This is a genomic window from Amycolatopsis thailandensis, assembly GCF_042723255.1.
Classification (GTDB): domain Bacteria; phylum Actinomycetota; class Actinomycetes; order Mycobacteriales; family Pseudonocardiaceae; genus Amycolatopsis; species Amycolatopsis thailandensis.
Genome location: NZ_JBHXJK010000002.1, coordinates 1 through 57,671 on the forward strand (window position 1 = coordinate 1; position 57,671 = coordinate 57,671).

Sequence of the window (57,671 nt, forward strand, 5' to 3'; positions counted from 1 at the left end):
CGGACCAGTCCAGCCAGGCCGACCACAACATGGGTCTGCCGAGCCGGGTGAGCAGTTCGAAGGCCCGTTCACGGTGGGCGACGACCCGGAAGCCCCACGGTGAACAAAACCTTGACCGAGTGGGGAAACGACCGGGAATGGCATAACTGGCTGCTCACCACCGGCAACCAGATCGCTGTCTGCAGCGCTTCGGGGGAATGGCACGTCCCCGAAGCGCTGCTTCAGCGGTGGACCACGCCACCGCCTCCTCCCGGCCCCGCCTGGGAAGTTCACCAACAGCGGCAGTGCCACTTCTCCAGCGGCCTCCTCAATATCCTGAACCCCGCACGCGAAGAAGTCTTCGGCACCTTCGACCTCGAAACACCAGGCTCGTACCACGTACGCGCCCACACAGCCGACCGCGACACCACCAGACGCATGCTCGACAACGCCGCGACCACCGCCGGAGACCAGCCCATCCACGGCATCGAAAAGTTCCTCATCCAGTTCTGGCCAGCACCAGAACAGCCCCGCGACCACACCTCAACAGCGACGGAACCACACACCGCGGACTGGCTCACCGACGTCACCACACTCGAGCGAATCACCCGAGAACGGCGAAAACGTGCCCACGACACGCCTTAACCCCGGTGCCACAGGACCGAGGACTCGATAGGCCCCGAAGCCGACGCTCCCCGTGCTGGTCACGCCGCTCACGAACCGCCGCCCGCAGCGCGATCCCCCACCGACCGCTGGCTGGTGGGCAACCTTGGCAACATGCCCATCACGAAGTCTCAGCCGACGCGGCGCGCCATGGAGTTGTGGAGCCCGCTCCGATACTCCACGTACGTCAGGAATCGACCGTGGATGCAATGGTACCCCTGCGATCCAGCCTTTCTCACCCTCAGTCCAGTGCCGTGCTTCTCTGCGATAGATGGTCGCGCAGCGCCAAGTGCCGGAACTGGTAGAGCGGCCCGACTGTTCGCAAAAGGCCGAGACGATGAGCATCGTCCAGGAACGCCATCAGGTTGCGGGGCAGCTTTCGCTGTCGTCTCAGTGTCACCTGGTAGGCGAGCCACGCATGGTGCCGTCCGGTACCCATTGCGAGTAAGCCGCCGAGCAGAAAGAAGGTTACTAGGCTGAAGTCCTTTCCGAAACCCAGTCCGATGCCGAGCAGTGTCGCTCCCGCCCAGAAACGAACCGTTGTCAGCCGACGGTCACCACGCAACGTGCTCTGCGGCGTACCCGCGCCATGTGCGCGTGTCGGCGTCTCGACCAACGCAATGAACATTGCTGCAAGTCCAGCACAGAACCAAACGAACACTGCAAAGAACAGAGCAAGTCTTGGAGGGACCAGCGTGAGCATGTCAGTGACGTACACGGCTAGGGCTACGGCCCACGGCCACCAGCGAACCACTCGTTCGGTCAGCTTGGCCTGACTGAGCTTGAAGTCCGCGTGTCCTGGCGTCTGTCTCGCCCACGACGGCAGGGTCGCGCCTATCGTTGCTCCGGCAACGATGCCCAGCGGCAAGTAGTAGATCAGTTGCTGGAACACCGCTATTGGGAAACTCAAGGGCGACTTACTCAAGACTGTGACCAACGCTCCGTAAAGAGTTGTCCCGGTCGATACCGCCGCCACGCCGCCTATGGCTCCCAATACAACCCCGTGCCGCCGAGTGAGTCCGCCAGCGTGCCGAGCCAACCGCCACCATGCGAAATCAGGAGTTCCGGCCGTGACCATTCCGCACGCCAGAGCCGTCAGCCAGCGCCGCACATCGTCAGGCTTCCATGCGCGCCTCGGCCGAAAAATATCCCGTCCGTTACGACTGGGCGGACGAGCGGCAATCACAGCAGGGATGAAGTTGTCCAGTAGATGCGCACGTCGCTGGTACGCGGTGGTGAACTGCCCCAGTCGCGCCGGATCAATCTTCCGATCGGCATAGACTATCCTCGCTAGCCACAGATCCAAGGCAGTCGTGATCGGCAGATCATCTAGAACGTCCCGCCACCGCGGCGCATGTCCGGGCGGCAGACAACGCGCCAGGTACTGTTCTACAGCTTGAGAACTGAGCGGCTCAGGCTCGATGACCAGGGCCGATTTGAGCACTACCCCCGTAGCTCGCACAACCGCCTCGTATTCCGCGGTCCGGCACGTCACGACAAACTGATCTTCTCTCGCCAGCGACCGGTTCAACGCCTCCAACACACTCGCGCGCGCCGGCGCGCGCATCTCATCCAGGCCATCCAGCACAGGCAGCACACGCCCCTCGGCCATGAGCCTTTCCGGAGCATCCTTGCCGAACTCGGGCGCGCTGAGTGCCGGGTAGTCCTGCCTCAACCTGGCAGCAGTCCACGACCGCAGATCCGGATGGACAGCGGTGTCCCAACCCGCAACCGATAACAGGACCGCCACGGGTTCGCCCGAGCTTCGCATGGAAAGCAACTCCCGCACCAACTGCACCGCCAGCGTCGTCTTGCCCGTGCCTGCCTCGCCCAGGATCACCAGTCGTGAACGCCGCAGTTCGCGGAAACTTTTCACCAGGGTAGCGATGTCGTCAGCGCACGCCTTCAAGGCCGGCCCGGTGTTTACTGGGTGATCAGCCACGCTCCGCGCTGTCGTACACCACCACACCGGAATTGGGTCGGGGTCATCCAAGCTACGGATCAACGCTTCGCTCTGCCACTGGGCCGCAACCGCCGTGGCCAGAGACTCAATCGCAGCCTGAGTCGGTGCAGGCGCGCGGCGCCATATCGACAACTGCGCTACCACCGCCGGTACAGCCAGCACCAACGCTGCCAACTGAGCGAGGTTTGCAGCGGTTTGCAAGCCCCCTTCCCCCCGCAAGCCCCAACCAACCACAACTAGCACAGCCACGAGAGCCAGCAGAGAAACCCGGAACAACACGAGACGCGGCATATCCACTAGTCGCTGACTTGTTTACAGACGTTGCAACGGGTATCACAACGGTTACACGCCCGACCAGGTGCTGCTGGACATGACCGTCGATCTTCCGTATCTCGGCCCAAGTCACGTGTGCACCACTCGACGTCTTCTAGTGGACCGGGAAACGTACGTCCCTCCTCCCCTAGCCAACTCTCGCAACGATGCTCTTGTGTGCCACGACGATGATCCTGCCTGGTTCGTCCAGATTCAGCGTGCCAGGGCGGCAAGGGAAAGAAGCAGGTGGGCGGATTCGGGGTACCAGATATCGGAATGCGCGCCGGCCGGGTTCCAGTACCGGCCTCGGCGATACCGCCAAGTGGCGTCGACGTTGACGATGCGGCTACCGACCTCCTGATAGTGGTAGCTCGTTGTCAGATCGTGTAGCCGTACGGTTCCGATGTGGTCGGCGGGCTCGGTGGCGCCTACGTGGCCGATACCTGGGGTGCCTTCGGCCAGGCGGTGCCATAGCCCGGTCGCCCGATCCGCGATCGAGCGCGTCAGAGCGATGGGCCCGTTGATGGGCGCGTCGTGCAGTATCCGTTCGAATCTGGTGGTGAAGATGTCCGGCGAGGCGGCCATTTGGAAGACCAGCAGGGTATCGAGTGCGAATGGGTAGCGTGGATCCGCGCGGTTCCAGCCCATGACCGCCGGGCGGCTGTCGGCGGCGGCTTGCGCTGCTTCCACTACGAACCTGCCTCCGAAGGAGTGCCCGACACAGTGAAGGTACTGACCGTCCGCGGTGCGGAGGGTCGGCGGGCCACTCGGCTGACGTCGGCTCGCGTTGAGGTACCCGAGAAGCTGCGCGATCACATCGGCGGCGCGGCCGTTCACCGTCATCTCGTGTGCGCGATCTCGGATGCGCCGGTATCCGCGGCGGAAGGGGCTGCTCTTCGACGGCCATCGCACGATCACGTAATGCCCGGACCACGAATTGAGCTCCTGGTAGCGGTCGCGCTGGGTTTCGTAGGTGTCTTCCACCAGCGTGAAGAACTGCCTGCCCCGCGCTTCGGCGGTTTTGCGGCTGTTTTGCCAGCCGTGCACGAAGACCACGATGTCGGAGGCGGTGCTCGGCACCTCGAGCCGTTCAGCGAGAAAGCCGTGGACGGCGACTGGTGGAAGCGGCTCGCCGGTGCGCGGGTCGACCAGGTCGCCGCGCTCGTCGAGGTCGAGCACGACAACACTGGGGGTCATTGTGCGTTCCACAGATGAACGTCCATTCCTCGGTAGAGTGAGAAGATCAGGCCGAGTGGATTGCGGTAGTCGTCGGCGAAGGTGCGCGCGAGATTCCGGATCACGTCACCGAGCTTGGTCTCGGGCTGGAGAAAGGCCTCGAACAGGCGCGTCGTGTATTCACGGGCGAACGCCCTCGGCAGGTCGATCTGAGGGCCGACCAGGCAGCGGGCCCCGTGGTCGAGCAGGTCGCGTCCGAACGCGCGGTAGAACTTGGACGAGAGTTGCCCGCCTTGGCAAGCGCTGATGAACACCAATGGCCTCGTGGGCAGCGGCCGGTGAGTGAGCCAGCCGATCAGCTCGGCGCCGTGGATCTCTTCGTCGTCCTGCAGCCTGAGATACGGCGGCCCGGTGTGCGTGCCGTCACCGCTGACTTCGCCGTGACAGCCGAAATAGGTGATGTGGTCGGCGAATTCGGGCTGCTGGATGGCCCAGGCCAGCTCGTCCTTGTTCCGCCGGACGACTGTGTTGGTGCGGCATTCGAAGAAATCGATCACCGCTTTGATGCAGGGTGTCTGGGGATGGGCGTCGTCGACTCGTTCGTCGACGTTGAGCCCGACCACTACTTGATCGGCCGTAAGGTGGATCCTGCTGTCGAAGCCGCGCAGCCGGGAGAAGCCGTGTTCGACCAGGTGGCGGTAGCCCCAGAATCCGTCCAGTGACCAGGTGGCGTCCGGGCTCGACAGGTTGTCGGCTTCGCGCGGGGTGGTGTAGAGCATTCCCCAGGGAATGAAGAGTTTGTCTGATTCCACGGTGATGACATGCTCGGCTTCCCGAAGCGCGCACTCGAGCCGATCGGCGATCTCGGTCAGTCCCTCGTCACCATGGCGGAACAGAAGTGTGAACAGCATTTGGCCGGCTTTGGCGAGTGAAAGCCCGACTTCGTCGAGGCGATGGTGATCGTCCGGGCCGGACAGGTCCCAGTTTTCGGCGAAAGGATAGCGCGTCCGGCCGTCGCGGCGTTCGGAGTGCTGGATGAGTTTGTCCTGCCAGCGGCGGCGCAGGATGTCGGTGTAGTCGTGAACGGTGTCGACGTCGGTCAGGCGTCCGCGATAGCCGCCTCCTCCGTCCTCGGGGAAGGCGCTGCCCCAAGCCTGCACGAGATAGCCACCCTCGCCAGCCTCGCGGGTGAAACACAGGTGGATGGTCCGTTCCCGGTTGTACCGATGGTCGTGGACGCGCCGCAGGCCGTCGGTGTGGTCCACGGTGACAACGGTGGCCAGCTCGCGGGTCATCCGGCCACCTCGCGCGCGGTCTCGATCACGTCGAGTTCGGTCTGGATTTCCTGCAGCAACTGGCCGTCCCGGTCCAGGTAGATCCGGAAGACCAGCGGAATCGAACCGCTGCGGGCCGGGACGACCGTGAAGTCCACGGGTTCGGTCGTGCGATCGACGGTGAGTTCGACGACCCGGGTCATCGGGGTCACGTCCGCCTGCCGCGACTCGAGCAGCACACGGAGCCGGACCGGGTGTGACAGCGGCTCGGGATCGTCGGCAGGGTCCGGCGTGTCGGCCACGGCGATGGCGAAGGCGATGCGGAGCGCCTTCCCGACTTCGGCGAGTTCGTCGGTCACGCACCAGACTCGGGCGCGACGGGGGCTGCTGAACACCTCGGTCAGCCGACCACCGCATACCTCACAGTAGGGCGCGGTGTGCGGCACGATTCGGCCGCAGTTGGGACAGATCGGTGAGAAGCCGGCTGTCCTGCGGTTGCTCCGGCCCAGCCCGCCAATGACGAAACGGCTGCTGCGCCGAGACCGCCACCGGGAGGAGTAGCGGCTGCTGGTCACGACCTGCGACGAGCGTCGGGTCCGAGTGGACAAGACACGCGAACCCGCTGTCGAAAACCTGGGAAAATCCCGTGCCAGTAGCGAGGCCTTGATAGTGACGAGCCCATCGTCCGGGTCGTGGATGTCGACGATCCGCTCCAGCCTGCGCAGGGTCTCCACGTCACCGAGTTCCGAAGCGAGGCGGACGGCGCGGCTGAGCGCGGAGTTCGCCTCGCTCAGGTCGCCGGCGTCGTAGAAAGCCCAGCTGCTTTCCACCGCGTCCCTGAGGTTGTCTCGCGCGCTGTAGTGGGCGACTCTCGCATCGATCCGGGTACTCAACGCGGCATCCTCGACCAGCCGGGCGACGATCGTCGCCGGCTTGACGCTGACGACCTCCCGGCCCGCGGAGACCAGCTCGACCCGGGCTAGTTCGCGTGCCTCAGCTGCGGGGGAGCCGCCAGGCTCGACGGCGAAACTCAGATGATAGTCACGCGTCTGGATCCCGTCCCAGGTACCGAGCGAAAACTCCATGGTGTGTTCGTCTATCCGGACGCCGGTTTCGCCGACGTTCGTCACCCTCGGAAAGACCTCTTTGAGAAAACTCAGACGGCTACCGGGCTTGGTGGTGACTCGCATGCGCGCGTCGGCGTCCGCATCGCCCCCGGCTGCGCGGCGCAGGCCGACCGAGAGGACCGCGTCCATCCGCGTGTCGGTGACGGACAGGTACTCGTTCTGTTCCACGGTCAGCTCGAACTGCGGCAAGCGCGTCGGCGTGATCGCCTTTCCGACATCGATCGTGAGCCGGCTCTCGGAGCTGATCTGATCGGCGAACTCGAGCAACCCGTGCCGCGTACGGGTGCCCAACGGCTGTCCGGCGAGTTCGCGGAGCGTTCTTTCCAGCCACCCTCTGGCCGTCACCTCGCTGACCAGGCCCGGGAGAACGGGATCGCCGACCAGCGTGCCGTCGCGTGTGGGGTCGACCAGAAGCCAGTCGAGCAAACCTCGGGCGACTTCCAGGGACAGAAGTTGCCGAGAAGGACTTCCGATACCGGGCAGCCTCCGCATGGCCATGGAAAACTCTTGGGTGCCAGGTGGCGCGACGTCGGCCGGCAGCGGCGCGGTCAGCGCACGGATCGCGGCGATCGCGGGGAGCTCAGGGCGTACCAGCGCAGTCGGGACTTCGTCGAGCACCGCGGCCGCCCCCAATCGATCGCCACGGGACAAGCGCATCCTCGCCAGTCCGAACGCTCCGCTGACCTGTGTGTGATCGCGCCGCCACACTGCCTCGTAAAACCACTCGGCGCGCGCGTTCATTCCGAGGCGTTCAGCGCACAGACCCAGCGCGAGCTTCGGAGCCATTTCACCTGGCAGGGCGCTGTAGACCTCGTCGAAGCACTCCTCCGCGTCAGGAAGGTCGTCGTTGGCCAGTGCGGCGACTCCCCGCCGCCAGGTTGCCGTCCAAGCCTCGTCATGCCGAAGCGGCGACGGCAGTGCCGCGGCCGCGTCACGCGGGAACAGCCGCCCTTCGAGCCGTGCGGCGCCTCGCGAGGATGCCCAGCGTTCGAGCGGCACGACTTCGCCGAGACCGGTGTCGAGCAGCGCGCCCACCGCGCCGAACAGCTGTGAGCCCGTGCGGTGCGATGCTCCTTCGCGCAAGGCGAAGACTTCGCGCAGGACGCCTTCGAGCTGGTCGCGCATTTCCGCTGCCGAGGTGAATCGATGCTCGAAGTCCGCGGTCGCGCGTTTGATCACCCGGCGCAGTGATTCGATCCCGAGCTCGACGCCTCCGGTCTCCGGCTGGGTTCTGGGCCGGTTGAACCAATCGACGCTCGCTCGCGCCAGCTCGTCCAGAGTCACGCCGACCGAGAAGAGATCCGAGCGCACGGTGAGCCCATGTTCGTCGATCTCCTCGTGCCGGACCTGATAGCCCGTTGTCGCGACGATCGGGGCCTCGTCGCCAATCCGGCGGACCGAACCCAAGTCGATCAATTTCACCCCGTGACGGCTGTGGATCACGTTGTCGGGCTTCATGTCGCAGTACAGCAAGTCCTTGCTGTGCAGGTAGTCCAACGCGTCGAGAATGCCCAAGCCGTAGGCGACCACGGCCTCGACCGACAAGGCCCGGGAACGGCGAGCGTTCCGGATCACCTCTCGCAGGGACAGGCCTCCGACGTATTCCATGACCAGGTAAGTGTTCCGGGCAGCCGAGCGTGCGGAGGTGTGTGAGACGAAATTGAAGACGCGGACGATATTGGGATGCTCGAGCTCAGCGAGCAGTCGCCGCTCGGTGAACGCGTGGGGGTCATCCGCGTCGCTGTATATCAAGCCTTTGAGGACGACATACCGGCCCGACAAGTTGTTGTCCCTGGCCAGGTAGAGCCAGCCGCGGCCACCGCGGGCGAGGCAACCGGCGATTTCGTAGCGGTTCTCGACGACGTCACCAGGGGCGAGCTGGGGCCGGAAATAATACGGTGCCCGACAGTATTGGCAAAATCCTTCCACTCTGCCCGGGCCACGGTCTGTGCTGCGGCCGACCGGCGAGTTGCAGTTCTCGCAGAAACGGTTGCGCTCGGGCACCAGGGGATCGTCGAGAAGCACATCGAGCGGATCGGGCAGGTCCGTGACCGCCGATGACCACCGGCCAAGAGAGGACACCGGGGGCCAGGCCGAATTGACCGCCGGCTGCGGAGTGTCGACCAAGGCGGCCACGCGAGGCAGGTATCGTGCGATCGTTTCGACCGGAATCATCCAGCCGAGTGACTCTGCCCCGCTGGTGAGGTTGGCGACCACCATGCCGAGGACGTCACCGGTTTCATTGTCGATGACGGCGGCGCCGCTGAAGCCACGCCGTCCGAACACGCCGTTCGGACGCACGTTGTTCAACTGTATCCACTCGCTGCCTGGCCCGGACGGCCCGCCCAGTGCCGCCTGCACCCAGACTCCGCCTTCAAGCTGTGCAGGGAATCCGCACGCGTGCACGGGACGGTCCCAGCCGACAGTCAGCCCGCGCAGCCGCGCGACCGACGCGGCGGGCGGAACGTCGGCAAGTTTCACCAGCGCGACGTCGCCTCGTTCGTCGGAAAGCGGTGGTACCCACTGACCGTCCGCGACCGCCGCCGGTGTTGACGGCGTGCCAGGAAGGCCCACGAAGTCCACCTGGAGATCCGGTTCAGGCAGCGAACGGTCGAACACCACGTGGGCGCAGGTCAGCACGTATCCGTCCGGGAGCAGCATCCCGGCGCCACGCACACGGCCCGAGGCATCCCGGATCCGCACTCGCCATGACGTCTGCTCAACCTCTCCACGCACGCCGCGAGTTTACGGCAGTATGACCACGCATACGCTGAGTTACCGGCATCCAGGCAACAGAGGGAGCGCGGCGTCCAGACTTTCGCGGTGCGTCGTCGTGGGCGACGGCGGCCGTCTTTACACACGCGAGGAGCCGCCATCAAACCCTGGGTAGTTCAATGGCACCGAGGAAAATATGAAAAAGGCTCGCGGAATACGCTATAACGGCTGTGGGGTTTCATAAGTTGGTCACCGGCGCTGACCAGTGGCTTTACGCGGCCCGTTCGTATTCGTTGATCAGACCCCCGAGCACCTGCAGTCGCTTGATGCGCTGGGAGCTGGGGTCTGCCACGGGGCGGGTCGGCTGTGGTGGGCGAAGCTCGCGTGCCCGGTGTGGGAACACCTGGGCGTGGTCGATTCGGCCAATCACTCTCCGGAATCGGCTGACGACAAAGAAGTGCGAGCACGGGGGCAACGCGACGGGTTTCGACGGGCCCGGATGCTTCCGAAGCAGTATCTCCAGGGCTTCTACCTGGGGTTTTGTGTTGCAGTAAGTTCCCCCAAGGTCCATAGTGACGGAAACCCTCCCAAATCAGCGAATCTTCCGCAGGGCGGGAGTTTTCTCGTTTGACCGATGGTCTTCGGTGATCACTTGACGAATTTCCGCGGATCGATTCGGGAACCTCTGCTGAAGGATCGGTCTTGCTGCTCGCCGGTGAGCGGTCGTCATGTCGAGCATCAAGTGCTCTGCATGACGACCGCTCACGGAAGGACGGCTCACCAGCTGAACTCGACTCCTGTGTTCCAGAGAGCTCCTCCGACACCCATCGAATTGCCGGCTTCGATCGCGGGGGCTGGGCCTATGGTTCCCTTTTGATCATCGATGTCGAAGGAGGCGGACGCCCCGAACCCGATTGGCCCGAGTGACCCGCCGGTCTCGACGAAGGCGGCTTTGCCGCCCAATTGACTGACCCGCTTGTTGTCGAACGATCGTGTGGAGCTGACGTTCACACCCACGCCTATGCCGATGCCGATCTTGAAGGACCAGACCGTCCTTTTGTTACCTTGGTCGTCCGTCATGGTGCAGCGCTTGAATCCCACGACGACGATCGCTTGGGCATCGATCCCGACACACGAACCGCTAGATCCCTGGGCGACTTCCCTCTTGCGCTTCCGTTCCTTCTCCTCGTACTCCGCGAGGGCGGCCTTCTCCCGTTCCAGCCGCTGAATTTCTCGGTACGCTTCCTCGCCCGACAGGCACGTCCCAGTCAGCAGGCGGTAGTCGTCACACACCGAGTACCTCACCGATGGGCCGCACTCGACTATTCGCGAACCCGGTCCTGCCCAAGGACAAGGCGAAGTGTCGGTCGTGATGTTGACCGGATTCCGGAGAGATGTGCCGAATCGCCTCGGGTCGTCTCTGCGGCTCTTGGCGTCATTGGACTTTTTGCTCTTCTCCCGCAACGACTCCTGCGAAGGCGGCGGGGGAACGTTGTGCCTGACCTGAGCCGGGCCGTTGCAGCATCGCGCGACCTCGTCGTCCATTCTGCACCCGACTCCGTCGGGGCCGCTGCACGGCGCCAATCCCGTCGGATCGCTGAGAGTGACTGGGCTGCCGTTGGCGTACCCGTAGCCCTGCATTTGCAGTGGATCGGACGTGTCCATAATCGGGTCGACGGACAGGAACCTTCCGGTGGAGGTGTCGTACTCGCGGGCGCCCAGGTGAGTCAGCCCGGTCGAGACATCCTGCGTTCCTCCCACGAAACCGCGTTCGCCCGGCCATGTACCGGCTTCACCCCGAGGTGCGCCGAAGGGATCCTGGCGCCGTTTGGACACTGTCGAGGATTTGGTGTCGATGGAGACCTGAGCCGTGCCCTGGTGATCACTGGCCAGCCAATGCAACGCGTTGCCGTCGTGCATTGCGATGGTCTTGTCGCCGTGCGTGTAATAGCGGCTGACAATGGGTTTCGCGGCCCCCACGGGTAGGCGGATCTCCTGCTTCCCCAGATAGAGCGTGGTTCCAGCGGGGTCTTTGCGCAGCAATCGGGAGCCGCCGGGAGTGTAGATGAACGACGTCGTCTCGCCATTGGCCGTCGCCGAGACGAGGTGGCTTTCGCCGTCCCAAACCATGGATTGATCGAGGCCGGGCTTCGCCCGCTTCGTGGTTTGCCCCTTGGCGTCGTACTCGAAGGTCTCCGTACCTGCAGGGTCGCTGACCGTGCGCAACGTATGAGGCTGCGCCTGCGGGTTTCCCGTGTAGGCATAGTCACGACCGGCGGACGTGGAGGGACCGCGTTTGGTCTCGGCCAACCGGTTCCCGCCTGGCGCGTAACGGTACGAGTTCCAGTATGCGGCCGGCACCGGTGCCGCCGTGGGCTCCGCCCTACAGCCGCTGCTGGCCGACCAGTCGCTCTGGGCCGCCGTCCACGCCTCCGTCAGTCTGCGCAGGCCGTCATGCCGGAAGCACTGCACGTCCGCTGGAGATCCGATCGGCACATCGGCCATCGAGGTGATGTTGCCCGCCGGATCGTAGGTGTACTGGACATCCGACTGGATCGGGTGCGGCACTTCCGCGTGCGTGACGAACCTGTTGGGACGACGGGTGCTCGAGTCGTAGTAGAACGACTGCCATGCGCGATTGCCGACCGTCCCGTGTTCGAGGCGCTGCACCTCCCCATAACGGGTGTAGTGCGTTTCGAAGACTAGCTGGGTGCCTGTACCGGTCTGGGTCGACACGAGATGCCCGCTGTTGTCCATGAGGTAACTGACGGTCTGCTCGAGGGAGGTCTCCGTCACGCCGGCCTCGGGAACCGGAGGATACGTTTCGCCGGTGAGCGTGCCGTCCTGGCCGTAGGACATGTTGGTCTGGTAGGTGCCCGCAAGCTTGCCCTCCACCGCCGGGATGGTGACCGAGGTGGACAGTGGATTGTTGAGCGCCGTGTATCCGTTCACCACGGAGCTGTAGGCGTTTCCGGCGACATATCTGGTCGCGGACGCCGCGAGGCCCTTTCCGAACGGCGCCGCGTCGAAAGTCCACTCCGCCAGTTTTGGCCCTCCTGGGCTGTCGGCGTGCAACGCGGTCCTGCGACCGAGCCCGTCGTAGACTGTCGCTAGAACCTTCCCGAGGGCGTCCTTCGTACTGGTCATGCGGTCGAGGTCGTCATAGGTCATGGTGACCGCGCCCGCGTCAGGATCGGTCGCCGTCGTCTTCCTCCCCCGCAAGTCGTACCCGTAGGACCAGGTCGCGTTGTCGGGCCCGGTCACCTGTGCGAGCTTGCCCGCCGAGGTGTACCGGTAGCGGGTGACATCGTGACCGCCCTCGGGTTTGGGCCCGTGATACTGGCGAAGTTCGGTGGTACGGCCGCGGGCATCCGAAATGACCGTCGTCGCCGTCCCGCCGGCCGGGGGCGTGGTGTGCACACGATCACCGTCGTAGCCGGTGAACGTCGACCACTTGTCAGCGGAGCCCGCCTGGTGGATCGTCTCCACGACCCGGCCGGCGCCATCGAACTTCTTCCTGGTCATGCCCGGCACTTCGGCGTCGGTGGCTCGCCAGAGACTCGTGTCGACCTGCCCGTCGTTGAAGTACGGATTCGTCTGCTTGTATGGCCTGCCGTGAGAGTCGTACCGCGTGTCGGTGATCAGCCTGCCTTCTTCGAACGGCACTTCCCTACCGTTCTCCTCCCGCATCCCGACACCGGGTGTCTGGGTCTGCCGGAGGCGTAGCAGCCCGTCGTACACCTCGTTCTTCGTCACGTATGCGCCGTTCGGGCCGATCTTCGACGTGGTCACGATAGTCGCGTCGTCCCGCCGCACCAGGTAGCCGAACTTGAAACTGCCTTCGGGGTTGTTCGCGCGTCGTCGGTTGGGTAACCAGACCTGCGCCGTGCGACCTAGGGCGTCGATGGCCGTCTCGGTCACCCGGCCGTTGGGATCGACCACCTTGACGGGCGCTCCGAACGCGGGTTCGAGCGTCGTCGTGTTCACCAGTCCCGCTGGAATCGCCGCCGTCGGAGGACTCGTCGTGGTGATCTGCGTGACCGGGCCGCCGGTCACCGGGATATGGGCGGTCTTGCTGACGTTGCCCAGTGCGTCGGTCGACTGTGTCACCCTGCCATGGGCGTCGTAGGCGAAGTCCCCGGTCTTCACGTAGACGGGTCCTGCCGCCGGTCGGTCTTCGGCCACTTCCGTCCGGTTCAGGTTTCCTTTGCCGTCGTATCCGAAGATGGCGTCTGAAACCGCGTGCTCCGGGAACCGAGCGGTGGCGCCACACGCGACGGAGACGGTCTCCTCGCGTACTTTGCGGCTGAGATGCCAGGTGTTCTCGTCACGCGAGTAGGTCGCGGTCGTGCACAAATCGTCTTCCGGGATGCCGATGTCTCCGAAGTTGTTGATCTGTACCGGCAGTCCGCGGTCGTCGTAGCCGGTGACGCTCTCAGTGGTTCGCCAGCCGCCTGCGGCGAGAGCCGTGAAGGTCCGTGCGCGGCCGGGTCGGACGAAGTAGGCGTGATACTCGCCTCGGCTCGCCGTCGGTCCTCGCCAGTCCGGGTGGCTGACGGTCCTGCTGACCACCGGTGGGTTCGAAGCGGAATCGGAACCGTAGGTCGTCGTCTCGAAATTGAAGCTCCGCAACCAGTCTTCGTCCTTGCGGGTGCTCTGGCCGTCGCCTACGGAGTCGGCGACCGATTCCGTACGCCTGCGGTTGTCCGGTAGCCGGTCAGCGTCCATTCCGCGGTAGTACCGCAACTCCGACATGGTTCTCGGACTGCGTCCCGGGTCTTGCGCCGGATCTGCGCCCGTCGTGATCCGCACCCGTTTGAAGCCACGGAACTCGTTCCACGTCTTCTTGTCGTCCTTGACGAACTCGGAGGTGTTCCAGTGCCAGGCCGCCCCGTCCAGGTACTCGTACCGGGTGGTGTGTTCGGGGTTGGTGGCGATCATGTCGGTGCGCGTCACCGATGAGACGACATACTTGTGGAAGTAGTCCACCCGCGGCTCGTGCCCGGCGGGTGCCCACCTGACCGGGAAGCAGCGCATCTGGTTGCTCTCCGGATTGGCGGGCATGGTGACGCCCGCCGTGCAGTCCGGCGGCGCGTAGTCCACCGCGACCACACCTCCGTACTCGGAGATCACGCCGGTGATTCGGTACCGGTTCAACGGGGCGTAGCCGTCCTTGTCACCGTCGACCCGGTTGGGCATCAGCGTTCCGTCGAAGGTGACCGGCGGCATGTCCAGGGAACCACCCACCAGGCCACTGTGCTTGATCCCTTTCAGCCATAAGACCGCGCTTTCCTTCTGTTCGACGTTGATGTCGCCCAGCCGCGGAAAGGTCTGATCCAGCGTCCAGCGATCTACCGGCTCGTAGGACGAGCCACGCCAGACCTTGGTCGCCACGGTGTCCAAACGCTGGGTCGTCCAGAAAGTGGGCGAGTGTTCTTTGCATGACGGACCACCGCAGGACATCTTCAACGGTGTGTCGGGCCAGTTCCCGCGCTGGTCCTCGGTACAGACGGAGCCGGCGACGCACCTTTTCGCGGTGGTGAACTCCACCCTCCCGGTCGCCGGGCCGGCGACGGATTCGTTGATCCCGTAGTCGATGCGTTCAAGGGTCCCGCCTCGGGTGTATGACCTCGCGGCGTCCTTGGTGTTGAATCCGTAGGAGTTCGTTTCCGGCGCGTAGTAGTAGCGGATCACGTTGCCGTTGCGGTCGACGACCTTGTCCAGGTTCCATCGCCAGGCCCGGTCGCAATGCGAGGTGTCGAACGTGGCTCCGTGGCACGGCTCGTTGGCGTCGTCTCCGAAGACCGGGACGGTCCAGGTGGACTTCGAGTCCAGTTGCGAGCCGAACCAGTACTGGGTTCCGTCGACCGTGGTGATCACCCAGTGCTCGCCGAACTGGTCGCCGTTCGCGAGACCGGTCCGGCGTTCGATCCGTGCGCCGTCGTCGTCCTTCGAACGCCATTTACCGCCGCCGTCGCAGCAGACGAGCATGCCGCCTCCGTCGCCGTACATGGCCGTGGCGTTGTCACTGCGCCAGCACAGGTCTCCTGTCTTGGCGTCGTCGTCGGCACAGGACCAATAGGACCGCTCGATGAAGCCTGGCCACATACTCCAGCCGTCACCGATCCACGATGGTTGGTTGTTGGTCTCGCTGGTCGCGCCGTCGACGGCGGACGACTGATAGGAGAGCGCGACCTTCGGTTCGAAACCGCCCGGCGCCGGCGGCACTCGCATCGGGTAGGACCAGGTGAAGTCGCCGGTGTGGGTGTTGATGTCCCAGGTGGCGGTGGGCGACAACGGGGAGGCCGTGGGACGGCCGGAGCCAGGCCGCTCCGAAACCGGTTGCTGATTGTTCGCCAGTGCGCGCCGTGATGTCTGATCCGGCTCGCGGGTCCGCTGAGTCTCCTTGGTCACGGATACCGATGGCGCCGGCGGCGGTATCGGCGGCTCGCTCGCCGCGGGCGCCGCGGACGCGGCGGGTGGGGTGACGGTCAGTACGGGAACCAAGGATGCGAACAGGACGACGACCAGTCCGCGAATCGTCCACTGTGATCTCACGCGGTGTGCTCTCATCGGGAGGCCTCTCACGAGCTCGTCACAGCCGGATAGGAATTGCGTAGCGCTTTTTGCCGGTCCGGTGACAGCGAGCCGGTGTAGAGACGGACGTCGTCCACACCTCCGGACCAGTACTCGGAGGCTGTGGCACCGGGGCCGGCCACGGCGCGGCCGATCTGAACGGCCCCCTCGCCCTGCCACGGCCGTAGCAGCTTGCCCGCGTCGAGGTCGGGTTCGCTGAGAGGATCGTCGTTGTAGACGTACAGTTCGATCTGCCCGGAACTCGCCTCGTACACCCCGACGAGCAGGACCCAGTTGCCGAACTGGCTGGGACGCACCGATACCGCGGCCTCGGTGACCGTCCCGTTCGCCTCCGGCATCTCGAAGATCCACTTTCCGTTGCCCGATGCCTGGTCCTGGTCGATCCGGTGTCCTAGACGGAATTTCACCGGTCCCTTGTCGTCCACACCGCCGGACAGGCTGACCGCGTCGCGAGTGCACTCATCCTCGCAGGGAGCGGGCTTGGTCAGGTTCACCCATGCCGACACCGTGAAACTCTGGTCGGTCCGGAGATCCACTCCGCTCGCGGCGACCGCGTCGTCCACGCCGTCCAGCCGGGCGGCCTTGCCCGCCCTCCCGGGACCGTAGCCTGCGCCTCCGACCAACGCGCCGATACGGGCACCGATCGAGTCCGCGGGGCTGTCGTTGAGCTTCCAGTTGTGCACCAGAGCCATGTCGCGGCCTGCCATGACACGGATCTCGTCGGCGAACAGCGCGCGACTGTAGACCTGGACATCGTCGATCGCGCCCTTGAAGCGTTGTCCCGGTGTCCCGCCGGACTTCATTTGGCCGACCTGCAACTTGCCGTTGTTGTGCACCGGAACGGTGTGTTTCGCGGTGGCGACCAACGCCCCGTTGACGTACAGCTCGATTTGTCCGCGCGGTCTGTTGTGGACGCCAGTCACGTGGGTCCAGGCTCCGGCTTGGACCTTGCCCGCGACCGCCGAATCACCGGCCGCGGACACTCGCCATTTCCCGTCGGCTCCAGCGGCGAGAGCGAACGACGAGAGGGCGCTGTGGTCTTGGGACAGGATGGTGCAGGAACAATGCGTGGCGACGTCGGGGCGGACCCACGCGGACACCGTGTAGCTTTCCGTCGAATCGACGGCGTTCGCGGTCTCGACGGCGTTGCTCCCGTCCAGGCGTAGTGCTTTGTCCGCGGAGTCGGGATCCTCGCTTTGGCCGTCGGTATAGGCGGGCGTGCCCACCCAGGTTCCCGTCAATCCGCGGCCGGAGGAGTCGCCGAGGTCTCCGTCGAACTTCCAGCTGCCGGATGACACGCGGTTCTGGCTGACCACGGCTTTGATCTCATCGGCCGACAGGACCCGGCTGTAGGTGCGGACCTCGTCGACCGTGCCGGGCCAGAAGTCGCTCTCGGCACCGTTGAACTTGCCGCGGCCCATGACCAGCTTCCCGCCGGCGTTCCAGTCCGTGCCCGGGTAGACGAACTTCTCGTCGTTGCCCAGTTCGCCGTTGACGTAGATCCGCATTTCCTTGGTCAGCGCGTCGTAAACCCCGGTCAGATGCACTGGCACACCCAGTGCCGGGGTCTGCTTCGCGACGACGCCGTGCCACCGCAAGGCCGCGCCGTCGGCGATGTCGGCGGAGAACTTCAAGAACACCCATCTGTGCTGATCTGCGTTGTACTGCAAATAGAAGCCACTGTTGAACACGCCGTCCTGACTGACCGCGGTCATGGCCAGTGGTTTGGCGACGAATTTGTTCGCGGTGACCCAGGCCGAGACCGTGAAGCTCCGGTCGGTCCGCACGGCCGGGCCGTCGGTCACCACCTGGGCCTTCGGCGTATCCGGGTTGTCGAACTTCACCGCGCGACCGAGTTCGCCATTGTCCACAAAGGTCGCGCCGTTGATCAACGTTCCGGTGCCGGCGTCGGGAATCTCGTTGCGCGCCTTGGTGTTCGGTGCCCCGGGGGACGCGGGCCGGTCGTCGAACCGCCAGTGTCCCGTGCGGACATTGTCCCGGCTGACCTTCGCACCGACCTCGGCGTCGGACAGCGGCCGGTCGAAGACCTGCACCTCGTCGAGCGCGCCTTGCCAGTGATGTCCCTTGACACCGGCCCACTGCAGCCTGCCGACTGCCAGCTCGCCGCCGGCCTGCCACGGCGTCCATCCGGCCGGCGCTGTCTTCTTCGCGGCCAACGCACCGTCGACGTACAGCCTGGCTTCAGCGGTTCCGCGATCGAACACGCCTGCCACGTGGGTCCACTTTCCCTGCTGCGGCTGGTGGGCGGCCGCGTTCGTCTCGAGAGCGATTCCGGCTCCCGGATTCGCCGGGGTCCCGCCGGGCAGCCAGAACGCCCACTTCGGTCCTTGGCCGTCGTCCCGCAAGTGGAGCAGCCAGCCGCTGTACCCGTTCTGCGGGTTGTCCTGGCTCACCACACCCATGGGATCCGCGCGGAACACGTCCGGCCTGGCCCACGCAGACACCGAGAAACTGGTGTCGGTCCGGACGGTGGTCGGCGCGGTCATCGCGCTCCCGGACTGCCCGTCCAGCAACAGACCGGTCCCGACTGCTCCGGAGGTGTACGAGGCGGCGCCGTTCAGGCCACCGTGTTTGTCGCCCTGATAAGCGTTGTCCTTGGCGTTCCCCTCGAAAGACCACTGGTGCCGTGCTCCGTCGCCGGCTCGGACGTTGAAGTCGTGGTGCGTCGGGTCGCTCTTGTTTCCGGCTCTGTCCACGCTTTGGACGAAGAGGGTCCGGGGGCCGTCCCCCGGTGGCGCGATACTGACCTGTGCGGGCCCTCCCAGCGCCGTCGCGTCGACCTTCACGTTCGGCGGATCCTGCCAGCCGTACAGGTAATGGTCGATGTCGCCGACGCCCTGGCTACCGAACGTGAACATGTCCGGGATGCCGGTGCCGCCGTGCCAGTCGTTGTCCTTTGTGTAGATCCTCGATTCGACGGTCGGCGTGACGGGGGGCTTCACCAAGTCGACCGCGAACAGCTGACCGTGGGCTGCCGCGCTGCTCGCCGGGGCGTCATCCTCCGCGTGTACCCACCAGCTGACCTGCAGCCCGTCCTTGTCCGTGAGCGACAAGCCACGGCTCACCGCCACACCGGAGGGGACGAAGTCTCCGTCCGACGCTTCTTCAGGACGTCCTGTCGGCCGGACGCGCCACTTCGGCCGGACCCTTTCGTTATCCGGATCCGAAACCGTGGTGATCAGCTGAATATGCTGGTTGGCGGTGTAAGGCACGCCGGCGCACCATTTGCACGGCGTCGGCAACGGCGGGTCCGTCCGCGGGTTCGAAGGCTGGTTCGGGGCCCGGTTCCACTTGATCGAGATCCGGGTCTCGGCCGAGGCGTACTTCCGCCACGCGAACTGATCGTTGGAATCCATGGCGTGCAGGTAGAAGGTCGTCGCACCGCTCTGGTTCACCGCGTTGCGGATGTCCAGTTCGACACCGTGGGCACCGTTGCATGAGGAGGGCGCGGCGAACTCGATCCACTGACCCGGATTCTCGGGCTTGTTGTTCCACGTCGTGCCGTTTCCGATGGAGTGGAACACCGGACGGAGGTGATGGTTGCGGACCTGGCAGCTCGGGCTGTAAGCCACCGTGGTGTAGAACTTCGCCTCCAAGATGTCCTTCCCTGCGAGCTGGCCGGTGTCGTAGAACGAGAAGTAGGCGCGCCCCTCACCGATGCCATTGCACTCGTTGCGCTCGTTCCAGCACTGCCCGACCTGTGCCCAGTCCGGGTGGGTCGCGTCCGCGCTCCGGCGATCGAAGGCCTGGTTGCGGAAGCGATCGCCGGACAGCACCGTCGCCCAGTAGTTGTGGGCTTGCGCGAAGTAGGCCGGATCCACCGTCACCGGATACGCCGTACCGTTGCCAGACAACAACTTCTGGTCCGGTGTCAAAATCAGGACGTCGCCCGAGACGTCCACCCCGACCTTTTCGGCCCGGCCGTTCGCGTCCCACATCGTTGACGACGCCGAACCGAAGAACTGGATGCCCTTGTCGTCCATCGCCTTCAGCGCCCCTGAGGGCTCCGCGGTGACGTGCACGCCCTTGGCGGCGATCCGCAACCGAACCTTCGACAATGCCGGGTTCTTTGCGGCGTCAGCGCTCTTCACTACCAGCAACTGCCGGTAGCCTCCAGCGTCCGCCCGCATCACGAGGTCCACCCCCTGAAGGACCTCGGGATAGGTCGCGGACGTACCGGCCAGGATCGGCTTCGGCAGCGTGGACGGCCAGTGCAACGCCAGCTCCTTGTCGCCGGCGGTCATGCGGATCAGCGGTACGCCGTCACCACCACCCGACAGCACGACCTCCTCCCCCACCGACCGGGGTATGACCGCGCCGTCCCCCCGGGGCACCAGGGTTCGATCCAGCGGGATCCAAGCGTCGCCGCGTTTGAATCTCGTCGGGACCGCGGACATCTCCGTCGTCCTGGTCCCATCCGGCTCCGCGTACACCGTCGAGGTGGCGGAGCGCTGATCGGTCATCTCGACTCGCGTGCCCTGCCGCAGGGCGGCGACCACTGCGGTCGCCTCGTCAGCGGCTTCCTTGACGACGGACTTCTCGTCGCGCTCCGGGACACCTGTGGCATCGGGCACCGTGACCGAGGAGGAGCTCACCGTCAACAGCAGGCACAGCAGAAGAACATGCGCCCTCGATCTACCGGCATTCCTCAAGACGCGCATGGGTCATCCCCCTGATTCGGTTCATGTGATTCCGGAAAGGCCATAGGCGGCCCCTGCGTCGGAACAGGGTGCCGTGTCCCCCGAGACACTGGCGAGCTCAAGGCTAGCGACGAACGACGATCATGGATTGGAAAAATGTAAGGGCCCGAGTACCGCTCACCGGAACCGTTGCGCCATACGGCGGCGCAAGTGACTGCCGATGCCCTACTGCTCTGTCACGACCACGTGGCGTTGCCGCTTCTTTTCGCGCCGAGCCTCTTCGGGACAGCTCGTCCGCGCCATGCTTTCCCTCGGGTGATTGTCGATCAAGACATCGTCAGGAGCAGGGGGAGCGCGGTGGAGGACCTTCCGTCATCCGAGGGCGAGTTCTGGAAGACCAGGGCACCGGAACGCAGGCTGTCCAGGTGGGTTAGTTTCTATCTGGCCTTTCGCCGGTTCACGCCGGTGCCCGAGATTCGGACCGTCGCCGCGCTGAACTCGGTCGTGGTGATCATCGATCTCGACAAGCCGGTTCGCCGCCCGATCGACGGATCACCGCTGGCGACGATCTCCCCCGTCGTCGGGTTGTCCAACCAGCCGATGACCTACGAGCGAACGGGCGTGGAACGAGGGATCGTCATCGAGTTGACCCCGCTGGGTGCGAGAGCGCTGTTCGGCCGGCCGCTACGAGAAATCAGCTCCACCACCGTGACACTCGACGACCTCTTGGGTACACGTGCCCGAGTACTCACGGAAGAACTGCGAGAGGCACAGGATTCGGACCACCGGTTCCGGATTCTTGACCGCCGCTTGACGACGTGGATCTTGAACGAACCGGAACTGCCCCGCTCGCTCGACCAGAGCTGGCGCAGCCTCACCCTCGCGGAGCAGACGGTCAAGGTCGACGACCTCGCGGAGCAGGCGGGGCTCACCCGGCAACATCTCACCACTCGTTTCCACCGAGAGATCGGTTTGCCGCCCAAAGCCGTCGCACGGGTCGCCCGATGTCACCGCGCCATCCGGCTTCTCACCGGCACCAACCCGCCACCGTTGCCCGCACTCGCCGCACTGTGCGGATACACCGATCAAGCGCATTTCAACCGCGACTTCCGTCTCCTGATCGGCTGCACTCCGACCGCGTTGCTCCGTGGCGGGAACGCCACAGACCTTTACATCGGTAGCCTCATCAGCCTGCGACCCGCTCCACTCACTGGCACAAGACTGGAAGCTGGGCGTCCGCTCTTCTAGGACCAGGTCCAGCACGATGTGCGAGGAGATGCCGGGCTTCGCGGGATCTCCTCGCAGATGTCCGCTGCTTCCCGCCGCTGGGCGTGCGAGTCGCTTCGTCACGCATTCGCGCAGGCCCCGTTGCCGACCGCGACCAACGGATAAGCAGCCCGCGTTCCGGCTGGGTCGGCCAAGGTCAGCAAAGTGGGTTCTACGCCCGCCCCTTGCTACATCGGTCGCCCGAGTTTCAACCGCATCGAATCGGCCGGGCGTTCCACAGTCTGGCGGAGCTCGGCGAGCTCTTGCAGCAAGCCCGGCCCGACCTAAGACCAACCGATCAGCAACATCGGTCCCACTGCATCAACCAGCGCCTTGCCAATCCCTTCAGCGATCAAAGGATCGCCACGTTCAGTGCCAGCGTCACCGTGCTCGCGAGAACAAGGAGCCGCCGCGCCGAGCGCTGCCGCTTTGGAGCTACTCCACGAGCCCCCACCATCGTGCTCACAGCCGACCCGACCGGATCGCGGTGATCCCCCACTGTCATCGTCCACACCCGTCAAAGCAGGCAGCCAAGGCTGCTGGACCAAGCGACAGAACCCGGCATCCGCGAGCCCGCGACGCGCCCGAGAGGTCTGAAACAGTCCGGCACCAGGCGACACACTCCGACACAGCGGAAGCGCAGCGATCAGACGAAAGGTCTTGTCCGGCATCGCACGACACCGTCCGACATGCCAAGGTTCCGACTCTTAACCAGCTGGTTGTCGGCCGCAAATTGACAGCCTGAACAGCTGTCCGAGCTGAAAGATCATGGCCGCCCCCATCTCTTGTCATCGAGCCCACCCGCAACTCTCACACTAATTTCCCTGGAGCAGATCTGGAGCACGACGTCGGTTACAGCTGCGCCCAACGGCGTCGAACCGCATCCAAACAGCGCGCAACTGCTCCAGCCGACCAGCGGGTTCTCGATAACCGCAGGTCAGCGCCTTGATCGAACCTCGCTGGCAGTGAGGGGGTCAGGGGTTCGAGTCCCCTTAGCTCCACCCTAGGGGTCTTACTAGAACACGGGGCCGAAACAACGCCACGTAGTAGGACCTGAAGACCGTTGGTAGCCACGGGGCCGCCTCCCTTTTGGGAGGCGGCCCTTTTGGCATTTCGGGGCTGGGTGTCGGTTCGTGGCTCCGGCACGGTCACGTCGGTGGTCTGCCAGTCGCTCTGGACGGCGTGCAGTTGTGCGAAGGGCTCCCGGAGGCTGTGGTCGGCGATCTGGTCGTCATCGACGTAGATGCTGTGGAAGATCGCCTGGTTGAGCATGCGGCGTTGCTGTTCGTCGCAGCGGCGGTAGAGCTCTTGAGGGTTCTCCAGCAAGGTGAGCGCGGCTTCGATGAGCCGGGCGCTGTCGGAGAGGTTCTCGGTCGTGGTTGTGAGGCGCTCCTCGAGGCGTCGTCGCTGTCGGGCGATCTCGCGGAGCTTGGTTTTGATCTTGTCTTGCCCGATGGTGGAGTCGGCCGCTAGTTCGATGAGGTTCTCTTCGCGGGTGTCTAGCGCCTTCATCTCCGCGGTGAGCTGCTTGTGGAGCAGTCGCTCGGAGGCTTCTTGCTCGTCGATGGCGCGGGCGACCTCGGCGCGGACGGTGGCGACGAACTGGGCGCTGAAGCGGATCGTGGCGTAGTGGTTTTCCACGGCGTCTTCGATGAGGGCGACGTTGATGTGCGGGGCTTCGCAGGTGCCGTTCTGCTTGTTGCGGCAGAAGAAGTAGGTGTATTCGCTGCCTCGGGAGTTGACGGTGTGCTGGACGATCAGCCGCTGGGTGATGCCCGCTCGCTTGCAGCGTCCGCAGAACAATGAGCCCTTGAGGTAGTGGGGGTGCTCGCGGCGGCGTTCTCCTGCTGTGGAGCGGGATTCGAGGAGATCCTGGACGCGGTCGAACAGGTCCTCGTCGATGAGCGGCTCGTGCCGGCCTTGGACCTCCTCGCCGTCGACCTCTACGTATCCGAGGTAGTAGCGGTCCCGCAGCATCATCGAGAGCTTGTTGATCGACACCTGCTTGGCGGGATGACGGCCGGTGGGCCGGGTGCGCAGTCCGCGATCGTAGAGCTCGTCGGACAGGTCTTCCAACGAGTAGTCGCCGGTGATGTAGAGCTCGAAAGCAAGCTGGACAAAGGGTGCACGCTCAGGATCGACGGCGATGGTGCGGATCTCGCGGCCGTCGAACCGGTCGCGGACATTGAGGTAGCCCAGTCGGGCGCGGCCGATCGTGCCGCCATTCTTGGCTTTCTGCTTCATCTTGTACGCGATGTCGGCACCGGACTCTCGCGACTGGTACTCGTTGAAGGTGGCCAGGATGCCGTGCATGAGCTGGCCGACGGGCGAGTCGTCGATCGACTCGGTCGCCGATACGAGGGTGACCCCACGTTTGCGGAGATCAGCCATGACGATGGCGTCGTCGAGCCGGTTCCGCGCCATCCGGGAGAGCTTGTAGACGATGATGTAGTCGACGTCGCCAGCGTTCCGCACTCGCGTGAGCATCCGCTGGAACTCGACTCGTTTCGACATCTCGGTCGCCGTGCGACCAGGCTCGACGTATTCATCAATGATCGTCAAGCCGAGTTGCTCGGCCTTACCTCGGCACTTGACGCGCTGCGCGGGGATCGAAATGCCTTCAGGGTCGTAGTCGTTCTTGACCTGGCCAGCCGAAGACACCCGCAGATAAATCACTGCCCGGCTTCCCGGCTCCACCGCCTCGCCGACCGTCGATAGGACGGCCGGAAGAGCGTCGTCTCCCAGCAGTTCGTCGAAGAGATCTTCGTACGCGCTGGTCATCGCGCGCTCGTCCCGGTCGCCGAGTGCTCGGGCTCGATGAACACGTCAACGAAGTGCAGGCCGAGCTGTTCGATAAGGCGTTGGCACGCCGCGCGCTGCGCGTCTAGGGAGGCAGCTGTAGCCGGGGCGTCTGATGCCACGCGCCGATAGGTGACGACCCGAAGCGTCGGCTCCGCTCCGGTCGAGGCCGCCGAAAGCGCCGCAGGGAAAGCCCCCTTGCATGAGTTGTCGGAAGGTTCTGCGTTCGCGCCCGTCATCCCCACACTCTTCTCATCTAGTCCGAAACGGGAGATCGCCATAAAATGGCTACCGTCCGAAAGTCGGCATCTACTTTTGTTCAATTCAAAATATTACCTCGATATGCCACAATTCTTTACGCCGCTTCTGGGTAGTCGATTTGTGACTCTTCTGGTGTGGCGATTGATTCTTGCGCGTCGAACAAGTCGGTTTCAGGCGTGCCTTCGTATTGCGTTGCTTTTGTTGCGAGACTGACGATGACTCTTGCGAGCTTGCGAATGTCCGGCGGATCGTGGCGAATGCCTCGGATCGCAACACCTTGAGTATTGGCGGCGCGGAGGCTTCTCTGCTTTCTCTTTCTCTGCGGAGCCATAGTTCACCCCGCTGCGGAACTGGGCGGCCGAGCGCCCTCGTTGTCCGTTGGACTGTTGAGGCTCCGGGCGGGGCCATCTCCGGTCGCCAGCGACCGCGTTGGCGAGCCGTTGGTTCGTGGTGACGGGTGGTCAGCCGGGAGCCTGCGGGTCGGGGCTGGCCGGACGGCTACGAACGCCAACTGTGCTGGCTGAACGGGGTAGCCCTCCCGTCGAAGTTCCTCGTTGACTTCCCGCTGCAATGCGGTGATGGCTTCGATCGTCAACCCGTCCGGGTAGTGGTTCGCGGCCATCACGCGGCCCGCCGTTGGTCGGGCGGCAGCGCCTTCGCGGAGAGGTCGTTGGCCCTGGCCGAGGCTGGGGCACCCCACGAGCGTCGGTCGGCGGCGGTGAACTCCTCGGCGGTCACCAGCGGTGGGTGCACCCACACCTCCGACCAGACCCAGTCGGCTTGCGGAGTCGGCTTCCCGTGGTGGGTGCGCCCCCAGACCTGGCGGCCGAGGTACTTCGGGTTACGCAGGATCGCCCGCACAATCGCCACCGTCCACACACCGGGCTCGCCCGTCTCAGGGTCCAACGGCGCGGGGTAGCGGGACGCGGCGAGTCGGCGACGGATCTCCGTGGTGGACAAGCGATCTTCGCCCCTCCACACGAAAATCATTCGCACCGTGGACGCTTCGACCGGTTCGATCAGCAGCCGGGTGCGCCAGCGCGGTTGTCGGCCCGCCGGAGTGACTCGGACCCGCCGGGCGCGATAGCCGTAGGGCACGTCCCCGGTGTTGAAACCGGCGCGCACCAACTCCTCGGACACGGTGCGAGCCGCAGCGAGATTCGCGCCGTGGTAGTCGCGCAAGACGTGCTGCCGGACGCGCCACGACGGCGTTGCCTCACCTTCGTCCGGGTCCGTCGTGGAACCGAACAGTCGGGCGCCCATCGCCGTGAGGCGTTGCCCGAAGGTCTGGTGGCCGGCGGTCGCAGCCCAACGCGGAATGCTGTCGCCGGACTCATCCTGCGCGGTGGTGTTCGAAGGCATGGCGGTTCTCCAATTCCGTGAAGGGGCTATTCGGCGGTCGAGGTCTGCACGCGAGCGGTTGTCCGGCCTCCGCCTTGGCGCGGGCGCGGCGAGCCAGGGCGGGTGCGCCCGGTTCTCTGGCCGCGTGCTCGCGGTCCCTTGCCGCGCGCGGACGTCGGCCCGCGGTCGGGCTGGTGGCCGGGTTCTTCGGTGCGCAAGGAGGCCAGAAGCCGGGTGTGCCAGGCCAGCGCGAAGCGCAGGCAGTTGGATTCGCTGCGGTGGCTGGGCGTGCAGCCGGGGACATACCGCCCCCGGAAGCTCCACGATGCCGAGTCGCTGCTGGAGATCGCGTCGGCATAGCGCCCCAGCCCGAGCACCTTCGCCCCGAACGCGTGCAAGCGGTACCCACGAGCCGACAGCGATCGCATGATCTGCTCGACTTCGGCGGTGTGCTGTCGCCTGCACACACTGCCCACCCCGACCAGCGGCAGCGCGGCGAGATCGACGCCGTGTCGTTCGTAGAAATCCGCGCACCGGTTGTAGTCCGCAATGGACTGTCCTTGCAGCACGGGGATGATCGGCAACTCGGGCGCGAGATCACGCAGCCGTAGGTAGTTGGCGACGGTGCGGTTCTGGTGGACGCGCACCGTCGCACCGGTGCGTGCCAAGACATGGCTCTCCGTCATGTGGTCCATTGGCGCGGCCCACACGAGGTGGCTGATCTCGTCGGCGTAGCGGCGAAGCGCCGCGACATAGCCGCGTTCGTCGATGCGCCACCGGCCGTGCATCGACAACTCCGTGAAGCCTCCGGAGTCGCACGCCCACGGCCCGGTCGCGCGCGGAAGGCTGCGCCGCCCGGCCAACCTGCGGTGGGAAACCAGCAACGGGACGCCGAGATCGCGGGCGAGCCAGGACGGCTGATGGGTGCCGAGGAAGAACCTCATCGCGACACCGCCCGCCGAGCGCTCTTTGCCAGCAGCAACGCCGCGACGGTGAGCACGGTCGCGACCGTCTTACCGAGGATCTGACCCGGCACCGCGGCGAATGAGCCGAACGCCAGCGGCACGAACAGCACGCTGTCGCTCACCAGCCCGACGACGTTCGAGCCGACGACCGCGCCCAGCCGCGACCGGACCCGAATCCGGCCGTAGATGACCGAGTCGACGCACTCGGACACGGCGAACGCGACGACGCTCGCGACGGCGATCTGCGGTGAGGCCAACGACCAGGAAAGCCACGCACCCACCACGATCGCGGCGACCACGCCTGACGTGCCCAGGGCCTCGTGCAGCAGGTCTCGCAGCGTCAGCGTCACCCCGGCCCACAGCGTGCCGGCGGGCACGATCAGCCCGCCGACGAGCAGAGCCGCCCAGTGCGTGGAGGCCCAGTTCGCCATCACGACCGAGGCGACGTAGGCGGCCGACACCGCCAGACTCGCCCAGAGGAGACCGTGCCCTGCCTCTGCGCGCGAGCGCGGCAGCCCTGTCATGCCGCACGCTCCTCGGTGACCGGGGAGCCGGACCGGCACGACCACGGTGAGCAGCCGTCGGGATCGTTCTCTTCCGCCGCCTTGGCAGAGACCAGTCGCAGGTGCCGCTTTCCGAGTGCGGGCGGGTCGAGGTCGACTTCGTCGAGCGGTCGGCAGGACCGGTGCAGGAAGTACTGGCCGCGCAACTCCTGGCCCTGCTTGGTGGCGTGTGGGTAGCCGTCGCGGATGGCCTTGTCGAACTCGACCGCCTCGGCCCAGCCGTCGGGATCGTGGTCGCGAATCCAGCGCCAGCCCGCGTTGCCGTGGAACGGGCACCCGATGCAGGCGCTTTTCACCGTCTCGCCGAACCCGCGCTCGGCGAGATAGTCGGCGCATCGCGTGCGGTCCCAGCCGAGGTCGATCAGCGGGAACACGTTGCGCAGGTACTTGACGCCGGAGTCCTTCGCGCGGGTGAACTCGTCGGTGCTGATGCCGATGGCCTGCTCGATGTACAGCCCGCGCGGCACCCGTCGTGGATGCGGGTAGCCGAGCAGTTCGCGCGCTGCCTTCTTCAGCGGCGAAATTTTGTACTCGCTCGTACATTGCCTGCGCGCCAAGCCACGGCTGCCGTCGAGGTTGAGGACGTGCAGTGGCATCGACACGAACCGGTGGGCCGGGTCGAGGGCGTCGTCGCGGATGTTGCCCGCCGACACCGTGCGCACCGGAATGCCGAACTTCTCCGCGTGCGTACGCAGCCGGGCGAGGTTCGCGTACACCGCGCGTGGTTCCCAGCCGGTGTCGGCGAACAGCGCGACATCGAAGCGCGGGATCACGCCCTCGCAGGCCAGCAAAAGGACGGCGCTGCTCTGGACTCCGGCGCCGAGCGAGAGGCATCGCAAGACCGGACCGGCGTCGTGAGTGGAGGCTGGATTGGTCATGCCGCGTTCGCCTCCTCTGCGTATCCGGAGGGTTCGGTGGAACCGGCGCCGAGGAGCGCGGCGAGGTCGGCGAGCAGCAAGCCGACGGCGTACGTGGCCTGCTGCGGGACGACTCCGTTGCCCAATGCACGAAGTTGCGCGGTGCGCGGCAGCAGGAGACCCGTCACCCAGCCGGGCTCGAGCCCTTGGAGCCATTCGACGAAGGCAGGGGCCAGCACGGGACGCCCGTGGACGCCCGGTTGTGTGGGGAACGGCGCTGGTCGCCCAAGCACCTGTTCCCAGCGGCGCACGGCCGGCGCGTAGTCGCCCCAGTCCACTTCGCGGTGCGCCGCTGGTGACGAGGCGAGATTCGCGTCGGCGACGGCTACGAGATGTCGTCTCCCGCTTCCGGGACGAGCAGGCGCATCACCGCCGACGGCAACATCAGGTCGCCTTTCGACCCGCGCTGCGCCGGGCAGCCCTTCGTCCCGTCGGTCGCCCGAGGCGTTGGCAGGAACGCCTCGGGGTCCACCAGCGGAAGCACCTGCTGCGACAGCGGCGGCCGGAAGCCCGCACCCGTCCGGCGCCCCGCTGTGCCCGTGTCCGATGCCCTCGGCGTCGGCAGCAGTCGCGCCTCGTCGGGTAGCGAAGGACCGCCAGTCGACGTCCTGTGAGTGCAGTTCTTCGCGTCCGAGGCGGTCGGCGTGGGAAGCAGCTTCATCACCGCGTCCACCGCGTCGTGCAGATTCACTTGATGCCCACCAGCGCGACGGCGCACCGGGTCCGCCGGACCTCGATTGTCGCCGTCGCGCGCCTGCGGGGTCGGCAGCATCCGGTCCAGCAACGGAGCGGGGCCAGGCGAGCAGGAACACGCGCTCGCGCCGGTGTGCGGCGCCGATGTCGGCGGCGCGGACGCTACGCCAGAGCGCGTCATACCCCGCTTCGGCCAGGTCGCCGAGTACACGGTGGAGACCTCCGTTGCGCCAGCGAAGCGCGGCGACGTTCTCCACGACGAGCAGCGCGGGTCGTAGTACGCGAACGCCCGCCACGATGTCTGTCCACAGTCCACTGCGGTGGCCTTTCTCGATGCCCACGCGCCGCCCGGCGGCGGAGATGTCCTGACACGGGAACCCGGCGGTGAGCACGTCGACCGGCTCGACCGCGGACCAGTCGATAGCGCGGACGTCGCCGAGGTTGGGGATGCCCGGCATCCGGGCGGCGAGGATCGCGGCGATGTGCGGGTCGGGGTCGGCGCACCAGGCGATGCGGCCTGCGCCGAGTGCGGCGAGCACTCCGAGGTCCAGTCCGCCGTAGCCGGTGCAGACCGAGCCGACGACCGGTCCCGGAACGTCGGTGACTCGCGACGCGTGCTGCATGGCCGCCCGCACCGCCCCCGCCGCCGTCGTGGTGACGGCGACGAGGGCGGGGGCGGAGTCGCGCCCCGACCGGGCTCGGGTGCGGGGTGGCCGGGTGGTCATGCCGCCCAGCTCTCCGACACACCCGACTCGCCCCTCGGGTTCCCGGTGCTTCGCGCTCGGCCGGTGAGGAAACGTCGGGAATCCTGGCGGTCCGTCGAGATTCCTGAACCCGCCGGGCGGCGCAGCGCCGTGCGGAAAATCAGCACATCCTCATGGCTGATGAGGTGCAGCGGCAGCCCGGCTTCGCGCTGTTTGCGGATGAAGTCGCGCTGGAAGAAGGACCCGCGCGCGACGAGGTCGTGCTCGGCCGCCCGCGCCAGCAGCGCGACGGACCGCTCGACCGGGATCAGGCCGGCGTGCAGTCCGCAGGCCAGGATCTGCGAGGGCAGGTCGATCAGTTCGGCGTGTTCGCGCCAGGGCCGGATGGTGATGGCGATGTGCCCGCCCGGACGCAGGTAAGTGGTGAGTCCGGCGAGGATGCGGGTGAACCCTGCCAGCAGCCGGTGGTGCCCGATGTTGGCGAGGTTCCCGCGGTCGAGGGTGTTGCCGTAGAGGTGGTGGTACTTCTGCACCCCAGCGCCCGGCGCGACCGAGACCTGCCCGTGCGTGGACGGACCGTACGGCGGAGACGTGACCACGAGCGCGGCCTGCCCGACGTACTCCGGCGGGAGCAGCGACGCGATCTGGCGGGCATCACCGTGAAACACCCGGCCCTCGTGCTGCACCCCGGCGTCGTGGGCGAGCGCGAGGTTCGCTCGTGCGACGTCGACCCAGTGCGGCTCGTACTCGATACCGACGGCGCGGCGCCCGGCGTGCAGCGCTTCGACGAGGGTGGTGCCGATCCCGCACATCGGGTCGAGCACCAGGTCGCCCGGCTCGGTGTAGTGGTTGATCGCGTGCGCCGCGACGGCCGGGAGCATCTTCGCGGGGTGCGCGGTCGACTCGGGTGTGTAGCGGCCCTTGCGCTGGGCAGCGGGTGAGGTCTGCGCTGTCGTCCACACCGACACCGCAACGTCTTCCGCCGAGTCGTCGGCGACCCGCTCGGGCGGCGTCCCTGTGGTGCCGTCGAGGTCGTCGATGAGCGCGCGCGGGACGCGTTGGGTCGGTCCGTCCACCGGGTTCTCCGCACGGGCCGGGGCCGGGTTGGTGCCGGTGTCGGACAGGGCGGGCGGGATGCGGTCGTCGGCCACGGTCGTGCCTTCCTGGCGGTGGTCTCCGGGCTGGGCGGGGTTCGGCACCTGGGCGTGGGTCATCGGATGACTCCGCTCTCGAGTGCCGAGGTGGCCGGGCTCTGGCGAGGCGGCTCGTAGTCGTGCGGCTGAGCGAAGACGAGGACGTCGGAGTGGATCCGCCGATGCGGTGCGGGCAGCCCGCGCACGGCCGCGCGGTGCCGGGCGCGCGCCTCGTTCGAGGCCGTCGGACCGTCGGGCTCGGTGAGGGATTCGGCGGCGAACCGGCCGCCGCGCACCGGCGCGTGCAGGGCCACGATGTGCTGCAGGTAGAGCAGGTCGGCGTTCTGAGCGGAGGCCACGACTGCGCCGGTCGGGTCGATCAGTTCACCGGCGGGCCAGTCACAGTGGGTGAGAACGACGAGGATCCCGCCGACCCGCAGCAGTCGCGCCGCGACCAACGCCACGAGGTCGCTGGACTGGTCGCCGCCGTGCTCGGGGCGCAGGCTCGTGATGATCAGGTCGGTGTCGGCCGACGCGTCCTCGGCACCGTCGAAAACCCCGTCGCCGACGCCCGACGCTACCGATGGGAAGACGGTCACGGCCGAGCGATCGGAGTCGCCGACAAGGTCGGCCCAGAACGGTCGCGCACCCGGACCGCTGGCGGTCGGGTCCACCGCGACGCGCACCACGCGGCCGGTCCGATCGAGGGCCTCGACGGCGGCGAGCGCGTCGGCCAGCGCGTGGTCCGGCTCGGTCGCCGGGGCATGGTCGACCATCCCGTCCGCGCCGACCGGCGCGAGCGGCGCACGGCCGCCGGAGGTCGGCCAGGGCAGCAGCGCGACCCGCCCGCCGGACTCGCTGAACGAGCCGACGATCTTGCTGACGATCGGCTCCGGCCAGGCAGTGCCGAGCTCGATCGGCACCGGGCCGGCCGTCCAGACCGTCGCCGGGGTGGGCGTCGCCGTGGACCCGCGCGACCGGGAGCGGGTGCTCTCCGAACCGGGCTTGGCAGGACTGACCCTGGTGGTGGTCGACGCGGTCGGATAGGGGCGGCGATCCCCGCCTCGGCGGGTACCGGAGCGGGTGCTCGCCGGGCGGGTCGTGTCACCACGCCGCTTCGGTCCGCGGCTCGTGGAGTGGTCGGACTGGGTCATGGAATCCTCGCAGAACCTCTGGGGTGCGCGCCGCGATACGTGGCGCCCTGTGACACCCCCCAACTCCGAAAAACGACCCACTTTTCCAGGGCTGTTACCTAATCTTTATCGCCAATTTTCGCCGCTATTCGGGGCCAAAGAATGTGCATGAGGCTCGCGCGCGTGCCCGCGTAGAGCTTGTGTCGAGCTGTCCGCCGAGCGAGCTCCATAGTTTTTCCGGCGACTTTCAAGACGTGAGAGCAGCCGGGGCCGCGCTGCGGCCCGATCCTCGCCCTGTGGGGTATTACCGGATCGCCACCAAAACGCCACCAAAACACTGTTGTAGCAGTTCAAAGCCTATTACCGGCGATCATCAAATGATCTTGTCCGGCCGTTGGGACGAGCGCACACGGGGGCCTTAGATGATCTTGGTGGCGGCCGAGTGTGGCTAGTCAAGATCATCGGTGGCGCTTTGGAGGCCATTTGGTGGCGGTTTCGTGGCGTTTTGGTGGACCTCATTTGGCTTCCTTGCCTGGTCACTGTTTCCCGGACCACGCAAAGGAGCCGACATGGCCCCGAATCGCATATTCCGCCGCACGCCTTTCGAGCGTGACTCGCTGCCGCTGGATTCCGCGCGTACAGCGTTCGAGTGGTTGGTCACCGGGCCGAGCCCGGTCTCCATCGAGGGCTGGCTCTTCCCCGGCCTGCCCCGTCGGCGGGTGCCCCTGGACGAGCTGCGGGATCTTCTTCTCGACGCCAACCTTCCGATGTCCACCGTGGACCCGATCTGGGTCCACCTGGTCACCCGCTCTCGCGACGAGGGCGGCACCTGGACGGTGGCTTGTGTCGGCGTCGCGCTGCCCGCGCTGTTCGCCATTGCCGCCGAGTTGTCCGCGCCCTACGCCGACGACCACCGCGACATTCACGCCGCGATCCTGACCGGATTCCTGTCCGAGCTGGCGAGCATCGACCTCGCCAAGCCGTGGGTCATGTGGCGGCTGCGCTGCGCCGGGTTGCGCGCGGGACACCTGTTCATCCGCGAAGCGCTCGACCGCCCGATGCCCACCGATGAGGACTTCCACTCCAGCGAGCCGACCCCGCCGTGGGGGCACCCGGACTTCGTCCTCGCCCGCGCCGTCGCCGACGGGGCGATCACCGGCAACGAGGCCGAACTGATCGGTTCCACCCGCCTCGAGGACTACACGCTCACCGCTGCCGCGGCCGACCGTGGCGTCAAGGTCACCGCCCTGCATTGGGTCCGCAGTCAGGCCGAGGCACGCCTGCTCGCTTGGCTCACCGACCAGGCCCCGCACGACGACCCCTCTGACCGCCGCGAGCGCGATGTGGAGATCCGCGCGGTGAACGCGACGGCCATCACCGCCGCCGCGAGTGATGCCAGCCGTGCCGCACTCAGGCCGACCCGAAAGTCACGCACGGTGACCAGGATCGGCGGAAAGTCGTTGGTCACGGTTCGGTCACGCGCCTGGAAAAAGGCCCCCAAATCCGGAGTCGAGGGCTGCGGGAGGACCTCAGCCGCTCCCGCGCACACCACCTCGCTCGACCGCTCGACCGGAACACCCCGGCGGCTGTCGAGCACGACTCCGGAGGTGCCGCGATGCGCCTGACCCATTCGCCCGTCCGCAGCCGGCCAGACCGTCGCAGCAGCGACCGTCGGCCTCGCCGCGGACCCGTCACCCTGGCTCGCGGGGCGGCTCGCCGAGCCCGGCGCACTAGCCCTTGCACCTCTCAGTCATCCGCCAACGCGCCCGCCACACCTCGGATGTCTTCCGCGTCGGCGGGGCGCCGGACCACCCTGCGGCGGAACCTCGCGCTGCTCACCGGCGTGACCGTCGTGGCGCTGTTCGTGCCCGCCTCGGCCGCACACGCGGACACCGTAGTGGTCGCCCTGGCCGGATCCGTTGATCAGGTTCTGACCAACATCCGCAACTGGGTGATGGGCGTGCTCGCGGGTTTGGCGACCGTCTTCCTGTCCATCGGCGGAGTCCGCCGGGTGATGGGCGGCGGCGATCCCGGCGAGCAGGAAAAGGCCAAGGAGTGCTTCAAAGCCGCCGCGATCGGCTACGGCCTGGCCGCGCTCGCACCCCTGGTCGTCACCGTGCTCCAGGGCATCGTGGGGGCCTGAGCCATGTCCACGACCAGGCCCGCCCGTCGTCGGACATCCCCCGCTCCGACCGTCCACAGCCTGCACTCCGACGAGCCCGCACAGGCTCGCGCGGAGGCCACCGGCGCCAACCGGGAACTGCTCGCGCCCCCGGCCGCGAGCACGCGGCGTGCCGGTGGCCGGCGCACCCGGCCCGGCCGATGGGTTCGGCGGCTGCGCATGACGCGAAGCCGAGCGCTGGTGATGCTGGCGCTGAGCCTGGTCGTCCTGCTGGGCGGCACCCTCGCCGTCAGCGCCGCCGCAACGCCCGGTGGTCCGGCCGCCGTACAGCCAGCGCAGCCCCCACCGCTGCCGTTGCCGACCGGAGACCCGTGCACACCGGACTCGCCGTTGCCGGTCTGCCACCTTCCCGCGCCCACCACCACTCCGCCGCTCACCGGCATCCCGCTGCCGATCCCGACCGGGCCGAGCACTCCGGTGACGTGCTTCCCCGGTTCGCTGCAGTACGAGTGCCTGCACCCGTCTCCCACGACACCGGCTCCTCCCCCGTGCACGGGAGAGGGCTGTATCCCGCAACCACCGACCTCGGCACCGCCCACCAACCCCGGCACCGGCCAGCCCGGCAACGGTGACAACGGCGAGGCCGACTGCGGGATCACCGACATCGGCGGCTGCATCACCAACGCGATCAACGCGTTCTTCCGGGGCATCGTCACCGCCGCGTTGAACCCGCTCTTGGACTTGCTGTCCAAGACGCTGCTGACCACCCCCACGCCCGACTCGCTACCGCGGATCGGGGAGCTGTGGAACAACTCCTGGCAGATCCTGCTCGCCTGCTACGGGATGTTGATCCTCATCGCCGGGATCCTGGTGATGGGCTACCAGACCCTGCAGACCCGGCACTCGATCAAGGAGATCGCGCCCCGGATCGTCGTCGGGTTCCTCGCCGGAGCCCTGTCGCTGTGGGTGGCGACCAAGGGCATCGAGATCGCCAACGGGCTCGCCCAGGCGGTCATGGGCGGCGGCCTGGACGCCAGCTCGGCCGGCGAGACGTTGCGCAACCTCACCCTCAGCTCGCTCAACGGCGGCATCTTCATCATCTTCATCGGCATCTTCCTCGCCGGGATGCTGGTCGTCCTGCTGGTCACTTACGTCGTGCGCGTCGCGCTGACGGTGATCCTGATCGCCGGGGCGCCGATCGCGCTGATGTTCCACGCGCTCCCACAAACCGAGGGCATCGCGAAATGGTGGTGGAAAGCGTTCGGTGGCTGCCTGGCCATCCAGGTCGTGCAGTCCTTGACGTTGATCACCGCGATGAAGGTGTTCCTCGCGCCCGGCGGGTTCACCCTGTTCGGCCCGACCGTCAGCGGGTTGGTCAACCTGCTCGTCGCGCTCGCGCTGATGTACATCCTGTTCAAGATCCCGTTCTGGGTGCTGTCCTCGATCAAAGGCAGCGGTGGTCGTTCGATCCTCGGCTCGATCGTGCGCGGCTTCATCGCCTACAAGACCTTCGGCCTGCTTGGCGGCCGAGGCGGCGGTGGCCGCAAGCCCCGACCGTCCGGCGGCGGCGGTCGCGGAGGCAACGGGGGCGGCGGCGGTCGCGGAACGACGGACCCCTACGCCCACACCCGCGCCAACGCTGACGGCCAGTACCTGCTGCCGCTGACCGGGGTGCGCCGCAGCCGCCCGGCCGCCAAACCCAAGCCCGCTCCCGCGCCGAAACCGAAGGCGGGTCAGGGCCGCCAGCTGGCGCTGCCACTCGGTGACGACTGGCCGGAGAACAAGCCGGTCCTCGGGCGCGACGGCCAGTACCGGTTGCCGCTGGACGCCGAGCGCGTCAAGCCGACGCCGCCTCCGGCATCACCCAACCAGCCGGGCGGTCGGCGTCGGGGCGGACAGCAGATGGAGCTGCAGTTCGACCCCTACCGCGGCAACCGACCGACTCGCTCCGGGCAGTACCCGCTGCCGCTGGACGGCGTGCGCCGCACACCCCGCCCATCGAGCCCGCCGCCCCCGGCCGCACCCCCGGCTCGAGCACGCGGAACTCAGATGGAGCTGCCCTTCGATCCGTACAAGGGCAACCGGGCCACCCGCTCCGGGCAGTACCCGCTGCCGCTGGACGGCGTGCGTCGCACACCGCGCCCGTCGACCCCACCACCGGCGACGCCACCGCCGCGACCGGCCTCGCCCGCCGGGCAGCAGCTCCGGCTCCCGCTGGACCTGCCGAAACCACCGCGGCGCCCCTCGCCGCCACCACCCACGCCCGGAGGTAAGTCGTGACTTCGCCTGTTCGCATTCCCGCCGACGTCGACATGGCCGACAAAGTGATCGGCCCGTTGACCGCCCGCCAATTGGCGATCCTCGCGGTGACCGGCCTGGTGCTCTACGCCGGGTGGACCACCACCCGCGCGGTTGTGCCGCTCCCGGTGTTCCTCGCGCTGGCCATCCCGATCGGAGTGAGCGCGGCCGTCATCGCGCTTGGCCAGCGCGACGGGATCTCGATGGACCGGCTGTTGGTCGCCGCGATCCGGCAACGCATGGGACCGCGCCACCGCGTCGCCGCCCCCGAAGGCGTTCGTCCCGCGCCGGAATGGCTGACCGCCCAGACCGCCGCCACGAGTGCGAGCCGGACCGCGGGCACAGGCAAGAGCCGGTCGGCCAAGGCCAAGAGCAAGGCACCGGTGCCCGAGCAGATCTCGCCGTCGGCGTTGCGGCTGCCCGCCGAGGCGGTCACCGACACCGGCGTGGTCGACTTGGGCACCGATGGCCTGGCCGTCGTCGCGGTCGCCTCGACGGTGAACTTCGCGCTGCGGACACCGGCCGAGCAGGAGTCCCTGGTCGCGTCCTTCGGCCGCTATCTGCACAGCCTGACCGCGCCCGTTCAGGTGCTGGTGCGCACCGAGCGACTCGACCTGTCCGGCCAGATCGCCGAGCTGCGGACCCGCGCGGGCGGGCTGCCGCACCCGGCACTGGAGGCCGCCGCCATCGAGCACGCCGACTACCTCGTGCAGCTCGGCGAGCAGACCGACCTGCTACGCCGTCAGGTGTTGCTGATCCTGCGCGAGCCGATGGGCGCCGCCGGGCCGACCGATGGGCTCGGCGGCCCCGGCCCGCTGGCGGTGCTGTCCTCGCTGACCCGCGGCAAACGCCGCGCAAATGCCGAGAACACACAGGCGAGCGCGGGGGCACGACGGGCGGCGGAGTCACGGCTGGTGCGCCGCCTCAGTGAAGCGATGGAGCTGCTCGCGCCCGCCGGGATCGTGGTCACCCCACTGGACGCCGGGCAGGCCACCGCCGTGCTCGCCTCGGCGTGCAACCCCGACACCCTGCTGCCGCCCTCGGCGGCCCTGGCCGGTGCCGACGAGGTCATCACCACCGCTGGCGGCACCGACCTGGACGACGGCGACCTCGCCGACGACCGCCCGTTCTGGCAGAGCGATGACCGTGCCGCGGCCGACGGGGACGAGTACGGCCCGGACGACGGCGAGGTCGACGACTGGGACTACGAGGACGAAGACGACGACTACCCGGAAAGGGGGCGGTTGTGATGACCACCCGAACGCGGCGCGCCCAGCGCCGTCCCAACACCCGGCCCGCCGCGCACCACCGGGCAGCCGCGTTCACACCGGACGCCCTATCTGTCGGCGCACGGCATCTCGAAGTCGGCAACGAGTGGGTGTCCAGCTTCGCCGTGACGGGCTTTCCGCGTGAGGTCCACCCCGGCTGGCTCGCGCCCCTGTTGACCTACCCCGGCCGCCTCGACGTCGCGCTGCATGTCGAGCCGATCGACCCGGCCACCGCCGCCGCCAGGTTGAAGAAACAGCTCGCCAAACTCGAGAGCGGCCGGCGGCACACCGCCGAACACGGCCGCCTCTACGACCCGCAGGTCGAAGCCGCCACCGAAGACGCCTACGACCTCAGCTCCCGCGTGGCGCGCGGCGAAGGCAAGCTGTTCCGCGTCGGGCTGTACCTCACGATCCACGCCCCGTCCGAACGGGCGCTGGCCGACGAGGTAGCGGCGCTGCGCTCGCTGGCGGCGAGCCTGCTGCTGGATGCCAAGCACACCACCTACCGGTCACTGCAGGGCTGGGTGTCGACCCTGCCGATGGGCCTGGACCTGATCGGGATGCGCCGCACCTTCGACACGAGTGCGCTCTCGGCGGCGTTCCCGTTCACCTCACCCGACCTGCCCGCGGCCGACCCGACCTCGGTGGCCGCGCCGTCCGGCGTGCTCTACGGCTACAACGTCGGATCGCAGGGGCTGGTGCACTGGGATCGGTTCGGCGAGGGGATGCACAACCACAACTCGGTCATCCTCGGTCGCAGCGGCGCGGGCAAGTCCTACTTGGTCAAGCTCGAACTCTTGCGCAGCCTGTACCGGGGAATCGAGATCGCGGTCGTCGACCCGGAGGACGAGTACGCACGCCTGGCCGCCGCCGTCGGCGGCACCTACGTCCATCTCGGTGCCCGCGACGTCCGGCTCAACCCGTTCGACCTGCCCATCCACACCCGCGCCGACGGCCGCCGGACCGCACCCAAAGACGCCCTCGTGCGACGGTCGCTGTTCCTGCACACCGTCATCGCGGTGCTCGTCTGCACCGAGCTGGAGGCCGCCGAGCGGGCCGCGCTGGACCGGGGCATCGCCGCGACGTACCAGTCGGTGGGGATCACCGCCGACGCCCGCACGTGGACTCGTCCCTCACCGACCTTGCGGACCTTGCGCGACCAGCTGGCCACCGCGGGCCAGGCCGGCGACCGGGCCGCCGTCGAACTCGCCGCGAGGCTGCACCCGTTCGTCGAGGGCGCGTTCAAGCAGCTGTTCGACGGCCCGACGACCACCAACCCCGAAGGCCACTTGGTGGTGTTCAGCCTGCGGGACCTGCCCGACGAGCTGAAAGCCATCGGCACGCTGCTCACCCTGGACGCGGTGTGGCGGCGGGTGTCCAACCCAGCGATTCGCCGCCCACGCCTGGTGGTCGTGGACGAGGCGTGGCTGCTGATGAAAGAGAAGTCGGGCGCGGAGTTCCTGTTCCGCATGGCCAAAGCCTCCCGGAAACACTGGGCGGGTTTGACAGTCGCGACCCAGGACACCGCCGACGTTCTCGGTAACGATCTCGGCAAAGCCGTGGTGGCCAACGCGGCGACCCAGGTCTTGCTGCGGCAAGCGTCGCAGGCCATCGACGAGATCACCCAGACCTTCGATTTGTCGGCCGGGGAACGGCAATTCCTGCTGTCGGCAGACCGAGGCCAGGGATTGCTGTCAGCGGGCACCCAGCGCGTCGCGTTCCAAAGTATTGCTTCACCCACAGAGCACTACCTCGTCACGAGCAACCCGGCCGAACTCGCCGGGTACGCCGCGGACGTCGACCCCAGCGAGTCCGACACCGAGGAGAAGTCCTTCGTGGACTTGGGCTTTGCCAGCGAGCAGGCGTATGCGGCCCAGGGCGATGAGTTCGGTTCGTTCGGTGCTGATGACGACATCGAACTCGACGCCGCCTGACGCTGGCCGTCCCTTTTCCGATCGAGCATTTCCTACATTTCTTGGAAGGACCCGTAATGCTTTCCTGGATACCGGCTGCCCTCAATCAACCCGAGCTGTCCCATGCGCGGGCTGCTCACCCAATCGTGCGGACGGGCCTGACGAATGGGTGGCTCGGGGACTACCTACGCGACCCCGGCGGCGCGCTGCTGAGGCTGCTGGGTCACCTGCGGGACTGGGCGATCACCTGGGGGCCGTTTGTCGGCCCGGTGCTCGCGGTTGGCATCGCGGGCTTCGTGATCGGCCGGCGCCGGTGGGCGCGGCGCTGCCACGCGAGGCTTGTCGCCGACGCCCGCCAGGTCACCGTGCTCGCCCCACCCACCGTCGATCCCGCGGGCGGCGCGGCCTTGTGGTCCAACCTCGTCGGGCTGCTGCGCCCGGCCTGGCGCCGGTGGTTCACCGGGCAGCCCCATGTGGCCTGCGAGTACACGTTTTCCGAGGCGGGGGTCGGCATCCGGCTGTGGGTGCCTGGTGTGATCCCGCCCGGCCTGATCGAGCGCGCCATCGAGGCCGCCTGGCCCGGCTCACACACGCGGGTCGGCACCGCCGATGCACCCCTGCCGTCACCCGGCGAGGCGCAGCGGCGGCTGGTTGTCGGCGGCGAACTCCGTCTTGCCCGCTCGGAGGCGCTGCCGATCCGCACCGACTTCGACGCGGACCCGCTCCGCGCCCTGATCGGCGCCCCGGTCGGGCTCGGCCGCGACGAGTACGCCTGTGTGCAGATCCTCGCGCGCCCGGTCACCGGCCGCCGGGTCGCCCAAGCCCGGCGCTCCGCGCGGCGGGTGCACACCGGCGGCTCCACCCGAGTGGTCGGCCGCCTGCTCGACCTGGTCACTCCCGGCGTGAAATCCAGGTCCACGCGGAACACCGCGAAGTCCGGGGCGCTGCACAGCGATCCGCAGACCTCGCTTGAGTACGCGGCGCAGAACCGCGCCATCGTCGGCAAACAGCGCGGCTCGCAGTACGAGACGGTCATCCGCTACGCCGTCGCCACCCTCCTGCCCGCTGACGCCGCCGAAAGCGAGGTCCGCCAGGCGCGGGATGTCGCCCGCGGCCGGGCACACGCGCTGGCCGCGAGCTTCGCCTCCTACACCGAGCACAACCACTACACCCGCCACCGCGTCCGGCACCCCGGCCCCGTGCTGGCCGACCGGCGCCTCGGCAAGGGCGACCTGTTGTCCGTGGCCGAACTGGCGGCGCTGGCGCACTTGCCGACCGACGAGGCGATCCCCGGCGTGCAGCGTGCCGGCGCCCGCGCCATCTCCCCGCCACCGGGCATCGCCACGCCCGGCCCCGAGGCCAAGCCGATCGGAGTCACCGACACCGGACACGAACGCCCCGTGGCGCTACGGGTCCCGGACGCGCGGCACCACCTGCACGTCATCGGCGCGACCGGCTCCGGCAAATCCACCTTGCTGGGCAACATGATCCTCGCCGACGCCGAAGCCGGACGCGGGATCGTGCTGATCGACCCCAAGGGCGACCTCGTCACCGACATGCTCTCCCGCCTGCCTCGCTCGGTAGCGGACCGTGTCGTGATCTTCGACGCCGACTCGAAGTCCCGGCCACCATGCCTGAACCCCTTGGACGGCGGCGAAACCGACCTGACCGTCGACAACCTCGTCTCGGTGTTCCGGCGGGTCTACTCCGCGTTCTGGGGTCCGCGCACCGACGACGTGATGCGCGCCGCCTGCCTGACCCTGCGCAGCCAAGAAGGCGTCGCAACGCTCGCCGATCTGCCCAAGCTGCTGGCCGATCCCGCCTTCCGATCACGAGTCACCGCCGGGGTCACCGACCCGGTGCTTCGCGGGTTCTGGTCCTGGTACGAAGAACTCACCGACTCCAGCCGCAGCCAGGTGATCAGCCCGCTAATGAACAAGCTGCGGGCGTTCCTGCTGCGGCCGTTCGTGCGCGACGCCATCGCGGGCGGACACTCCACAGTGGACATGGCGGAGGTGCTCGACGGCGGGATCTGCTTGGTACGCATCCCCAAAGGCTCGCTCGGCGAGGAAACCACCCGGCTGGTCGGGTCGTTGGTGGTCGCACGCACCTGGCAGGCCACAACCGCCCGCGCCCGTACACCGCAACGCCAACGCCGGGACGCGTCGATGGTGATCGACGAGTGTCACAACTTCCTCAACCTCCCGTACCCGATCGAGGACATGCTGGCCGAGGCACGGGGCTTCCGCGTCGCGATGACCTTGGCGCATCAGCATCTTGGCCAGCTTCCCCGTGAGTTGCGGGAAGGCATGTCCACCAACGCCCGCAGCAAGATCTTCTTCAACGCCTCCCCGGAAGACTCCCGCGAGCTGTCCCGCCACACCACGCCCCGACTGTCCGAGCACGACCTGGCGCACCTGGGCGTCTACCACGCCGCCGCACGGCTCGTGCTCAACGGGGAAGAGGCGCAGCCGTTCACCATGCGCACCCAGCCGCTTCCGCGCGCGATTCCCGGCCGCGCACGAGAAATCCGCGGCATCGCCCGCCGTGCCTTGCGCAGCCGAGTTCCTGGTGCCACCGCGCCCGCGTCCGGTTCACCGGCACCGATCCGGCCTCCGCATCGACCCGCCGGGACCTCGGGGCAGACGCGGCCGACCAGCGGCGATCGCCGAGGCCAGTCCGGCGTCCGGCCGCGCAGTGCCGACCCGCGCCGCCAGCAGTCCTGACCCGACTCGGCTGCACCACACAGACGGGCGGAACTCCTTTCCGCTCAACACTTCCGGAGGTTCGCGTCATGATCACCAATCCCACGAGGCAGCGCACTCTTCGAGGCCACAAGGCGACCCGGCCCACTCCGCGCGCGGCGAACAACGCTGACCACCAGGCAGTGCTGGCGTGGCGGCTGACCCCGCGCGATCGGTGGATCATCCGGATGCTGCACGAGCACCGGGTGCTCACCGCCCACCAGATCACTGCCTTGGCCTTCCCGTCGTTTCGGTCCGGCCGTATGCGGTTGCGGGAACTGTTTCAGTGGGGCGTGGTGGACCGGTTCCAGCCGTTCATCACCGTCGGCACCGCGCCGATGCACTACGTCCTCGCGCCCGCCGGGGCCGCGGTGCTGGCCGCCGAGGACGGCCTGGACATCAAGGAGCTCGGCTATCGCCACGACCGCGCCTTCGGCGTGGCCCACTCGCTGCGGCTCGCACACACCGTCGGTGTCGCCGAGTGGTTCACCGCCCTGGTTGACCGCGCCCGCCACAGCGACGCCGACGAGCACAGCACGCTCGGAGCGTGGTGGTCGGAGGCCCGCTGCGCGCGGCATTTCGGGGACCTGATCAAGCCCGACGCCTACGGCCGGTGGGCCAGTGCCGGTGGGGAGATCGAGTTCTTCCTCGAGTACGACTTCGGCACCGAGGTGCTGGCCAAGGTCGCCGGGAAGCTGGCCGGCTACGCCGCGCTCGCCGAGGCCACGGGGATCACCACTCCGCTGCTGGTGTGGCTGCCGACCTCGCGGCGCGAGGCCACCGCCCGCCGGCTGCTGGCGCGGGCCTGGCGCGAGCTCGACGACCCGCGCTCGGTCCCGGTCGCGACCGCCGCGGCCGAGCTGCTCAACCCAGAGGCAGCGCACCCCAGTCCAGCCGACGAGGTCTGGCTCCCCCTGAACACCACCAGCGGCAGCGCGGTGAGCACTCGGCGCGAGTTGCACCGGCTGCTCGACGCCTGGCCGCACGTCGCGCCACCCAGCACCGACGCGGGCAGCGAGTCGGCTCTCGGGCCGGACTCGACGCTGGCGCAGATGACCCCCGCGCCCGCGCCGATGCCCCCAGCCGCCATCTCACGCGGGCCAAGTACAGGCAGGCGGTGAGTACCCGATGATTCTGAAAGTCGGCGCCATCGTGATCGGCGCGATCCTGTTCATCCCGATGTTGATCGGCGGTGGAGTGCAGGGCGCGATCTCGGCCATCTTCGGCAGCAGCGGCAGCCAGCCCAGCGCGACCGCACTGGCCGACATCCCCGCCGACTACCTCGCGCTGTACCGGGCGGCGGCCGGCGAGTGTCGAGGGCTGGACTGGTCGATCCTCGCCGCCATCGGCAAGATCGAGAGTAATCACGGCCGCTCCACCCTGCCTGGCGTGAGCAGCGGCGAAAACGCTTATGGGGCGGGCGGGCCCATGCAGTTCCTGTCCGGCAGCTTCGCCGGAGTGCTTGCCCGCCACCAGATCCCGCCCGGCGGTGCCAACCCGCCTTCGCGCTACAACCCGCACGACGCCATCTACGCCGCCGCGTTCTACCTGTGCGACAACGGCGTCAGCCGAGGCGACTTGAACGCGGCGATCTTCGCCTACAACCACGCCGACTGGTACGTCAAACAGGTACTCGACCAAGCCAAGCAATACGCCGACGCCGCCGCGACAGTCGGCACGGGCGACTGCAACGCCATCCAAGCCACCAACGCGGTCGCGGTGGCCGCGATCAACTACGCCTGCGGGCAGAGAGGACTTCCATATGTCTGGGGTGGCAACGGACCCGATGGCGGGCACGCGGGTTTCGACTGTTCGGGTTTGACCAAGGCGGCCTATGCCGCCGCCGGAGTGACCCTGCCACGCACCGCTCAGACCCAGTTCAACGCTGGTCCCCACGTTCCGGCCGGACAGCCACTGTTGCCGGGTGATCTCGTTTTCTACGGCACACCCAGCAATATTCACCACGTAGGTCTCTACATTGGTGGAGGTTTCATGGTGGACGCGCCGGACTTCGGTCAGGTTGTGAAGGTGCAACCCTACCGGTACAAGGGAGATGACTACGCAGGTGCTACACGTCCCGCTGGTTCTGTTGCGGCGTAACGGAGTCTACATCGCCAACGCCGGAGCCGATCATAGCAGAGAACGGTCGGCCGTCACTGCCGATGAGCAGGATGCGTTGGGTGAACAACGGGGGCGTGGTGGCGTCGAGTGCAACAATGTTGTGGTAGCTGGCCAGCTCGAAGAGCGCGTGGGTCACCTCGCGGATGGTTGTGCGATCCGGGTCGGCCTCGACCAACAGGCCCTCGACGCAGATCTCCAGCACCCGCTGCTGTGGCAGCACCGTGATCACGGTGCGCACGTGCTTCGGGATACCACCGTCGTCGCGCAACTCGGCGATGTCTTCGGCCAGCCGCACGGCTGCGGCTTCCAGGGTGTAGCCGAGTCCGACTCCGGCTCGCGCGCCCCACAACACGAGACAATCCACTGTGGACTCAAAAGGGGTCATGGCAAGATTCCTCCGGCCAGCCGGAACCGCTGTGCGGTGGCAAGTCGCCTACCGCACAGCGGATCCGGCTGGCCAATGTACGAGGGTGGACGGGGCTACTTTCCGCGCCGCGCGCGGAGTTCCGTTCGTAGATCACCCAATGTGCGACCGTCGGATGCGCGCCGAAACGCGCTCCAGCCGTTTTGGTGGTTGCCACCCAGGGCGGTGGTGGCACCGCACGGATTGGCGAACACCCGGCCGTCGGCGAGGATGAGGGTGCCGTCGACCCGGACGCGGGCAGTGTGTCGGACACCGAGGTTACGGCGGTTCCAGACCAGTTCCTCGCCCGCCGTGACCAGTCCGGCGTCCAGCAGTTCGGCGATGCCGCCGCGCGCCCACTTGATCAACGGCGGCGAAGTCGACGGCGGCGGGCTCTCCGACCAGATCGCCGCCTCGGTGGCGTCGCCGTACAGGCCCATCACGGCGGCTGCAGTCGGCGCGACAAGACTCGGCCAGTCATCATCGATCCCGCGCCACTGGCCAACCACTTGCCAACGTCCCCGGTACGCCAACAGCATCTCGACATCGGTGGCGTGGTCGCGGGGCAACGGGTACGTGGGATCGGCCGGGTGGGTCAGGCGCACCACGAGATCGCCGTCGTACAAGCTGTCGGCAGGGGGCTTTCCGGCTACCCAGGTGCCCGCGAACAACGCCACCTCGCCCACGCGGTCGGGGTCGGCGTCGCTGATGATGTCGACCGCCGTCACGAGCATCGCCCACACGTCGTCCGGGCATCGCATAGGCGGCGAGTTGAACGCCGGGGCGAGGATCATCGTGTCCGGCGCAAATCCTTCCCACGCCCGCATAGCCGCCTCGTCGTGCGGCTGTGACGGCCCGGCGGTCGCGGTGGTGCCATCGGGTGGGGGTACCGGTTGTGGCGCGCCCACGGCCGTGTCGGGGGCCAGTTCGGGTGGTTCGTGGATGTCGCGGTCGGTCGTCATTGTCCATGCGCCCCTTCGGTTTCCGGGTGTGGTTGGCCGGGTGGCTGACGTGTATGGACGCTTCGTGATCGCGTGATTGTCAACGGGCATGTGTGCCGTGGGTGCGAAGTGGACCCGTGTGGCGCAACGATTCCCCGGTCCGCGCCACCATCCACACGAGACAGACGTCTTGTTTGTCGAACCCGCTTGACTTCATGGGCCGAAGGAAGCGTCCATAGTCGTGTAGCCCGAACACACCGGCAGCGCACCGGGGGCCACACCTGCTCCGGCCGGGGCATGACCACCCACCACCGATCACGAACGCGAATCGAGGGATGTCATGTCCAGCAAGACCCGCACCCGCAAAACCCGCACCACCGCCAGCACGACCGCACCCGCCCCGACGGTGCGGTCGGTTCCCGAGCAGACCGTCGCCGCGAAGGTCCGCACGGACACCGAAGACAAGCTGTGGGAGGCGTTGCACGCCGCCCCGAACAGCACCGCCGCCGACCTGTCCGTGGCGGCGAAGATCGGGAAGTCGACCGCGCAGAAGATCCTCGTCAAGTGGGCGAACGACGGCAGCGTCACGCGCACCGCCGGAATCGCCGAGGGTGGTCGGCGCGCCGCTGACCTGTGGGCGATCACCGAAGTCGACACAGCCCAGACTGACCCGGCTCCGGTGGACGCCGCTGCGGCGGCAGAGGATGCCGACACGAAGGACGCCACGGACACCGAACCGAAGGTCCCGGCCGTCGTTTCGGTCGTCCCGGACGCGTCCGCCACCGACGACGCCACGGACGGCGCGGGTGACCCCGTCGAGCCGAGGGACACCACACCGACCGAGACCGCAGACGAGGACGCGCAGGACCCGGTCGAGACCGAAGCGGCCGACCTCGTGAAGGCGGAGCCTGTCGTCGCCGAGGTGAGCGAGCCCGCCGCCGACGGCGCGGCGACCGACGTCGACAAGTCGACGGAGGATGGTGCGGACGCGACGAGCGAGAAGAAGGCACGGTTGGCACCCGGTGGGTTGCGCGGGATGGTGGAGGACTACCTGCGTGAGCACCCCGGCGAGGAGTTCGGTCCCACCGCGATCGCGAACGCGTTGGGCGGGAAGTCGTCGGGCGCGGTGAGTAACGCGCTGGACAAGCTGGTCGAGGGCGGCGTGGCGGCGAAGACGCAGGACAAGCCGAGGCGCTTCGCGCTTGCCCCGTCCGAGCAGGAGGCTGCCCCCGCACCGACGAAATAGCACCCCGACGACATGGCGAATGTGGTTGTGTCCCAACGGAATCCCCGTTGGGACACAGCCACATTCGCGTCCGTCCGCTATCCGGTCGGCAGGTCTCCGGGATACGGGGACGGCGCGTGTGCCTGGTCGGCGAGATGCGCCCACCAGGAACCGGTGTCCTGGGCTGACACGGCAACCCCGAGCGCGGTCAGCACCCGCAGCACGTAGACCTCGATGAACGAGATCTGGTTGCGCACAACCTCGTGCGTTGCCGCGAAGTCGCCCGCGTCGAGGGCGTCGCTGAATGCTTGGTTGGCGGCGCGGTTGTCGCGGTCGGCCTCGCACAACGCCGTCAGGACGGCATCGGCAGCGACGGTGTGCCCGGCTTCAGCGGCCCAGGTGACGGCGGCCTCGGCGATCGCGGTCATCGCCCTGGTGTCGGCTACAGCTGCCCGGCCCGCGCTGTCGGCGGGGGCGTTAAGCACCGTGATCCACCGGTGCCCGCCGGGGCTGTCGGCCAGCAGCAGCGCGGTGTCGCTGTCGCCGACGACCGCGATCAGCACGGGCGCGGCCGTAGCCGCGACCAGTGCGGCGGCCCAGCCGGGTACGTCCGGGAAGTCTCCGTGCACGGCGGCGAGTTGCCAGTGGTCGTCGTGTCGGCCGACGAGCTCCGCTTCGTGCGGGGCCAGCAGGTCCATGTCGAGCAGTGAGTCCGGGGTGCGGGCGAGGATGAGCGAGCCGGTGAAACCCATGATCGGAACCTTGTCGTTCGGTGGTCAGCGCGGTGGCCACGGGTGCGGTTGGTGGGTGCGGTGGGCGGTGACGGCCTGCGCGGCGACGTCGGCGGCGGACTCCAGCAGCTCGCGGGCGTGGTCAGGGTTGTTGCCCTCGGCGTAGCGGTCGGCGTCGAGTACGAACCGCAGCGCGGTCACCACGCGCTCGTGGGCGAACGGCGCGGCGGCAGGAAGCACATGTAGGCCACGAGCCGGGCCGGGCCGCAGCAAGCTGTGCAGGATCTCGCGGACCGCCGGGGCGGCGAGGTCGGCCAGAGGCCACCGCCGGCCCAGCACGTACTCCGCGGCGCCAGCCACGGCGAGGGCGACCTCGCCGCGGTGCGCGAGGTAGGCCGGCGGCACGGGCGGCAAGGTGGCTCTGATCGGGATCGGCAGGCCCCGGAAGCCGGTCCAGGTGAACGTCGCGGTCTTCGGCGTGGTGTCGCCGAGGACGGGTAGATCGGCGTCCGGACCGGACGCGGCCCCGGCACCGCCGTCTGGGCGGCGGGGGTCGGGCCGGAACCACGGACCGCCGTGCGCGGACACTCTCACCTTTCCATCGGCGAAGGCGTGGGCGTACCAGCCGCTGCTGGTAGTGGCCAGCCACGGCCAGCCCGCCTGCCCAGCCGGGCCGGGTACGACGACGAAACCGACCTCGACGGCCCGCAGGCGCGTCAGCAGCGCGGCAACGGCCCCCTCGTATGTGCCCAGGTCGGCGGCGGAGAGCACCTCGGCCGTGGCGACGTCGCCCGCCGCGCCGAGCCGAGCCAGTTCGACCGGGCCGCCGACATCGGGCAGTGAGCCCAGCCAGCGGGCATTCGGCCCGGTGCCGACGTAGAAGTCGGTGTGCTCACGGGTCATGCTTCGGATACCTCCTCCGGGCGGATAGGCGGCCGAGGTCAGCCTGGCTTCACCCAGGTGCACCGTGCGGGATCCCAGGTCGCCTCGGTGTAGAGCCGGTTGAGGTCGGGAAGCCCAGGGCCGATCATCCAGCCGAGTTCCTCGCAGTCGAGCTGACCGGGCCACCACCCGGTCCAGACGTCTCGCCCGCAGTCGTGGTCGAGGTCGCACATCAGCCGCTGCAGCCCGGTCACCAGGCAACGCGCGACGTCACACCCGCCGTCGTACTCGTCGTATTCGTGTGGCTCGCCGACGGCGACAGCGCAGTCCGGGCAGTCCGGCTGGAAGTCCAGGAGACGGAACTGTTTGCCCTGCGCACTTTCGTTGTTGTCGTTCATCGCGTTCCTCGTGTCCGTCCGAGAAGTTCGTTCCACGCAGAGGATTCCCAGCCCGCGCTCGACACCTTCACATCGCGATAGGCGGGACTTTCCTTTGCCAGTGCGTAGTCGATGACGAGCGAGGCTCCACAGGTCAACACTTCGGCGAACCGCAAGTGCATCGACGCGCAATCCATGACTCGCCGGTATTCGTCCGGGTCTGCCTTAGAGAGTTGCTGTGCTTTTGCAAACTCCGCTTCGGCGGCGGCGTAATGTTCGGCGGCGGACATGGACTGCACCGCGATGGGTGTTTCTGTTGAGACGGCCTCCGGCATCGTGAACTCCCGCTGTGCTCGTAGGGATGGGATCGGTTACGTTCGGTCTTACTGCGACACTCGCTGTTGGACACGCAGCCACGCGCGCCCGGTCGTGATCCACACTCGACCGTGGGCGAACGTGAACACCCAGTCCGTGTCGCGGCTGTCCGGCCACAACCACGGCCAGCCGTTGCGCTGGTGGCAGCCGTGGCCGTGGTCTTCGTCGGCCCAGACGTCGAGCAGGTCGGTCACGGCGTCGGCGTAGGTGAGCGGGTCGGTCGCGTCCAGCAGCAGCCGTCCACATGCGACGCCGCGCACCGTGGCGGGGTCGGCGTCGCCTTGGAGTGAGCCGAGCCAGACGGCGTGCGGTCCGCGCCCGTCGTAGAAGTCGGCGGTGGTGGTCACCGGTCACACCTTCGGCGGGCGGGTCGCGTCGCGGAGCCGCTGTTCGACCTCGAAGCTGTCGCGGGAGGTGAGAATGGTGGTCAGCACGATGACGGCGGCACCTTCGGAGACCGGGTTCACCGGTTGGCCGTCGAGGGTGAGGGGAACGCCGAGGGCGGTCACGATGTGCCAGTCGGACTGGCGGACGCGGTCGGCGCAGTAGTAGCTGCCGACGAGGGCACCGTCGCGGGTGACGGTGCCGTACAAGGTTTGTTGCGCGTCGGCGGGGTCGGCGACGATCGCGGTCACCTCGCAGCCGTTCTCCGTGAAGCGACGGATGACGGTCTCGGGAACTTCGTAGGCTGTCATGGTTGATCTCCTGTGGTGTGAGGCGTTTCTATATCCGGCTCGGAAGGTCGAAGTGGCATTCGTCGTCGCAGTCCTGACCGCCTTTGGTTGCCACGAAAGGGCATTCGTCACGGTGGGCTTTGGTGAAGGTGACGCTGCCGTCGGGGTGCTCGAAGATGTGCAGCGTTCCGCCGTTGTCGGTTGCCCACGTGATGTCGTTCGGGTCGATGCGGCATTCGGCGTTGTAGCCGCTGCTGGCGGCCAGCAACGCACTCACCGCGCGGTAGAGGTGGGGTGACAACGTCACGGTGGGCGGCGGTGCGGCGAGAATCTCGGCGGCGCGATGGAGGAGCCGCTCGGCGAGCGGGCCGAGGACGGCGGCGGCGTCGACGTCGACGCTCGGGGGTGGGGTGTCGTGCCACCAGTTGTTGAGGTCGTCGGCGGCGAGGGTGGACCAGTCCGCCTGGTCGGTGAGCACCTCGGCGACGGCACCGCTGTGGTTGAGATAGACGCCGCGCTCGAGGCGGGCGCGGACGGTGCGCCCGGCGATCTCGACGACGCGGGTGTAGTGGTAGCGGGTCGAGGTGGCTCCGGCGTCCTGGTCGCGTTCGATGGTTGAGGCGGTCATGGCGGTCTCCGTCGTGTCGGTGGGTTTGTCTGGGGTTCAGCGGGTGGCGAGTGCGGTGCGCAGTTCGGACAGCGGGCGGTCGTCGCGGGCACGTCGCCAGAGGTGCCAGCCGTTGACGGTGTAGCCCGCGAGGCTGGTGGCCAGCGCGGTGACGGTGGAGACGGCGAACTCGTGCGGTCCGCCGTCGTGGAGAACTCCGCCTTCCCGGACGGTGGCGGTGTGCCCGTTCCACACCAGCTGCTCGCCCACCTCGACCAGTCCGGCCTCGATCAGCTCGGCGAGGGCATCCGGTGCGCGAGGCGCCGGCGAGGCCGCGGACTCGCCGGCGAGGCGAGCGGAGAGAACGCCTGGGGGCAAGGCGGCGGCGATCGGCCCGGCCAGCGTCGCCCACTGGGCGGCGTTGAAGGCGGCGTCGGCGAGGTGGCGCATCTGCCACAGCACCGACGGGGCGGCCTCGTGTGGCCAGCGCGCCCCGATCGACCGTGTCCAGGTGCGGATCGTGCGCCATTCGCCCTCATCGGCGGCGAGGACGACGACGTCGGCCCGTGCCGGGTCGTCGCCGTTGTGCGGAGGGCTGGCGTAGGGAGGCTGCAGGCGCACCACGACATCCCCGGTGTGAAGGTGCGCGGGTGGTCGCGTAGGCAGCCACACCCCCGCCAACAGGTCGGCTGTGTCGGTGCGGGCGGGGTCCGGGGCGGCGTCGGTGGTCCGTACCGCCACCACGACCAGCCCCCACGCCCCGGCGGGCGGACGCAGTGGGACGGCGGGAGGCGGGGCCGGAACGAGTAGCACCGTCTCGGGCGGGAAGGGGTGGTTGGTCGGTGAGGTGGTGCCGAGGTTGTTGCTGGCCATCACGAAGTCCTCCCGGCGTGCGGGCGGGTTGTGGGGGCTGTTGAACTGCTCACGGCGGGTAAGCCGAGCGCGCAGCCCGGTTGGTGGAGCTCCTCGTCGCGGGCCTCGTCGGCGACATGGAGGTCGCCGTCGGGGTCGAGGTACTCGCCGAGGTCGCCCAGCGTGGCCACGCGGGTGACGGGGACCTCGTTCTCGCAGCCGGGGCAGCGGTCGAGGAGCAGCCACCCGTCACCGGGGCTGGTGAAGTCCGGGATGAACCGCCACGCGCGCCCGGTCACCGGGTCGGTGACGGTGATCAGGTCGCCGGGAACCGGTCCGGTGCGGGTGCGGTACTGGCGGTGCGGGTCGTCGGTGACGCGTACGCCGTCCACACCGACCTGCAGCGCGGCGGCGACGGTGCGGGCAACACGGGCGCGGCGTGCCCACCGGTTCCACTGGTCGGAGTCGTCGTGGCGGTGGTGGAATCCGTCGGGGTCGGCGGCGCGGTGGGCGTGTGCGGCGTGCACGGCACGCTCGGCCAGTGCGGCGGCGATTCCGGGCGCGGTGGTGGTCATCACGACCACCCCAGGGCGTTGGCGGCGAGTGCAGGCAGGTACCCGACCTGTCCGCCCGCGCCGAGCCACACCACGGGCGGGTCGGTGCGCGTGGGACCTTCGTACTCGGCGTCGTCCGGGGTGCACGCGACCCGCGCGAGAAGGTTCTCCAGCGGGTAGCCGGGCTGCGTGGCGAGTCGCACCGGGGTGGCCGGGTCGTACTGGTGAAGGGCGGCGATCAGTTCGCCCACGGTCGCGATGTCGGTGTCGGTCATCGAAAGTCATCTCCGGGTCAGGTTGGGCGGCGGATGCCGCGCCGATGGGTTGTGGACGGCGGGCGGGGGTCGGCTACAGCTCGACGAGGTCATCGGCGGGCGTGATGCCGCGAACGCCGAGCGTCTCTGCCAGCGTGTTCAGACCGGTGACGGCGGGTCCGGTGTAGTCGCCCCCGCAACCAATTTCTTCGCCCGCTTCCTCGTCGAGGCACTCGACGGCGGCGAGGAACACCTCCCGGAGTTGGTTCAGGGTCAGCTGCGGCATCCGGTCGGCGATCCGGTTGGCGGCGTTGGTGATCATGTGAGGTCTCCTCTGTGGACGGATGGCGGGCTATGGGTTCCGGGTTGTGGGTGTCAGCGGGTGGCACGCAGGGCAGCGGTGGCGGCGCGGCCAATGGCCTGCGCGGTGGTGGTGGGGTCGGTCATCACGTGCACGGTCGCCCCGGTCATCGGCTTGCGCCCAGGGACGTCCGGGGCGATCCACAACACGGCGCAACCGGTGGCACGCAACCGATCGAGAAGCTGCTGCCCGTTGCGGCGGGGTCCGTCGCGGAACTTGCCGTCGGACACGATGACCAGCAACCGCGCGGCACCGGGGCGCGACAGTCCGAGCGCGCCGTCGAGGGCGTCGATCGCGGTGTCGACGGCTTCCCAGTTGTCGCGGGTGGCGAAGTCGGTCACGGCGGCGGGTGCCTTGCCGGGGCGGGTGATCGGGCGGACGTGGTGCCCGAAGATCACGGTGGCGGTGTCGGCGGGCACCGGACTCTGTGCGGCGGCGTTGGCCAGAATCCACGCGGTCGAGGCGACCGGTTTCGCGAAGCTGCCCATGGAACCGGACACGTCGCACGCGATGCCCAGCCGTAGCGGCGGGGTCGGTACCGGGGTGCGGGTGGTGCGGGTGAACGGTTCGGCGGTCGGCATCGCCCCGGCGGCCAGTTGTGCCTCGCGTGCCAGTGCCCCGCGCATCCGAAGGCGTCCCGGCGGAATCGGCGAGGTCGTCTTGGTCGCTACCCGGTCACGGACTCCGGCGGTGGTCAGCGCGCGCCCGAGTACCCGCGCGGCGGTGCGTTCGCCCGTGGTCGGCGGGCGGGTGCCGATCGTTTCGGTGCGCCCGTCACGGGGACCACCAACCGTGAACACGGTGCGGGCGGCGTCATCGGCCTTCTTCGCGGCGGCGTCGGCGGCGGCCTTCTCGCGGGCGGCGATCTCGGCGGGGTCCTCGGGCAGCTTCGCCCGTGCTACCGCGCGTGCCACCTTGCCCAATGCCTTGCCGATCGCGTCTGCCAGTGGGGACGGCGACGGGGTGCCGGACGGGTCGGGGGTGGCGGACGGGTCGGCGAGGTGCGGCGGTGTGGTGTCGGGGTCGGGTCCGATGATCTCGCACCACTGGCGGCCGAGTTCGATCATGGCGGCGGTGTCGTCGTCGGCGGTGCGGAATGCCTTGCGCCACAACGCCCGCAGCTTCCCGAGTTTCTCCGCGCCGAGCACGTCTTCCACGGCGCGCGCGACGGGGGCGGTTTCGGCGCGGGTGAGGATGCCGCCGTCGGTGCGTCCCAGGAACAGGGCGGCGGTGTGGGCGGCGTGGCGCGGGGTCATTTTCGGAGCGAAGGCGGGGTCGTTGAGTTTCATGCCGCCCGTGACGATGGTTTTCACGCACGCGCGCAACCAGTGGCGGTCGTCGGGGCGGCGGTGAATCTGTGCCCGTTCGATCCGGGGCTCTTCCAGCAGCAGCGCGGCGTCCACCGCGCCGGGGTCAGCGTCCTTGGGCACGTCGGCGAGCCACCGGGTGTGTTTGCTGTGTGCGCATTCGTGGGTCAGCGCGCCCCACGTGGGGGCGTAGCGTTTCCGGTCGCTGATCCGGTGCGGTTTGGCGGTGGCGGGGTCGACCGGGTGCAGGTGCGTACCGTCGACTTCGATCATGGCGGTGGCGGGCAGGAAACACGCCGGGGCACCGTGTCCGGCACCGGGCGCGATGGTGACCAGGAGGTCGTCGCGGTCGGCGATCGCGGGGACTTCGGCGGTCAGCGCGGCGGAGAGCGCGTCCCATCCGGGGGCGGCGGGGAACACGGCCGACGCGGTGGCGGCGGGGTCGGCGATCATGTGCGCGGTCATCGCGTGTGTCCTTTCCGGACGGTTCGGGCGGGTGGCGATTGGTCAGATACGGGCACCGAGTGCCAACGGGGCAACGGTTTTACCGAAAGCGATCTTGACGGCGGTGGCCACGATGTCGCGGTCCTCTTCCGGGGCGGTGCCGATCAGGTTCCCGGCGGCGGCGTCGGTGCCCAACACATCGGCGATCTTCTGGAATGCCAGCAGTTCGCGGAGTTGGGGTGCCCACCGGATCTCGCCGCCCGCCTGTCGGGTCGACAGGTTGCGCGCCACGGACACGGCGCGGGTGTCGATCTTGAGTTGTGTGGCGAGGTCGTAGTCGGTGGACACCTGGATCTGCACGGAAAACCGCGACGCCAACGCATCCGACAGCACCGCGCCGTGCACGCCGGGGTTGTGTCCGGCCACGACGTAGAAACCGGGGGCGGCGTCGATGACTTCGCCGCCGTTGGCCTTGATCATGATTTGGCGGCGGCCGTCCATCGCGGGGTAGACCACGGCGAGCACGGTCGGCGGTATGAGCGTGGCGTCGTCGATGAACAGGGTCCGGCCTTCGCGCATCGCGCGGACTAGCGGACCGTGCACGAACACGAATTTGCCGTCCGGGGTCTGGGTGTACTCGCCCACGATGTCGGCGACCGTGGTGTCGCCGTCACCCTGAACCGTGACCAGGTCACCGAAAGCGGCCTCGACGACCGAGGTCTTCCCGGTTCCGGGTGGTCCGTACATCAGGGCGGCGACCCCGGCATCACGCAACTTCTGCAGCGCGGTCACGTCCGGCAGTCCGGACAGCTTGCGCGGGTGGTAGAGCTGCCCGTTCGGGCGCGTTACCGGACCGGTCACGGCCGGAGTCGCCGGGGCGGCGGCGGGTGTGGTCGTGGGTGGCGGTGTCGTCGGGCGGGGTGTGCGGGGGCGGCGGGGTGTGCCGGACGGGACCGCCACGGGCGCGGCGGCGGCGTCGGCGGTGGTCGGGGTTGAGCGGTAGCGGACCGGTTTGGTCGAGGTTTGTTCGGCGTAGCCCCCGGCGGTCAGCGCGGCGAGTGCGTTGCCGATCGCGCCCGATGACTTCCCGCCAAGTGTGGCGGCGATGTTGCGCGGGGTCAGTTCGGTGCCCGCCTGATCGGTGAGGACTTGCGCCACCTGTCGGCGGAGTTCGCCGTTGGGCAACCGTCCGCCCGCCGGGGCGGTGGTCGTCGTGCCGGATGCCGCCGGGGTGGCGGTTGTCGGCGTGGCTGGCGTGGTCATCGCGGGGTGGTCCTTTCGATCTAGTGCGGGCGGCGGCGGGAACGGTCAGACCGTGGCGGCGGTGGCGTCGGCGTCGATGACGTCGGGCGCGTTCTGGTGGGCTTCGGCGGCGGCGTCGGCCGATTCCTGGGTGTGGCCGTATTCGACCCACCCGCAGTAACAAAACGCGGTCACCGTGTTGTCGGTTTCGGTGGTGGTGTCGGCGTAACACATAATCGGCCCCATTCGTTGGACATAGCTCGCGCCGGGTGTGGTATTCGGTGTGGTTTCCGGTTCCCCCGGCGGTAATTCAATTATGACTCTGCCGCGCGCCGCGCGCAATAGAAATAGCCACCCATTTTCAAGACTCTTTTCGCGATGTTCGCCGCCGCCATTCCCGGCGAATAGAAAGCCGTCCGTACGGTCACAATTCCGGCCGTCAGTGCGTCGATTTCTGCAGGTCAGTGACCCGGACGCGCGCCGGCCACCGCGGACGGAAATGGTTCGGCGAGGCGCAGGGAATAGCGTCATTGAACAACAAGAAATAAAACAAACAAATAGGAAAGGAGAGTAAGGATGGACGTGAGATACATGAACAAGGTGACCGAGCGGCCAACATGGAAGCGACGACCACCCAGCCCGCCCCGATGTGTCTACCGGCTTGTGGACAAGCGAGTCTGGGATACCAGCGGATCCCCCGATAGTCCCCATGACCAGCGTCTTCGCAGGCCGCAGGGGGTGGTCCTCTAACCTGATCCCCCGTATGAACCCCATCATGATCCCCCGTATGAACCCCCAACGGAAGCCACTGTGCGTGTAGATGATCTCCGCAACGGCTACTCGGCGTGACATTCGGTCATAGTTCGCTTTGAGTAGGAATACGGTGGGCTGGTTCCACCGTTCGGCGTAACGTGGAGGGCTCCATCGCTACGACACGAGGAGGCCGAGACCGGCACGGTGGTCGTGCTGAGCAGGCACGACCGTTCGGGTGGCAGCCGCAGGGGGCGCGTCGCCGGATGAGGGGACGACGGGCGCGGCACACGGGCCGGGTCTGTGCACACGGGGAGGCGCTATGAAAGTGGGGGACGAGAGGTTCCTTCGGGGTTTGTACGACCTGAAGTACCTTTTCGGGGACAAGTGGGCACCGGCCATCCTGGTCACGCTCTCGGGTGGCCCCATGCGGCGAAAAGAGATTCTTTCCACGATTAGCTCGTATTCCATTGGTGAAGAATGGTCGGACAAACACGCCGTCCTGCACGATAGCATTCTGGCGCGCACATTGAAAAAGATGACCGAAGAAGGTCTTTTGACGCGCATCCGGTGCACAAAGACTTTTCCGGTCACGGTCACTTACGAGTTGAAGCCGGAAGTCTTGGAGTTCTTGACACAGGCTGAGACGCTCGTGGCCTGGGCTGATGAGCATCAGGAACTCATCGCGCAAGCTCAGGCATACAGCCGCAGAAATGGCGACGAGATAGGCACGCTGACCGGAGTTGCCGAGCTGGACGAAATCGGTCTCACCGATGACGAGGACGACGAATAGGCCGAGCTGGCACACACCCGCGTCGTCCGGGCCGGCATCGGCAGACCCGCGCGGCCGTGGTGGCGAAGCCTCAGCTGGCCGCGATGCGACCACGTTCGCCCTGGGCCTGTGCACTCGCGGCGCCAGCTGAGCCGTCCTCGTGGCGCTGCCCCAGCCGGGCGGCCAGCCCACGAGCCTGCGGGGTCGGCGCC

Annotated in this window: 44 protein-coding genes (1 of these 44 running past the window's edge); 12 read left to right on the forward strand and 32 right to left on the reverse strand. The window is 67.7% G+C overall.

The features are described 5' to 3' along the window. The first annotated feature begins 99 nt into the window (after positions 1-99). Entirely contained in the window at positions 100-624 is a 525-nt protein-coding gene (locus ACFWMR_RS00840; protein ID WP_378375831.1) for a hypothetical protein, read from the forward strand. 259 nt (positions 625-883) lie between these two features. On the opposite strand, the gene ACFWMR_RS00845 is transcribed toward ACFWMR_RS00840, so the two are convergent. The 6 genes from ACFWMR_RS00845 to ACFWMR_RS00870 form a co-directional block, all read right to left on the reverse strand. Then, positions 884-2,806: an NACHT domain-containing protein gene (locus ACFWMR_RS00845; RefSeq protein ID WP_378375833.1), complete on the reverse strand. Its 1,923-nt coding sequence runs from the start codon at positions 2,804-2,806 to the stop codon at positions 884-886. A gap of 324 nt (positions 2,807-3,130) precedes the next feature. Continuing rightward, on the reverse strand, positions 3,131-4,096 hold the full coding sequence (locus ACFWMR_RS00850; RefSeq protein WP_378375834.1) for a hypothetical protein: 966 nt from the start codon (positions 4,094-4,096) through the stop codon (positions 3,131-3,133). 14 nt (positions 4,097-4,110) lie between these two features. Next, positions 4,111-5,388 carry a CHAT domain-containing protein gene (locus ACFWMR_RS00855; protein ID WP_378375836.1) on the reverse strand — a complete coding sequence of 426 codons (1,278 nt, stop codon included), beginning with the start codon at positions 5,386-5,388 and terminating at the stop codon, positions 4,111-4,113. After that, complete coding sequence (locus ACFWMR_RS00860) at positions 5,385-9,155, reverse strand: tetratricopeptide repeat protein (protein WP_378375838.1); 3,771 nt, start codon at positions 9,153-9,155, stop codon at positions 5,385-5,387. The genes ACFWMR_RS00855 and ACFWMR_RS00860 overlap by 4 nt, the downstream gene beginning before the upstream one ends. A gap of 831 nt (positions 9,156-9,986) precedes the next feature. Further along, positions 9,987-15,506: an RHS repeat-associated core domain-containing protein gene (locus ACFWMR_RS00865; RefSeq protein WP_378375840.1), complete on the reverse strand. Its 5,520-nt coding sequence runs from the start codon at positions 15,504-15,506 to the stop codon at positions 9,987-9,989. Between the two features lie 287 nt (positions 15,507-15,793). Next, positions 15,794-20,422 carry a LamG-like jellyroll fold domain-containing protein gene (locus tag ACFWMR_RS00870; protein WP_378375841.1) on the reverse strand — a complete coding sequence of 1,543 codons (4,629 nt, stop codon included), beginning with the start codon at positions 20,420-20,422 and terminating at the stop codon, positions 15,794-15,796. Between the two features lie 234 nt (positions 20,423-20,656). On the opposite strand from ACFWMR_RS00870, the gene ACFWMR_RS00875 reads away from it, so the two are divergent. Next, positions 20,657-21,715, forward strand: coding sequence for a helix-turn-helix domain-containing protein (locus ACFWMR_RS00875; RefSeq protein WP_378375843.1), 1,059 nt, complete (start codon positions 20,657-20,659; stop codon positions 21,713-21,715). 870 nt (positions 21,716-22,585) lie between these two features. Here the strand turns inward: ACFWMR_RS00875 and ACFWMR_RS00880 are convergent. From ACFWMR_RS00880 to ACFWMR_RS00920, 9 genes are all read right to left on the reverse strand, one after another. Beyond that, complete coding sequence (locus ACFWMR_RS00880) at positions 22,586-24,514, reverse strand: recombinase family protein (protein WP_378375845.1); 1,929 nt, start codon at positions 24,512-24,514, stop codon at positions 22,586-22,588. Between the two features lie 373 nt (positions 24,515-24,887). Then, on the reverse strand, positions 24,888-25,124 hold the full coding sequence (locus ACFWMR_RS00885; protein WP_378375847.1) for a hypothetical protein: 237 nt from the start codon (positions 25,122-25,124) through the stop codon (positions 24,888-24,890). Positions 25,125-25,414: 290 nt separating this feature from the next. Beyond that, positions 25,415-26,155, reverse strand: a complete 741-nt coding sequence (locus ACFWMR_RS00890) for a recombinase family protein (RefSeq protein WP_378375849.1) — start codon at positions 26,153-26,155, stop codon at positions 25,415-25,417. Between the two features lie 26 nt (positions 26,156-26,181). Beyond that, complete coding sequence (locus ACFWMR_RS00895; protein WP_378375850.1) at positions 26,182-27,078, reverse strand: deazapurine DNA modification protein DpdA family protein; 897 nt, start codon at positions 27,076-27,078, stop codon at positions 26,182-26,184. After that, positions 27,075-27,623: a VUT family protein gene (locus ACFWMR_RS00900; protein ID WP_378375852.1), complete on the reverse strand. Its 549-nt coding sequence runs from the start codon at positions 27,621-27,623 to the stop codon at positions 27,075-27,077. Before ACFWMR_RS00900 ends, ACFWMR_RS00895 begins: the two co-directional genes overlap by 4 nt. Beyond that, a complete protein-coding gene (locus ACFWMR_RS00905) occupies positions 27,620-28,540 on the reverse strand; it encodes a hypothetical protein (protein ID WP_378375854.1) in 921 nt (306 codons plus the stop codon). Before ACFWMR_RS00905 ends, ACFWMR_RS00900 begins: the two co-directional genes overlap by 4 nt. After that, positions 28,537-29,997: a DNA cytosine methyltransferase gene (locus tag ACFWMR_RS00910; RefSeq protein WP_378375856.1), complete on the reverse strand. Its 1,461-nt coding sequence runs from the start codon at positions 29,995-29,997 to the stop codon at positions 28,537-28,539. The genes ACFWMR_RS00905 and ACFWMR_RS00910 overlap by 4 nt, the downstream gene beginning before the upstream one ends. Further along, positions 29,994-31,190 carry a TRM11 family SAM-dependent methyltransferase gene (locus ACFWMR_RS00915; protein ID WP_378375858.1) on the reverse strand — a complete coding sequence of 399 codons (1,197 nt, stop codon included), beginning with the start codon at positions 31,188-31,190 and terminating at the stop codon, positions 29,994-29,996. Before ACFWMR_RS00915 ends, ACFWMR_RS00910 begins: the two co-directional genes overlap by 4 nt. Beyond that, entirely contained in the window at positions 31,187-32,263 is a 1,077-nt protein-coding gene (locus ACFWMR_RS00920; RefSeq protein WP_378375859.1) for a hypothetical protein, read from the reverse strand. The genes ACFWMR_RS00915 and ACFWMR_RS00920 overlap by 4 nt, the downstream gene beginning before the upstream one ends. Before the next feature lie 548 nt (positions 32,264-32,811). On the opposite strand from ACFWMR_RS00920, the gene ACFWMR_RS00925 reads away from it, so the two are divergent. The 8 genes from ACFWMR_RS00925 to ACFWMR_RS00960 all read left to right on the forward strand — a co-directional run bounded on the left by ACFWMR_RS00925 (position 32,812) and on the right by ACFWMR_RS00960 (position 44,687). Then, entirely contained in the window at positions 32,812-33,867 is a 1,056-nt protein-coding gene (locus tag ACFWMR_RS00925) for a hypothetical protein (RefSeq protein WP_378375861.1), read from the forward strand. Between the two features lie 155 nt (positions 33,868-34,022). After that, positions 34,023-34,385, forward strand: a complete 363-nt coding sequence (locus tag ACFWMR_RS00930) for a pilin (RefSeq protein WP_378375863.1) — start codon at positions 34,023-34,025, stop codon at positions 34,383-34,385. Between the two features lie 3 nt (positions 34,386-34,388). Continuing rightward, the gene (locus ACFWMR_RS00935; protein WP_378375865.1) at positions 34,389-36,644 is read left to right on the forward strand and encodes a hypothetical protein; all 2,256 of its coding nucleotides are present in this window, start codon (positions 34,389-34,391) and stop codon (positions 36,642-36,644) included. Then, positions 36,641-37,912: a PrgI family protein gene (locus tag ACFWMR_RS00940; protein ID WP_378375867.1), complete on the forward strand. Its 1,272-nt coding sequence runs from the start codon at positions 36,641-36,643 to the stop codon at positions 37,910-37,912. Before ACFWMR_RS00935 ends, ACFWMR_RS00940 begins: the two co-directional genes overlap by 4 nt. After that, positions 37,912-39,864, forward strand: a complete 1,953-nt coding sequence (locus ACFWMR_RS00945) for a VirB4 family type IV secretion system protein (RefSeq protein WP_378375868.1) — start codon at positions 37,912-37,914, stop codon at positions 39,862-39,864. The genes ACFWMR_RS00940 and ACFWMR_RS00945 overlap by 1 nt, the downstream gene beginning before the upstream one ends. A 56-nt stretch (positions 39,865-39,920) precedes the next feature. Beyond that, positions 39,921-42,569 carry a helicase HerA domain-containing protein gene (locus ACFWMR_RS00950; RefSeq protein WP_378375870.1) on the forward strand — a complete coding sequence of 883 codons (2,649 nt, stop codon included), beginning with the start codon at positions 39,921-39,923 and terminating at the stop codon, positions 42,567-42,569. A gap of 68 nt (positions 42,570-42,637) precedes the next feature. Then, positions 42,638-43,708: a replication-relaxation family protein gene (locus ACFWMR_RS00955; protein WP_378375872.1), complete on the forward strand. Its 1,071-nt coding sequence runs from the start codon at positions 42,638-42,640 to the stop codon at positions 43,706-43,708. A gap of 7 nt (positions 43,709-43,715) precedes the next feature. Continuing rightward, positions 43,716-44,687, forward strand: coding sequence for a C40 family peptidase (locus tag ACFWMR_RS00960; protein WP_378375873.1), 972 nt, complete (start codon positions 43,716-43,718; stop codon positions 44,685-44,687). Here the strand turns inward: ACFWMR_RS00960 and ACFWMR_RS00965 are convergent. Then, positions 44,656-45,093 carry a hypothetical protein gene (locus ACFWMR_RS00965; protein ID WP_378375875.1) on the reverse strand — a complete coding sequence of 146 codons (438 nt, stop codon included), beginning with the start codon at positions 45,091-45,093 and terminating at the stop codon, positions 44,656-44,658. The genes ACFWMR_RS00960 and ACFWMR_RS00965 overlap by 32 nt on opposite strands. Positions 45,094-45,188: 95 nt before the next feature. Continuing rightward, entirely contained in the window at positions 45,189-46,073 is an 885-nt protein-coding gene (locus ACFWMR_RS00970) for a restriction system modified-DNA reader domain-containing protein (RefSeq protein WP_378375877.1), read from the reverse strand. A gap of 319 nt (positions 46,074-46,392) precedes the next feature. Between ACFWMR_RS00970 and ACFWMR_RS00975 the strand changes: the two genes are divergently transcribed. Further along, on the forward strand, positions 46,393-47,298 hold the full coding sequence (locus tag ACFWMR_RS00975; RefSeq protein ID WP_378375878.1) for a MarR family transcriptional regulator: 906 nt from the start codon (positions 46,393-46,395) through the stop codon (positions 47,296-47,298). Between the two features lie 77 nt (positions 47,299-47,375). On the opposite strand, the gene ACFWMR_RS00980 is transcribed toward ACFWMR_RS00975, so the two are convergent. From ACFWMR_RS00980 to ACFWMR_RS01045, 14 genes are all read right to left on the reverse strand, one after another. Beyond that, positions 47,376-48,029, reverse strand: coding sequence for a hypothetical protein (locus tag ACFWMR_RS00980; protein WP_378375880.1), 654 nt, complete (start codon positions 48,027-48,029; stop codon positions 47,376-47,378). 24 nt (positions 48,030-48,053) lie between these two features. Then, positions 48,054-48,911 (reverse strand): hypothetical protein, encoded by an 858-nt coding sequence (locus tag ACFWMR_RS00985; protein WP_378375882.1) that lies wholly within the window; start codon positions 48,909-48,911, stop codon positions 48,054-48,056. Between the two features lie 38 nt (positions 48,912-48,949). Beyond that, positions 48,950-49,288 carry a hypothetical protein gene (locus ACFWMR_RS00990; RefSeq protein WP_378375884.1) on the reverse strand — a complete coding sequence of 113 codons (339 nt, stop codon included), beginning with the start codon at positions 49,286-49,288 and terminating at the stop codon, positions 48,950-48,952. Then, positions 49,285-49,602 (reverse strand): hypothetical protein, encoded by a 318-nt coding sequence (locus tag ACFWMR_RS00995; protein WP_378375885.1) that lies wholly within the window; start codon positions 49,600-49,602, stop codon positions 49,285-49,287. The genes ACFWMR_RS00990 and ACFWMR_RS00995 overlap by 4 nt, the downstream gene beginning before the upstream one ends. A 48-nt stretch (positions 49,603-49,650) precedes the next feature. Further along, on the reverse strand, positions 49,651-49,989 hold the full coding sequence (locus tag ACFWMR_RS01000) for a hypothetical protein (protein WP_378375887.1): 339 nt from the start codon (positions 49,987-49,989) through the stop codon (positions 49,651-49,653). Positions 49,990-49,992: 3 nt separating this feature from the next. Continuing rightward, positions 49,993-50,337 (reverse strand): hypothetical protein, encoded by a 345-nt coding sequence (locus ACFWMR_RS01005; RefSeq protein ID WP_378375889.1) that lies wholly within the window; start codon positions 50,335-50,337, stop codon positions 49,993-49,995. Positions 50,338-50,365: 28 nt separating this feature from the next. Continuing rightward, a complete protein-coding gene (locus ACFWMR_RS01010; RefSeq protein WP_378375890.1) occupies positions 50,366-50,944 on the reverse strand; it encodes a hypothetical protein in 579 nt (192 codons plus the stop codon). A 36-nt stretch (positions 50,945-50,980) separates the two neighbouring features. Continuing rightward, complete coding sequence (locus ACFWMR_RS01015) at positions 50,981-51,796, reverse strand: restriction system modified-DNA reader domain-containing protein (RefSeq protein WP_378375892.1); 816 nt, start codon at positions 51,794-51,796, stop codon at positions 50,981-50,983. Then, on the reverse strand, positions 51,796-52,350 hold the full coding sequence (locus ACFWMR_RS01020; RefSeq protein ID WP_378375894.1) for a hypothetical protein: 555 nt from the start codon (positions 52,348-52,350) through the stop codon (positions 51,796-51,798). The genes ACFWMR_RS01015 and ACFWMR_RS01020 overlap by 1 nt, the downstream gene beginning before the upstream one ends. After that, positions 52,350-52,604: a hypothetical protein gene (locus tag ACFWMR_RS01025; protein ID WP_378375896.1), complete on the reverse strand. Its 255-nt coding sequence runs from the start codon at positions 52,602-52,604 to the stop codon at positions 52,350-52,352. The genes ACFWMR_RS01020 and ACFWMR_RS01025 overlap by 1 nt, the downstream gene beginning before the upstream one ends. Before the next feature lie 73 nt (positions 52,605-52,677). Beyond that, positions 52,678-52,905: a hypothetical protein gene (locus ACFWMR_RS01030; protein ID WP_378375897.1), complete on the reverse strand. Its 228-nt coding sequence runs from the start codon at positions 52,903-52,905 to the stop codon at positions 52,678-52,680. Positions 52,906-52,958: 53 nt separating this feature from the next. Continuing rightward, complete coding sequence (locus tag ACFWMR_RS01035; RefSeq protein WP_378375899.1) at positions 52,959-54,716, reverse strand: VWA domain-containing protein; 1,758 nt, start codon at positions 54,714-54,716, stop codon at positions 52,959-52,961. Positions 54,717-54,758: 42 nt separating this feature from the next. Next, the gene (locus ACFWMR_RS01040) at positions 54,759-55,958 is read right to left on the reverse strand and encodes an AAA family ATPase (RefSeq protein ID WP_378375900.1); all 1,200 of its coding nucleotides are present in this window, start codon (positions 55,956-55,958) and stop codon (positions 54,759-54,761) included. Between the two features lie 45 nt (positions 55,959-56,003). Next, complete coding sequence (locus ACFWMR_RS01045; RefSeq protein ID WP_378375902.1) at positions 56,004-56,183, reverse strand: hypothetical protein; 180 nt, start codon at positions 56,181-56,183, stop codon at positions 56,004-56,006. 826 nt (positions 56,184-57,009) lie between these two features. Here ACFWMR_RS01045 and ACFWMR_RS01050 point away from each other — a divergent pair. After that, positions 57,010-57,480, forward strand: a complete 471-nt coding sequence (locus tag ACFWMR_RS01050; protein WP_378375904.1) for a winged helix-turn-helix transcriptional regulator — start codon at positions 57,010-57,012, stop codon at positions 57,478-57,480. A 70-nt stretch (positions 57,481-57,550) separates the two neighbouring features. Here ACFWMR_RS01050 and ACFWMR_RS01055 read toward each other — a convergent pair whose 3' ends face one another. Next, positions 57,551-57,671 carry the 3' end of an AfsR/SARP family transcriptional regulator gene (locus ACFWMR_RS01055; RefSeq protein ID WP_378375906.1) on the reverse strand. It continues 1,535 nt past the right edge of the window, so 121 of the gene's 1,656 nt are visible here — the last part of the coding sequence; the start codon falls outside the window, past its right edge — the gene reads right to left on this strand; the stop codon is at positions 57,551-57,553.

Bases quoted from the DNA above. Each gene is read 5' to 3' on its own strand.
- ACFWMR_RS00855 (WP_378375836.1), bottom strand. From the start codon at position 5,388: ATGACCCGCGAGCTGGCCACCGTTGTCACCGTGGACCACACCGACGGC.
- ACFWMR_RS00860 (WP_378375838.1), bottom strand. From the start codon at position 9,155: ATGCTGCTCCCGGACGGATACGTGCTGACCTGCGCCCACGTGGTGTTC.
- ACFWMR_RS00880 (WP_378375845.1), bottom strand. From the start codon at position 24,514: ATGACCAGCGCGTACGAAGATCTCTTCGACGAACTGCTGGGAGACGAC.
- ACFWMR_RS00885 (WP_378375847.1), bottom strand. From the start codon at position 25,124: ATGGCTCCGCAGAGAAAGAGAAAGCAGAGAAGCCTCCGCGCCGCCAAT.
- ACFWMR_RS00890 (WP_378375849.1), bottom strand. From the start codon at position 26,155: ATGCCTTCGAACACCACCGCGCAGGATGAGTCCGGCGACAGCATTCCG.
- ACFWMR_RS00895 (WP_378375850.1), bottom strand. From the start codon at position 27,078: ATGAGGTTCTTCCTCGGCACCCATCAGCCGTCCTGGCTCGCCCGCGAT.
- ACFWMR_RS00900 (WP_378375852.1), bottom strand. From the start codon at position 27,623: ATGACAGGGCTGCCGCGCTCGCGCGCAGAGGCAGGGCACGGTCTCCTC.
- ACFWMR_RS00905 (WP_378375854.1), bottom strand. From the start codon at position 28,540: ATGACCAATCCAGCCTCCACTCACGACGCCGGTCCGGTCTTGCGATGC.
- ACFWMR_RS00910 (WP_378375856.1), bottom strand. From the start codon at position 29,997: ATGACCACCCGGCCACCCCGCACCCGAGCCCGGTCGGGGCGCGACTCC.
- ACFWMR_RS00915 (WP_378375858.1), bottom strand. From the start codon at position 31,190: ATGACCCACGCCCAGGTGCCGAACCCCGCCCAGCCCGGAGACCACCGC.
- ACFWMR_RS00920 (WP_378375859.1), bottom strand. From the start codon at position 32,263: ATGACCCAGTCCGACCACTCCACGAGCCGCGGACCGAAGCGGCGTGGT.
- ACFWMR_RS00925 (WP_378375861.1), top strand. From the start codon at position 32,812: ATGGCCCCGAATCGCATATTCCGCCGCACGCCTTTCGAGCGTGACTCG.
- ACFWMR_RS00930 (WP_378375863.1), top strand. From the start codon at position 34,023: ATGTCTTCCGCGTCGGCGGGGCGCCGGACCACCCTGCGGCGGAACCTC.
- ACFWMR_RS00935 (WP_378375865.1), top strand. From the start codon at position 34,389: ATGTCCACGACCAGGCCCGCCCGTCGTCGGACATCCCCCGCTCCGACC.
- ACFWMR_RS00945 (WP_378375868.1), top strand. From the start codon at position 37,912: ATGACCACCCGAACGCGGCGCGCCCAGCGCCGTCCCAACACCCGGCCC.
- ACFWMR_RS00950 (WP_378375870.1), top strand. From the start codon at position 39,921: ATGCTTTCCTGGATACCGGCTGCCCTCAATCAACCCGAGCTGTCCCAT.
- ACFWMR_RS00955 (WP_378375872.1), top strand. From the start codon at position 42,638: ATGATCACCAATCCCACGAGGCAGCGCACTCTTCGAGGCCACAAGGCG.
- ACFWMR_RS00960 (WP_378375873.1), top strand. From the start codon at position 43,716: ATGATTCTGAAAGTCGGCGCCATCGTGATCGGCGCGATCCTGTTCATC.
- ACFWMR_RS00965 (WP_378375875.1), bottom strand. From the start codon at position 45,093: ATGACCCCTTTTGAGTCCACAGTGGATTGTCTCGTGTTGTGGGGCGCG.
- ACFWMR_RS00970 (WP_378375877.1), bottom strand. From the start codon at position 46,073: ATGACGACCGACCGCGACATCCACGAACCACCCGAACTGGCCCCCGAC.
- ACFWMR_RS00975 (WP_378375878.1), top strand. From the start codon at position 46,393: ATGTCCAGCAAGACCCGCACCCGCAAAACCCGCACCACCGCCAGCACG.
- ACFWMR_RS00980 (WP_378375880.1), bottom strand. From the start codon at position 48,029: ATGGGTTTCACCGGCTCGCTCATCCTCGCCCGCACCCCGGACTCACTG.
- ACFWMR_RS00985 (WP_378375882.1), bottom strand. From the start codon at position 48,911: ATGACCCGTGAGCACACCGACTTCTACGTCGGCACCGGGCCGAATGCC.
- ACFWMR_RS00990 (WP_378375884.1), bottom strand. From the start codon at position 49,288: ATGAACGACAACAACGAAAGTGCGCAGGGCAAACAGTTCCGTCTCCTG.
- ACFWMR_RS00995 (WP_378375885.1), bottom strand. From the start codon at position 49,602: ATGCCGGAGGCCGTCTCAACAGAAACACCCATCGCGGTGCAGTCCATG.
- ACFWMR_RS01005 (WP_378375889.1), bottom strand. From the start codon at position 50,337: ATGACAGCCTACGAAGTTCCCGAGACCGTCATCCGTCGCTTCACGGAG.
- ACFWMR_RS01010 (WP_378375890.1), bottom strand. From the start codon at position 50,944: ATGACCGCCTCAACCATCGAACGCGACCAGGACGCCGGAGCCACCTCG.
- ACFWMR_RS01015 (WP_378375892.1), bottom strand. From the start codon at position 51,796: ATGGCCAGCAACAACCTCGGCACCACCTCACCGACCAACCACCCCTTC.
- ACFWMR_RS01020 (WP_378375894.1), bottom strand. From the start codon at position 52,350: ATGACCACCACCGCGCCCGGAATCGCCGCCGCACTGGCCGAGCGTGCC.
- ACFWMR_RS01025 (WP_378375896.1), bottom strand. From the start codon at position 52,604: ATGACCGACACCGACATCGCGACCGTGGGCGAACTGATCGCCGCCCTT.
- ACFWMR_RS01030 (WP_378375897.1), bottom strand. From the start codon at position 52,905: ATGATCACCAACGCCGCCAACCGGATCGCCGACCGGATGCCGCAGCTG.
- ACFWMR_RS01035 (WP_378375899.1), bottom strand. From the start codon at position 54,716: ATGACCGCGCACATGATCGCCGACCCCGCCGCCACCGCGTCGGCCGTG.
- ACFWMR_RS01040 (WP_378375900.1), bottom strand. From the start codon at position 55,958: ATGACCACGCCAGCCACGCCGACAACCGCCACCCCGGCGGCATCCGGC.
- ACFWMR_RS01045 (WP_378375902.1), bottom strand. From the start codon at position 56,183: ATGGGGCCGATTATGTGTTACGCCGACACCACCACCGAAACCGACAAC.
- ACFWMR_RS01050 (WP_378375904.1), top strand. From the start codon at position 57,010: ATGAAAGTGGGGGACGAGAGGTTCCTTCGGGGTTTGTACGACCTGAAG.